Origin of the sequence: Mycolicibacterium phocaicum (assembly GCF_010731115.1) — a bacterium.
Classification (GTDB): domain Bacteria; phylum Actinomycetota; class Actinomycetes; order Mycobacteriales; family Mycobacteriaceae; genus Mycobacterium; species Mycobacterium phocaicum.
Map to the genome: position 1 here is coordinate 2223052 of NZ_AP022616.1, position 57671 is coordinate 2280722.

A 57671-nucleotide genomic window follows, 5' to 3' on the forward strand; every position below is an offset into this window, starting at 1 on the left:
GTGCACAACGTCGAGTTGGCGATTCAGGAATGCCTCACCCAGCGCCGCCCAGCTCCGGAACAGCACCGGCTTGCCGACACCGGCCGGATACAACCCGGCGGAATGCGCCAACAACAGCGGTGCGGCGTCGGTGATCGGCAGATAACCCACCCGCAGCGGCCCGCCGGCGGTCGAATCGGTGGTGGCACTGTGCGCCAGGTCCGCCAGGCCGAAGGCGCCACCGGCGGCCGCCGCCGCGGCGATCAGGACCTGCCGTCGCGAGATCAGCAGTCTGCTCATGCCACCCACAGTTCGGAAACCCGGTAATGACTGAGGATTTCGTCACGCAGACCCGACCGGTCCGCCTCGCCCAGGCGCCATTGACGCTGAATGCGGCCGCCATCCGCCAGCAGTACAACACGCTGCGCCAGGGCCAGCGCCTCCTCGACGTCATGGGTGACCAGCAGCACCGTCACGCCCAATTCGGTTGTGAGTGTGGCCAACCACTGCTGCAGGTCGGCACGCGTCGCGGGGTCAAGCGCGCTGAACGGTTCGTCGAGCAGAAGCACCTGGGGCCGGGTCGCGACGGCGCGCAGGATGGCCACCCGCTGGGCCTGCCCGCCGGACAGCTGGTCGGGATAGCGGTCGGCCAGGCTATCGACGCCGAAGCGCCGCATCAGCTCTGCCGCGTAATCCGCGTCGAATCCCTTGCGCCGGTACACGAATCGCTTTGCATAGGAGACGTTGCCCTGCACCGTCAGCCACGGCAGTAGCAACGCGTCCTGGAAGACCACCCCGATGTGCGGACGCTCGCCGCCGGCGGGCCAGCTGACGGTTCCCGAGCTCAGCGATTCCAGGCCGGCCAGCACCCGGAGCAGGGTCGACTTCCCGCTGCCGCTACGCCCGAGAACCGCGACGAATTCTCCGGACTCGACAGCAAGATCGATGTCGTCGAGAACGACGCTGTCGCCAAATCGCTTGGTGCCCGCGGCTATCCGTACTGCTTCAGTTCCCACCTGAGTTGTCCTTCCGATGGTGATTGCACGGGCAGGAAGGCCGCTTCGCGGAACCGGCGGTTGGCCGCCGTCCCCGCGCGGTAGCCCTGGCCACCGGCCAGGGCCGACTCCAGTCGGGTCGCCCCCACCGCGGTGTTGGCGGCGTCCAGTCGGAGCCGGATCACCTCGGCCACATCGGCTTCCCCTGGCGCCGTGGCGAACTCGTACAGCCGTCGACGATTGCGTTCGGCCTGCGACACCAGGTCGGCGAGGTCGCCGTCGAACTGGGCGGCCAGGCCGTCGGTCGCCCGGCCGGCCGCCGTCAGCGCCGCCCCGGTGACGCCGACGCAGAACGCGGTCTGCAACAGTAGGAACGTCGGCTTGATCCCGCGGACGAAGCCGGTGAGGTCGGCGCTGATGATGCGGTCGGCGTGCACCTCGACCTCTTCCAGGCGCAGTGATGTCGACCCGGTGCTGCCCAACGCCATGAGCGCGGGCGCCGGATCGATCACCACGCCGACCGCGCTCACGTCGACCGCGACGACATACAGCCGGCCCGCGGCCGTCCGTGCCGGCAATACGATCAACGCGTCGTCAAAGACGTTGGATGCCCAGCGGATCGGTCCGTTGAGCCGCAGACCACGACGCGTCTCCCCCGCGAAGATCGGGAGCTGTCCGAGGCCCGCCACATGCTTGAGCCCGGCGGCCATGGCGGTCACGCCGGGGCGGCGTGCGGTGCGCAACGCCTCCGACAGGTCCGGCCGGTCGGCGAGGTAGTGAATCGCCATCTGGTGCGCCCAGGCCGAGAATCCGGCGGCGAGGCTCACCGCCGACACCTGCTCGATAACCCGCACCGTGTCGGGCAGGTCCGGCAGGCCGAACAATCCGGCCGCGCCGAGGGCGCGCAGGTCGTCACGGACGTCGGTCTGCCCCGCGTCGAGGTCACCGGCCCGGGCGTCCACCCCGGCGGTGACGTCCGCCAGTCGGGTTGCGACGTCGTCGGATACCAAAGTCGTCATCGTCCACCGCTTTCCAGTCCGTACAACCGATCGATCGGGGTCTGCACAGCCACGCGCGCCCGCCGTACCGCGTCCTCGTCCGGCGCGTCGTAGAAACACAGGCACTTGTCCATGTCGACCCGCACGTAGGTGCGCAGGAAGCTGACTTCGGGCACCTCCGCGTATTTGGGCGCGTTGGCTTTCTTGCGGCTCAGGTAGCTGTCCATGTCCAGGTCGGCGGGCAGGTCCCACTCGACCAGGTATCCGGCCGTGGGGCGGACTGCTTTCAGCTGGTCCAATTCCGCGCCGACGAGTCGCACCTCGTGCGGACCGGTCAGTTCGGCCGCCCCGACTGACGACGCCTCGATCTGCAGCGGACCGCCGACGAGCTCAGCCACGACGAACAACCGGTGCTGGCCGGTCACCTGAGCCTCGATGAGTTCGCCGCCGGCCCGGTGCACTTCGGCGTCGACGGTCTTGATGGCCTGGTCGACCTCGGCCCGGCCGGGCAGTCCTGCGATTTCGTAGAGGTACAGCGTCACGGTGTGTTCCTGTTCGTCGGGCGTCGATGACATCACGACGCTCGCATGAACAGACCGGTCTGTCTATCGAGGTTTCTCGGCTATGGTGCAGCTATGAGCGCGACCCGCACCCGCCGCCCGGACCGGCCGGCGCCCCGCACCGACGCCGCCGGACCAGCCCAGCGGCTGCTCGATACCGCATCGAATCTCTTTGCCGCGCAGGGCATTCGCGCTGTGGGCATCGACACCATCCTGCGCGAGGCGGGCGTCGCCAAGGCCAGCCTCTACAGCTCGTACGGGTCGAAGGACGCGTTGGTGATCGCGTACCTGAACCGATTGGATCAGGCTGATCGCAACCGCTGGGAAGCGAAGACTTCCGGCATCGACGACCCGGTCGACAAGCTGCTGTCGTTCTTCGACCTCGCGGCCGCCGCGGCACGCAAGCGCCAGTTCCGGGGCTGTCTCTACGCCAACGCGGCCACCGAGTTTCCCGGCGACACCCTCGAACCGGTGCGCGCCCATAGGTTGTGGATGCGCCGGCTGCTGACCGAGCTGCTGCGCGACGCCGAGGTGCCCGACGCCGCCGCGGTTGCCCAGCGCATCCAGCTGATCTACGACGGTGCCCTCACCGCGTCCAAACTCGAACGATCAGCCGCGCCCATCACCCTGGCCCGGCAGATGGCGCTCGAGCTCGTCACGTCTGCTCGCGAGCAGACGTAAAGCTGTCGCAAAACGCTGGATTTTGACAGTTTTACGTCTGCTCGCGAGAGAGCCGCTAGTTACTTGGCAGCCGCTGGCTGAATCCCGATGGCCGCCAGCCGTCGCTCGGACGCCTCCGGGCGGACGAACTTCGGCCACCAGAACCACCTGCCGAGTATTGCCGCGATGGCCGGGGTCATGAACGACCGGACGATCAGGGTGTCGAACAGCAGGCCCAGCGCGATGGTGGTGCCGACCTGCGCCATGACCTTCAGGTCGCTGAAGGCGAACGACGCCATGGTGGCCGCGAACACCAGACCCGCCGAGGTGACCACCGATCCGGTGCCCGCCATCGAGCGGATGATGCCGGTCTTCAGACCGCCCGACAGCTCTTCCTTGAACCGGGACACCAGTAGCAGGTTGTAGTCGGAGCCCACCGCGAGCAGCAGGATGACCGACATGGGCAGCACCATCCAGTGCAGCTCGAGGCCAAGGAGGTGCTGCCACAACAGCACCGACATGCCGAACGACGCGCCCAGCGACAGCAGCACGGTGCCGACGATCACGGCCGCCGCGACCATGCTTCGCGTGATGAGCAGCATGATGATGAAAATCAGTGACACCGCTGCGATTCCGGCGATCATCAGGTCGTACTGCGCGCCGTCGTGCATATCCTTGTACGTGGCAGCGGTACCGGCCAGATAGATCTTGGAGCCCTCCAGCGGCGTGCCCTTGATGGCTTCCTTTGCGGCCTGTTTGATCGGGTCGACGTGCGCGATGCCGTCGGGCGTCGCCGGGTCGCCTTCGTGCTGAATGATGAAGCGGACCGACTTGCCGTCCGGCGAGATGAAGTTCTTCATGCCGCGCTTGAAGTCCTTGTTGTCGAAGGCTTCCGGTGGCAGGTAGAAGGAATCGTCATTGAGCGAGTTGTCGAATGCCTCGCCCATCGCCGCCGCGTTGTCCGACGCCGCCGCACGCTGATCCACCTGACCCTTCTGGGTCTGATACATGGACAGCATGTACTGCTTCATGTTCTTCATGACCTCGATCTGAGGCGGCATCACCGTGACCATCTCGGCCGTCAGCTTGTCCATCTTCATCAGATCCGGAACCAGCGTCTGGATGTCGTCGGTCATGACGTCGATGCCGTCGAGGGTGTCGAACAGCGCCCGCGTCGACCAGCACATCGGGATGTCGTAGCAGTGCGGTTCCCAGTACAGGTAATTGCGGATGGGCCGCAGGAAGTCGTCGAAATCGGAGATGTGGTCCCGCAAGTCGGCGACGTCGAGCGCCATGTTGGCGGTCTTCATCGACATGTCATGCGTGGTGGCGGCCATCTGCGTGGTGATGGACTGCATCTTGGTCATCGTGTCGATGCTGACCTGCATGTCGTTGGCCTGCTGCAGCATGTTGGCCATCGAGTCCAGCTGATACTTCTCCGTCATCTTCGAGGTGACGGACTGCATGCCCATGATGAACGGAATCGTCGTGTGCTTGATGGGTTTTCCGTCGGGCCGGGTGATCGTCTGGACGCGCGCGACACCCGGGGTGTGCACGATGGCCCGGGCGATCTTGTTGATCACCAGGAAGTCGGCCGAGTTCCGCAGGTCGTGGTCGCTCTGCACCATCAGCAGCTCGGGGTTCATCCGCGATGCGCTGAAATGCCTTTCGGCGGCGGCATATCCGACGTTGGCGGTCAGCTCGGCCGGCACGTAGCGGCGGGCGTCGTAGTTCGTCTTGTAGCCGGGCAGCGTCACCAGTCCGACGAGGGCAAGCGCCAGCGTGGCGACGAGCACCGGGCCGGGCCAGCGCACCACCAGCACACCGACGCGGCGCCAGCCACGAGAGTGGATGGCGCGCTTGGGTTCGAAGCGCCCGAAGCGGCTACCGATCTTGATGACGGCGGGCCCGAGTGTCAGCGCCGCGAGGACAGCGACGAGCGTGCCGATCGCGCAGGGCACGCCCATGGTCTGGAAGTACGGCAGTCGCGTGAAGCTCAGGCAGAGCATGGCGCCGGCGATCGTCAAACCCGATCCCAGCACCACGTGCGCCGTCCCACGGAACATCGTGTCGTAGGCCTGTACGCGCTCTTCTTTGTCGCCGCGCGCTTCCTGGTAACGGCCGATGGCGAAGATGGCGTAGTCGGTGCCCGCCGCGATCACCATCAGGGTCAGGAGGTTCACCGCGAACGTCGAGAGTCCGATGACGTTGGCGTCGGCCAGGAACGCGACGACGCCGCGGGCAGCGCCGAGTTCGAGGAACACCATCAGCAGGATCAGGATCATCGTCATGATCGACCGGTAGACGAACAGCAGCATCACGGCGATCACCACCAGGGTGATGATCGTGACCTTGGTGACGCTCTTGTCGCCGGCGTGGTGCTGGTCCGACACCAGCGGGGCGCCGCCGGTGACGTACACGTGCAGGCCGGCCGGCGGCTTGGAGTCGGCGACGATCTGCCGGACCGAGGCGACGGAGTCGTTGGCCTTCGTCTCACCCTGATTGCCACGGAGGTAGACCTGGACGTACGCGGCCCTGCCGTCGGCGCTCTGTGAGCCGACGGCGGTGAGCGGGTCACTCCAGAAGTCCGCGACATGCTCGACATGCGCGGTGTTGGCCGTCAGCTTCGCGACGAGACCGTCGTAGTAGTGGTGCGCCTCGGCGCCGAGCGGTTGGTCGCCCTCGAGAACGATCATCGCGTTGCTGTCGGAGTCGAACTCCTGGAAGTTCGCGCCGATCTGCTTCATCGCGATCATCGCCGGGCCGTCCTTGGCGCTGAGCCCGACGGTGTGCTCCTCACCGACCTTCTCCAGCGGTGGGACCAGCGTGTTCGTGGCGACATTGAGCGCGAACCAGCCGATCACGATGGGCACCGCGAGGACCCAGATCAGGTGACCGATCCTGGATCGCTCGGTGTTGGTGGCACTCACTCGGGGCACCCTTCCATCAGGCCCGGTAGGTCCATGGAGATGGAGCTCGGCGGCGTTACACATTCACTGTCGCGCGAAATATACCTAGCCCACCAAACTTTTAGCCATACCGACGGCACAAAAAGCCCTCTACCTCCCGCGAAATGGGACAAATCGGGACCTTTCCGCCCGTTTTCGGCCGTAGCGTTGACGCTGTGGAAAATTCTCCGGCCGACACCTTCGGCAAGCGCTACGGCGAAGTCCTGCTGGTCTCCCAGACGCCGACGGGGCCGCAGGTTGCGGTGTTCAACACCTTCCCGCTCAACGACTGCCCGCCCGACGCCTGGTCCGCGCTCGACCCGCAGACTCTGGCGGCCGAGAACGGCGTGGCCGCCGCTTTGCTCAACGGTCCGCGCTACTGGCTGATGAGCGAGATCGTGAAAGCCCACGAGGACGTCGGCGAGATGAAGACGTTCGGCGGCATCGACATGCGGCAGCAGGCGACGATCGAATTGTCGTCGATGAACCCCGCGCCCTACAGCGCGAACACGGTCAGTCGCCGCACGGTGTTCGTGTTCGGCGCCGGGCGGCCGGTCTTCGAACTGCTCGACCCGCAGGGGCAGCGGTGGGTCATGCAGTCATGGAGCCAGACGGTCGACCCGACGCTGTCGCTGGCGGACCTGCCGGCGCTGGGTGCGCGACTGCAGCTGCCCGACGGGTGGAGTTACCGGACGTCGACGCTGACCAGCCCGCTGCGCATCGACACCACCACCGAGGCCGCCCACGTCACGCAGGACGATCTGGGCAACACCTATTCACTCGCCGTCGCTTAGCCTCGCTAGCCATTCCCAAACCCTCGCCGGTGCGTTACAAACGACAGACGGGTGTTCCTGTCGCGGCGGGTTGAACTGAAGGAGGCCGCATGGCTTGGGATTTCGAAACCGATCCGGAGTTCCAGGAACTCCTCGATTGGGCCGACGCCTTCGTGCGCGAGGAGGTCGAGCCGCTCGACCTGATCTGGCCGCACCTGCAGTACGTTGCGCTCGACGAGACCCGGCGCCGGGTCGTCGACCCGCTCAAGGAGCAGGTGCGTGCAAAAGGCTTGTGGGCCACGCATCTCGGCCCCGAACTCGGTGGGCAGGGCTACGGGCAGCTGAAGCTGGCGCTGCTCAACGAAATCTTGGGCCGGTCGCAGTGGGCGCCCATCATCTTCGGCTGTCAGGCGCCCGATACCGGCAACGCCGAGATCATCGCGCATTACGGCACCCCGGAGCAGAAGGAGCAGTACCTGCGGCCGCTGCTCAACGGAGAGGTCTTCTCCTGCTACTCGATGACCGAGCCGCAAGGCGGCGCCGACCCCACGCAGTTCACCACCTCCGCCGTGCGCGACGGCGACGACTGGGTCATCAACGGCTACAAGTTCTTCTCGTCCAACGCCTCGACATCCACGTTCCTGATCGTCATGGTCGTGACGAACCCCGACGTCAGTCCCTACCAGGGCATGTCGATGTTCCTGGTGCCGACCAACACCCCGGGCGTCAACATCATCCGCAACTCGGCGATCTACGGGGAATCCGACGGCCACGGCTCACACGCACTGATTCATTACGACAATGTGCGCGTACCGAATTCGGCCGTCCTCGGCGGCGAAGGCCAGGCGTTCGTCATCGCGCAGACGCGCCTGGGCGGCGGCCGGATCCACCACGCGATGCGCACCATCGGGCTCGCGCAGAGGGCGTTGGACATGATGTGTGAGCGCGCACTGTCGCGGCACACGGCCGGCAGCCTGCTGGCCGACAAGCAGGCCGTGCAGGGCTTCATCGCCGACTCGTGGGCGCAGCTGCAGCAGTTCCGGCTGCTCGTGCTGCACACCGCGTGGAAGATCGACAAGTACAACGACTACAAGAAGGTCCGCAAGGACATCGCCGCCGTCAAGGTCGTCATGCCGACGGTGCTGCACGACATCGCCTGGCGCGCAATGCAAGTACACGGCGCGCTCGGCGTCACCAACGAGGTGCCGTTCCTCGGCATGGTCGCCGGCGCCGCCGTGATGGGGCTGGCCGACGGACCGACCGAGGTCCACAAGGTCACCGTCGCCAAGCAGGTGCTGCGGGATTACACCGGCACCGACGAACTGTGGCCGACCGAGTGGCTGCCCGGCAAACGCGAAGCGGCGCAGGCGAAATACGCGGAGTACCTGGAGCTGGAAGTGGGGAACCTGTAGGCGGCGGCTCTACCGCGCCAGCAACCGGGTCACGCCCCGCATCACCGCGCGGCTCGCGGCATGCTGCGCCTGCTCGACGACCGACGGGGCTGCCGGCGGGGCAACAGAACCCAGCCGCGGGAACAGCGCGAGCGCATTGGTGCGGTCGATCTCGCGGCGCCCGGCGTCGTCCAGTCCCCCGTATGTCTCGAGCCCGGCCGCGTACAGCTGGCTCACCTCGACCGGCGCGAACGGGAAGTCCGAACCGAACGTCACGTGCCCCGGCTTGGCGAAGGCCAGCAGCGACGGCAGCGCGGCCGCCGTGGACGACAGTGCGGTGTCGAAGTAGAAGCTCGCGAGGTCGTCGAGATGATCGGCCGGGCTGCCGCCGACGTCACTCGTGATGCCCATGGCCATCCGGTAGGACGCGTATGGGACGAAGCCACCGGCATGGCTCAGGATGAAGCGGATGTTGGGGTAGCGACGGCGAATGCCGTTGCGTACCAGTAGATACGCTGCGCGGCTGGTGTCGAGCAGGAAGTCTGCGGCGAACGGCAGCACGCCGTCGATGACGGGGCCGGGCAACTCGGCCGGGTGGATGAACACCACGGCCGAGCGCTTGTCGAGCTCCGCGAACAACGCGTCCTGGCCTTGCGCGCCAACATAGGTCCCCGCGCTGTTGGCGAGCAGGAACACCCCGTCGGCGCCCAGATCGTCGAGAGCCCGCACCGCCTCGGTCACCGCCTCATCCAGGTGTGGCATCGGCAGTGTGGCGAAGAACCCGAACCGATCCGGTTGGGCAGCAACCAGTTCTGCGCTGTAGTCGTTCACATCGCGGGCCAGTGCGGCCGCGTCGGCTGCGGCCGGCAGCATCGTCGTGCCCGGAGCAGAGACCGACAGGATGGCGGTCGCGACACCGAGCTTGGCCATCGTGTCCAGGGACGCTTCCGGAGTCCAGTCCGGCATCGCCCTCCCGCCGGCGTCGGCAATGCCCGCCTTGTCCAATGCTTTTCGATAGTCCGGCGGGACCATGTGGTGATGTGTGTCAATACGGTTCATGATGTTTCCTCCTCCGGTGATTTGTGCACGATATTCCGCGCGCACCGCGGAATATCGTGCACAAATCGCGGTATTAGTCGGGGATTCCCGCCCCGGCGAGCGCCGGGACGGTGTCTTCGCGGTGCAGCAATGACCTGGCCGCGGTCGTGAACTGCCCGAGCTTGTCGACGCTGGACTGCGTCTCGTGGCCCCAGATGCTGATGCCCTGGTGAGTCGTCGGTTTCCAGGTTGATTCGTCGACCACCAGCGGGTTCCATCCGACCTCCCACTCGAAACCTGAGGGGGTGACGGCGTAGTACGACAGCTCGCGGTCGTTGGTGTGCTGCCCGACGCCCAGGGCCATGTCGAACCCCAGTGCTCGCACGCGTTGGTAGCTGTCCGTCAGATCGTCCAACTCGGCGACCTGAATGTTGAGGTGCTGCACGCGGGTCCGAATCGGGTTGATCGGCAACCGATTCACCGCGGCGATCGCCACGGAGTGGTGGCGCCGATTGACTCGCAGGAACCGGATCTTGACCTTGACGCCGCTCATGGTTTCGTCGATGAAGTCGCTGAGCCGGGCGTCGAGCAAGGTGTTGTAGTAACCGCGCATCTGGTGTGGCCTGGTGCTGGTGACGGCGACGTGTCCCAGTCCGAACTCGCCGGTGACAAAGCCCTTTCCAGCCACAGACAATTGTCCGTCGATGTGCGCCCGGGTGTACAGCTCCTGCGCCAGCCCATTGGGGCCGGGTATCCGCACCAGACGCTCGACACCACGCAGCGCGGCCTCCTCGTCGGTCCCGACGGTGACGGGCACGCCGCACCGGTGCACGCGGCCGAGGATCTCCTCGAAGGTCTCGTGGTCGTAGACCTGCCAGCCCAGCATGGTGACATCCTCGGCCGGCCCGCGCCGCAGCAGGAACCGGCACTGCTGTTCGTCGAGCCGGAATCGGATCGCGTCGGTGTCGAGGTCGTCGAGGTGCATGCCGATCGCGTCGCGACCGAACCGCCGCCAATCGGCGAACCGCTCCGTCTCGACCACCAGATAGCCGAGTGACACATTGCCGAAGACGCTCATGGCCGGAATACCGCACTGTCCGAGAGGAATTCGTCGACCATCTGGTTGAACAGCTCGGCACGCTCCCACTGCATCCAGTGCCCGGTGCGGCTGGTCATGACCAGTTCGGCGTTGGGCATGATGTTCTGCAGCATGGGCCCGCCCGATGGCCGGTTCACCTTGTCGTCGCGGCCCCACAGGATCAGCGTCGGCGTCTGCAGCGAGGACAGCCGCGCGTCACGTGTCAGGTCCATGCGCCAGAGCGTTCGCAGCGCGAACGGTCCCGACGGCCGGCTCAGCGGCGGATTGGCCACCACCTCCGGGTCGATGGACGCCGTGTAGCGCAGGTCGATCAGCTCGTCGGGTACCGAGTCACCGTCGTAGACCAGGTAATTACGGATGAACGTGGCCAGCTTCTCACGGCTGGGGCCCGAGCCGCCGTAGTACGCCAGCAGGCTGTTGAGACCAGCTGTCGGCAACCCGCGCGTGGTGCCGATACCGCCGGGGCCCATGAGCACCAGCTTGCCGACGCGACCGGGGGTGTCCAGCGCCAGGCGCAGTGCCGCGGCGCCGCCGTAGGAGTTGCCGATCAGATGTGCTGTGCTGATGCTCAATTCGTCGAGCAGCCCCCGCATCGCATCGGCCAGGGAGCCGAACGGATCGGACTTGTCGATGCCCTTCGACGAGCGTCCGTAGCCGGGCATGTCGGGGACGAGGACGCGGTAGCGCTTGGCGAGGGCGTCGATGTTGCGGGAGTAGTTGGAGACGCCGGAGGCGCCCGGGCCGCCGCCGTGCAGCAGCATCACCGCAGGACCCGACCCCGCTTCGGCGACAAAGATCTTCTGGCTGCCGACGGTGACGGTGTGTTCGGTGAGGGTGGTGGTCATGCGCATGCTCCTGTCAGGGTGGTGAGGTTCAGTCCGGCCGGCGGAGCCGGGAGTGGTTGTCCGGAAGAGGTTGCGGCGTAGACGAATCCGTCCGGTCGAAGTACGACGGCGTCGGCCTTGCGGTCACGCAGCCACCGCACCAGACTCGGTTCGGTGATCTGCAGGGCCGACGCCCCGGCAGCCGTCCAGGCCACCGCCCCGGTCGGGACGGCGTTGGTGTGCAGCACCGTCCAGCGCCCGCCGAGCAACTCGTCGAGCAGCAAGCCGCCCACCGTGGGTTGCGGGATCTGCCAGCCCACCGCGGGGTGCGTCGCCGCGAAGAAGCCGTCCTCGTAGTGGGCGTCAGGTATCCACCAGAACTTCTGGCCCGCGGCATTGGCACCGGGAATCCGGGTCAGCGCCCGCACGACGTGATTGCGGATCGCGGCCAGCCAGGGCCGCCGCTCGGTGATGATCCGACCAACCAGCACCGCGCGCCGGGTGACCTCTGTGACGTGCGGTTTGCGTTCTGCGGCATACGAATCCAGCAGTGAGTCGGGCGCCTGACCGCGCAGCACCGCGGCGATTTTCCAGCACAGGTTGGCGGCGTCGCGGACGCCGGCGGACATCCCCTGGCCGATCCACGGCGGCATGGCGTGCGCGGCATCGCCGGCCAGGAACACCCGTCCGACGCGCCAGCGGTCCGCCACCCGGACGTGATGGCTGTAGACGACGGCGCGCATGATCTCGACGTGCTCGGGCGTGACGCCCTGCTCCCGCAACACTTTCCACACCGCTTCGTCGCTGGTGAGCTCCTTCTCGTCCTCGCATCCCCGAGCGGGGTACTCCCACCGGTGATGCCCGAGCGGCGTCGGGCAGTCGACGGTCGGGCGTGCGGGGTTGCAGTGAAACCGCAAGCGGTCGTGGGCATCCCACTCTTTGATCACCTTGGTGTCGATGACGACCCAGCGCTCGCCGTAGGTGCGTCCGCTGTACCCGACACCGAGGACGCCGCGCGTTGCCGATGAGCCACCGTCCGAGGCGATGACATATCGCGCCGTCACCCGCTTGAACGTGTCGGTCCGCAGATCGGCGAGCAGCAGTTCGACGTCGTCGCTGCGGTTGGCCACTCGCAGGCATTCGTGCTCCAGGAGTACCTCGACATTGGCGAACCGGGCGACGCCTTCGCGGAGTACCGCGTCGACCGCCGGCTGGTACAGGAACTGCTGTGACGGATGGCCACAGCCACGTCCGTAGATCACTGTTTCGATGAAGGGCCGACCGTCGGCGTCGACGAACGCGACCGGACGGTCCGGCAGCATGTCGCGCTGGAGCCGCTCGGCCAGGCCAACCGATTGCCAGACGCGAAGGACCTCCTCGTCGGTCGAGATCGCCCGGGCCCGGCTGTAGATATCCGGGTCTCGCTCGATCACAACGACCTTCAGGCCGAGTTGGCCCAGCAGGTTGGCCGCCGTGGCACCCGTGGGGCCATACCCGACAACCGCGACGTCGTAGGTGTCTGCACTGCGCATTGGGAGCCTCCCACTTGTTCTGTAGTGATCGCTACGGTAATGTAGTGATCGATACAGAGTCAAGAGTCGGGAGTGAAGATGTCCGAAGCACCCAAGACCCGCCGCAAGCGCGCCGACGGCGAACAGTCCCGCGAGCGAATCCTGGACGCTGCCAACGAAATTGCCTCTGAACGTGGTTACGAGGGCACCAGCATCGGTCTGGTCAGCAAGAAGTGCGGTCTCCCCGCCAGCTCCATCTACTGGCACTTCAAGGACAAGGACGACCTACTGGCCGCGGTGATCGACCGCAGCTTCGAGACCTGGCTACGCGTCTGGGAACTCCCCTCCGACGGCGAGCCACGCGAACGCGTCATCGGTTTGGCCAAGCAGCTCGCGAAAGGCCTGCTGGACAATCCGGACTTTCTGCGCCTTGGGCTGATGCTCGCGCTGGAGCGCCGCCCTGTCGAGCCGAGTGCCCGTGCGCGGTTCCTGCAGGCGCGCACACAAGCCACCGACTCACTCATGGGCGCACTCAGTGAGCTTGCGCCGGGACTCACCGACGCCCAAGTGCGGCTGCTGGTGAACTACTCCATCGCCGGGGCTGACGGTCTGTTCATCGCCAAGGAACTCGGCGGCGACTCGGTGGACCTGCTCGAGTTGTTCGAAATGCACGCCAACGCCATCTACGACACCGCGATGCGGATGCTCGCCGAGACGGCAGTCTGATGGCGCTCACGACCGAGGAGCTGAACGCCGCCGCCGATCTGCTTCACGCCGCGCACCTCAACCGGGCCCCGATCGCTCCGTTGACCGCGCGCTACCGCGCGCTGAGCGTCGACAACGCCTACGCCATCCAGAAGATCAACCTGTACCGACGGTTGCAGCTCGGGCGCACAGTGGTCGGCCACAAGATCGGCCTGACCTCGGAACCGATGCAGACCCTCCTCGGCGTCGACGAACCCGACTTCGGCTACGTCCTCGACGACATGGTGGTTCCGGATGGCAGGGCGGTCCCCGCCGACTGGTTCTGCGCGCCACGCGTCGAGCCCGAGATCGCCTTCCTGTTGCACACGGCGCTGCGCGGGCCCGGCGTCACGGCCGACGACGTACGCGCGGCCACCGGTGCGGTGGCGGTGGCGCTGGAGATCGTCGACAGCCGCATCGCCGACTGGCAGATCACCCTGCCGGACACCGTCGCCGACAACGCCAGTTCGGGAGCGGTGGTCCTCGGCGAATGGGTGCCCTTCTCCGCTGCGCTCGACCTCCCGAACGCCCGGGCCTCGTTGCGTCTCAACGACACCGAGATCGACACCGGACTCGGCTCCGCGGTGCTCGGTGACCCGGCCACCGCCGTGGCGTGGTTGGCGAACGCCCTCGCGCCCTATGACATCGAAATCGCCCCTGGCCAATTCGTCATGTCGGGTTCCTTCACCTCCGCGGCATTCATCCACCGCGGCGACCGGGCCGACGCCGCCATCACGGGCCTGGGCACAGTGTCCCTGTACCTCGACTAGAGAGCCGGAAAACCTATGCAGCACAACCCAACCTGGCCTGTCGCCATCATCGGTTCCGGCAACATCGGCACCGACCTGATGATCAAGATCTTGCGCGGCGACGGCCCTCTGCAACTCGCGGCCATGGTCGGAATCGACCCCGACTCCGACGGCCTGGCCCGGGCCGCCCGCATGGGCGTGCCCACAACCGCCGAGGGCGTCGACGGTCTGCTGAACATGCCGAACTTCAGCGACATCAAGCTCGTGTTCGACGCGACCTCCGCCGGGGCTCACCGTGCCAACTGGGCGCGGCTGCAGCCAACGGGCGTGCGCATGCTCGACCTCACTCCCGCGGCGATCGGCCCGTACTGCGTTCCCGTGGTCAATCTCGACGAGCATCTCCACGCACAGAACCTGAACATGGTCACCTGCGGCGGGCAGGCCACCGTGCCGATCGTCGCCGCGGTCGCAGAGTGCGGAATCGTGTCGTACGCCGAGATCGTGTCCTCCATCTCGGCGAAGTCAGCGGGCCCGGGCACCCGGGCCAATATCGATGAGTTCATCGAAACAACCTGTGCGGCATTGCAATCAGTCGGCGGGGCACAGCGCAGCAAGGCCGTCATGATCCTCAATCCCGCCGACCCACCCCTGCTGATGCGCAACACTGTGTACTGCCTGGTCGGCGGCGACGTCGACCAGGCAGCCGTCGAGCAGCACATCGACGCCATGGTGACACGCATCAACACCTATGTCCCTGGCTACCGCCTCAAACAGCGCGTCCAGTTCGAGTCCTTCACGAGCGAAAACCCGCTGTACATTCCCGAAACCGGCAAGTTCTCGGGCACCCGCGTCACCGCGATGCTCGAGGTCACCGGTGCGGCCCACTACCTGCCCGCCTATGCCGGCAACCTCGACATCATGACCTCGGCCGCGAAGTCCACCGCCGAAACCATTGCCCATCGCACGCGTGAAACCGCTGGAGCCACAACATGAGTCACGACCTCTATATCAGCGACGTCACCCTGCGGGACGGCATGCATGCCGTGCGTCACCAGTACACCATCACCCAAGCCGCGGCCGTCGCCCGTGCCCTCGACGAAGCCGGCGTCGATTCCATCGAGATCGCCCATGGCGACGGACTTTCCGGCTCCAGCTGTATCTACGGCTTCGGTGCCCATACCGACATCGAATGGATCGAGGCCGTGGCCGCAGTCGTGCAGCACGCCCGGGTCGCCACCCTCGTATTACCCGGCATTGGCACGGTACGCCATCTCCGTGAAGCAAACCGCGCCGGCGCCACGGTGGTGCGAGTGGCCACCCACTGCACCGAGGCCGATATCTCCGCCCACCACATCGCGGCCGCCCGCGAACTCGGTATGGATACCGTCGGCTTTCTGATGATGAGCCATATGACCGACCCGCAGTCGCTCGCCGATCAAGCCAAACTCATGGAAGGCTACGGCGCCACCTGCGTCTATGTCGTCGACTCCGGCGGCGCGATGACCATGCACGACATCGCCGACCGGGTCGACGCGCTGCGCCATACCCTCGACGTCACCACAGAGATCGGCATCCACGCACACCACAATCTGTCTCTGGGAGTGGCCAATTCGATCGTAGCTGTCGAACACGGCGCCAACCGGGTCGACGCGTCGCTGACCGGTATGGGCGCGGGAGCCGGCAACGCACCCCTCGAAGTCTTCATCGCCGCCGCCACCAAGCTGGGGTGGGACCACGGCTGCGATCTGCACGCACTTGAGGATGCCGCCGACGACCTGGTCCGCCCACTTCAGGAACGCCCCGTCCGGGTCGACCGCGAAACCCTCACACTCGGCTACGCGGGCGTGTACTCGAGCTTCCTGCGACACGCGGAGATCGCCGCCGAACGCTTCGATGTCGACGCTCGAACCCTGTTGGAAGAGGCGGGGCTGCGTGGGCTCGTCGGCGGCCAGGAGGACATGCTCGTCGACATCGCACTGGACCTCACCGACACATCAGCGGTGTCCCGATGACGGACTGGGGATCCGGATTACCCTGGGCTGCAGCGGCTTACCGTCACGCATGCTTCGAGTACGTGCGCAGATACCACCGACTCGAGGTGGATACCCAGCACACCAATTACGACGTACCCACGCTGTTCGTGGCCAACCACGGCTTCGGTGGCATCTTCGACCTCAACGTGTTCGCGACCGGCGCCGCGCTCGACGGATTGGGACTCGACCGGCCGGTGACCATTCTGACCCACCAATTGGCGTGGACCCTCGGGGTGGGCCGGTTCATCGAGGTCCTCGGGGCGCGGCCGGCCAGTCAGCACAGTGCCGAAGAGGCCTTCGCCCGGGGCCATCACGTGCTGGTCTATCCCGGAGGGGATCTGGACGCCGCGAAATCATGGAATGACCGCAACCGCATCGTCTTCGGCGGCCGTAGCGGATTCGCCCGCCTCGCCATGGCCAATGACGTGCCGATCGTCCCTATCGTCACCGCCGGCGCCGGCGAATCCCTTCTCGTGTTGTCCAATGGCGAACGCCTGGCGCGGGCCACCCGCATCGATAAGCTGTTGCGGCTCAAGACCGCCCCGATCTCGATATCGGTGCCCTGGGGACTGAACATCGGCGCTGTCGGACTAGTGCCCTACCTGCCGTTGCCCACCAAACTCTGCACGCGCGTCCTCGCTCCCATGGCCCCCACGGACGACGAGAACGCCGACGCCTACGCGCTGCGCGTTCAGCACACGATGCAAGAGGCGTTGTCCGACATGGCGAAAGGCCGCAGGCCGCTGTTGGGCTGAACCCTTCCCTAAGCGACCAACTCCACCAGCGTCGCGTTGGCGGTGCCGCCGCCCTCGCACATGGTCTGCAGGCCGTAGCGAATTCCGTTGTCCCGCATGTGGTTGATCATGCGGGTCATCAGCACCGCGCCGGACGCGCCGAGCGGATGACCCAACGCGATCGCGCCACCGAGGGGGTTGAGCGCCGCCTCGTCGGCGCCGGTGTCGGCGAGCCAGGCCAGCGGCACCGGGGCGAACGCCTCGTTCACCTCGAAGACACCGATGTCGCCGATCTTCACACCGGTCTTGCGGAGCACCTTTTCGGTGGCCGGGATCGGACCCGTCAGCATCAGGACGGGGTCGGCACCGGTGACTGCGCCGCCGACGTACCGCACCAGCGGGGTGAGGCCGAGCTGCAGCGCATTCTCGAGCGTCATCACCAAAAGTGCTGCCGCACCGTCGGAAATTTGCGACGAGTTGCCGGCGTGGATGACACCGTCCTCCTGGAATGCCGGCTTGAGACCACCGAGCTTCTCGACGGTCGTCCCCCGCCGGATGCCTTCGTCCTCGTGCACCACGCCGCCGTCGTCGGTGAACACCGGCACGATCTGCGTGACGAACGCACCCGAATCCTGTGCGGCCGCGGCGAGTTCGTGCGACCGCGCCGAGTACTCGTCCAGCCGGGCCCGCGACAGACCCCACTTCTGCGCGATCATCTCCGCCGAGATGCCCTGGTTGAAGCCGAAACCGTCATACCGGGCAAGCGCTTTCGGCCCGTACGGCTCTCCCGTCTGGCGGGCCGCGCCGAGCGGCACCCGGCTCATCACCTCGACGCCGCCGGCCACCACGACGTCCTGCTGGCCGGACATCACTGCCTGCACCGCGAAATCCAGTGCCTGCTGCGATGATCCGCAGGCCCGGTTGACCGTCGTGCCCGGGATCGACTCGGGCCAGCCGGCGGCGAGCACCGACCAGCGGGCGATGTTGCTCGACTGGTCGCCGACCTGCGAGACGCAGCCCCACACCACGTCGTCGACGAGTTCAGGGGCGACGCCGGACCGCTCCATCAGTTCGTTCAACACCACCGCGGAGAGATCGGCGGCATGCTGGCCGGCCAGTCCCCCGTTGCGCTTGCCGACGGCGGTCCGCACCGCCTCGACAATGACGACTTCACGCATGGTCGCTCCCTGATTCGTAGACATCGCCGATGGCACCGGCGGCCCGCAGGCCGACGATATCTTCAGCGCGGTAACCCAATTCGCCGAGTATCACATCTGTGTGCTCGCCCAGTCCGGGGATTGCCCCCATGTTCAGCTCGAGGCCGCTGACCACCGGCGGCGGCAACAGCGCCTCGATGGGGCCGTTCGGGGTGCTGACCTGACGCCACCGGTCGCGGGACTTGAGGTGCGGATGCGCGATCACCTCGCTGGGCAGGTTGTACCGCGAATTGCCGATGCCGGCGGCGTCGGCGATCCGCTGGATATCCTCGAGATCGCGCTCAGCGCACCAGGATCCGATAGCAGCGTGAAGCTCGTCGCGGTGCGCGCACCGGTCCGAATTGCTCGCGAATCGAGGGGCCGATGCGAGGTCGGGCCGGTCGATGATCTCCCGGGCCAGCCGCTGCCATTCCCGGTCGTTGGTCGTGCCGAGAACGACGGTCTGGCCGTCGCGCGTCGCGAACGCGCCGTAGGGCGCCACGGCCGGCGAAGCCATCCCGAGCGGCTCCTGGTTCACGCCCGAATGCTGGGTGTACGTCAGCGGGTAACCCATGATGTCGGTCATCGTGTCGAACAGGCTGACGGCAACCGACGGTGAAACCCCCGCCAAGACCCCACGGGCCCGGCCCAACAGCAGCGCCATGATGGACAGCGCCGAGTACAGGCCGGTGGAGATATCGGCGACGGGCGGGCCCGGCTTGGCCGGCATCCCCGGGAAGCCGGTGGCCGCACATGACCCGGATTCCGCCTGTACCAGCAGGTCGTAGGCGCGCTTCTGGGAAAGCGGGCCACCCGGCCCGTAGCCGTCGATCTCGACGGGAATCACCTGCGGGTGTCGCCTGCTGAGATCCTCCGGTGACAACCCCAGTCGCGCGGTGGCTCCCGGCGCCAGGTTGGAGACGAACGCGTCGGCCCTCTCCAGCAGCTGGTGCAGGACCGCGATGCCCTTGTCGGACTTGAGGTTCAGGGTGATCGACTGCTTGCCGCGGTTGGCCCACACGAAATGCGCCGCCTGGCCGCGCACCACGTCGTCGTAGTCACGGGCGAAGTCACCGCCCTGCGGATTCTCGACCTTGATCACGCGGGCGCCGAAGTCAGCCAGCACGCGCGTGCACATCGGCGCGGACACCGCCTGCTCCATCGCGACGACGGTGATCCCGGCCAGCGGCAGCGACGACGCTTCGGTCACGCCCCTCACATAACCATGTCGCCGCCGGTCGGCGCGCTGCGACCCCGCTCAGGAGTCCGACGCACAGGTCACGTCGACGTAGACGTTGTTGATCATGCGGGTGTCCGCGCGCTGGGTCGGGTCCGCCGGATTCGGCAACCCGTGCACGTCCGTCACCGTGCACGCCGACAGCGGAGCGCTCGGGGCCCCGTCGACCTGCACGTTGTAGCCCTCGCTGCGCAGCGTGGAGACGACGTCGGCGCCGTTGTTGCCGGACGCACTGGCGGCCTGCGCCGGGCCGGCGGCGGTCAACGTGGCAGCGGCCAGCGCCGCGGCGGCGGTGGAGAAGAAGGCGATCCTGCTGATCATGTCGATGTCCCTTCACAGTGGTTTCTGACGTCCTCCAGACTCGAATCGGCCGACAAGGGTTCCCCGGAGGAACGATGAAGATTCGTTAAAGAACGCGGTGCTGACCAGGTCATCCGGTCGACCGCACCACCGCGCGGGTGCACTATGAGCAGGTGAACGGCACTGAACCCACGCCGAGCCTGCGCGCGCTGGTCGTCGACGACGAGGCGGCGCTGGCCGATGTCGTGGCCAGCTACCTCAAGCGCGAACAGTTCGAGGTACGCGTCGCGGCCGACGGACCGTCGGCCCTGATCGCCGCCCGCGAACTCGACCCCGACGTCGTGATCCTCGATATCGGGCTGCCGGGGCTCGACGGCATCGAGGTATGCCGACAGCTTCGGGTGTTCTCCGACGCGTACGTCGTGATGCTGACGGCCCGCGATACCGAGATCGACACCATCGTCGGGCTGTCGGTCGGTGCCGATGACTACGTCACCAAGCCGTTCAGTCCCCGCGAGGTGGTGGCCCGCATCCGGGCGATGTTGCGGCGCCCCCGCCGTGCCCCCGAATCCGCCCCGGAAACGGGAACGCCGCCGCGGGTATTCGGGGACCTGCACATCGACACCGACAGCCGACAGACCCTCCTCGGCGGTGCCCCGATCATGCTGACCCGCACCGAGTTCGACGTGCTGGCGGCGCTGTCGTCGCGCCCGCGACAGGTGTGGACGCGGCATCAGCTGCTGGAAGCGGTCTGGGGCGAATCGTGGTTCGGCAACGACAACGTCGTCGACGTCCATGTCGGCCACCTGCGCCGCAAGCTCGGGGACAACTCGGCCGAGCCGCGCTACGTCACGACGGTGCGAGGCGTCGGATACCGGATGGGAGAAGGCTGATGGCCCACAACCATCCGCGCAGCAGGCACGGAATTCGCAGTCGGCTGCTCGTCACGAACGCGGCCGTCGTGGTCGCGGCCATCGCCACCACCACGACGGTCGCCCTCATCATCGGCCCGCCGATGTTCCGCAAGGTGATGCAGGACGTCCTGGTCCCCGGGCGCACCGGTCCACATCCCTACGAGCATGTGTTCCGGCAGGCGACCGCGGTCTCGGTGGGCATGTCACTCGCGGTGGCGGCCACGACCGCACTCGGACTGAGCTGGTATCTGAGTCGACGGATGCACCGATCGACGGCCGAACTTGCCGCCGCCGCAACCGCCGTCGCCGATGGGGACTACGACATCCGCGTCTCACCGCCACATCTGGGCACCGAATTCGATGCCATTGCAGACGCTTTCAACACGATGGCCGAGCAGCTCGGCTCGGTCGAGACCACCCGGCGCCAACTGCTGGCCGACCTGGCGCATGAGCTGCGCACACCCGTCTCCGTCATCGATGCCTATCTGGAGTCGATAGAGGACGGTATCCACCCGCTCGACGCGACGACGATCGGCGTCCTGCGCGACCAGACCCGCCGCCTCGCGCGGCTCAGTTCCGATGTGCGCGCACTGTCCGATGCCGAACGCGACATGGCGCTGGTCGATACGCAGTCCGTCGTACCCGCGACGTTGATCGCCGGAGCTGTCGATGCCTTCGCAGCGCCGTACCGCGCCAAAGGTGTTGATCTGCACTCAGATATCGCGCCCGGACTGCCTGAGCTGTGGGCCGACCCGCAGCGGCTCGACCAGGTGCTGGCCAATCTGCTGACCAATGCGTTGCGGCACACCGAAGCCGGCGGCACGGTGCGAGTCGTGGCGACGACTGCCGGCGGGTCCGTGCGGATCCAGGTGTCCGACGATGGCGACGGCATCGCCGCTGAGCACCTGCCCCGGCTGTTCGAGCGGTTCTACCGGGCCGACGCGGCGCGCGACCGCGCGCACGGCGGTTCCGGCATCGGACTGGCGATCGCCAAGGCCCTCGTCGACGCCCACCACGGCCGGATCACCGCGGCCAGTGCCGGTGTCGGCAGCGGCGCGACATTCACCGTGGAATTACCCAGCCGTGCGGTGGCACAACTCTGAGCACTCAGTCCAGGATCCGGCGTGCCACGTTCGTGGTGATCAAATCCAGCAGCTCCTCACCACGCCCGGCCAGGATGGTGCGAATAGCGAAGAGCGAGAAGCCCTTCGCCTGCTCGGCCGTGATCGTCGGAGGGATGGACAGCTCCTGGCGCGCGGTATGAACGTCGACCACCGCCGGCCCCGGATGGGCGAACGCTTCGGTGAGCGCCTGCTCCAGGTCACCGGGATGTTCCACCCGCCGCCCGAAGATGCCCATGGCGTGGGCCACTGCCCCAAAATCAGGGTTGACCAGCTCCGTGCCGAAGTTGACGATGCCGGCGGCTTTCATTTCCAGCTCGACGAAGTTCAACGACGAGTTGTTGAAAACGATGACCTTGACCGGTAATTGATTCTGAATCAGCGTAATGAGTTCACCGAACAGCATCGCCAGGCCGCCGTCGCCGGCGAACGCCACGACCTGACGGCCCCGGAACGCCGTCTGCGCGCCGATCGCGAGCGGGAGCGCGCACGCCATGGTGCCGTGGTTGAACGAGCCGATCATGCGGCGTCGGCCGTTCATCGTCAGGTAGCGGGCCGCCCACACCACCGGAGAGCCGACGTCGACGGTGAACACCGCGTCGTCGGCCGCGAGCCGATCCGCCAGACCGGCAACGTATTCCGGCCGGATCGGGGTGCGGTCGCGGTCGTTGACCGCTAGGGAGTCCAGGGACTGCCGGGTCCGGCGGTAGTGCTTCAGAGCCCGATCCAGATGTGCCCGTTCGGTTTTGGGTCGCAGCCGCGGCATGAGCGCGGCCACCGTATCCCTGACGGTGCCCAGGAGCGGGACGTCGACCGGAGTGCGGCGCCCCAGGTTGCGCCCGCGCACGTCGACCTGGATGACGGTGGCGTGGTCCGGGTAGAACTGGCGGTACGGGAAGTCGGTGCCGAGCATCAGCAGGACCTCGGCTTCCTTGATGGCCTTATAGCCGGACGGGAAGCCCAGCAGCCCGGTCAAGCCGACGTCGTAGGGGTTGTCGTATTCGATGAATTCCTTGCCGCGCAACGCGTGGACGATCGGTGCGTTGAGTGTTGCGGCCAACGCGATCAGCTCGTCGTGACAGCCGGCGGCGCCCGCACCGCCGAGGATCGTGACAGCCTGTGCGTCGTTGAGGATGTCCGCGGCCCGGCGCAGCGATTCGTCGTCGGGGCGCAGCACCGAGCGGGTGGGGGTGATCGCCCGGGTCTGCCACTGCGACACCTCTGCGCGGTGCAGGAAGATCTCGCCGGGGACGACGACCACCGCGACGCCGTTCTCCTCCACGGCGGCCCGCATCGCCATCTCGAAGATTCGCGGGGCGTTCTCGGCCGCGGTGACCAGTTCGCAGTACACGCTGCAGTCGCGGAACAGCGCGGTCGGATTGGTCTCTTGGAAGTACTGCGAACCGATCTCGGCGGCCGGGATGTGCGCGGCGATGGCGAGTACCGGGACGCGGCTGCGCTGGGCGTCGAACAAGCCGTTGATCAGATGCAGGTTGCCGGGACCACAGCTGCCTGCGCACACCGCCAGCTGACCGGTCAGCGCAGCATCAGCAGCCGCCGCGAACGCCGCCGACTCCTCGTGCCGCACGTGTTCCCACGCGATGTCACCGGCCCTCCGGATGGCGTCGGTGAACCCGTTCAGGCTGTCGCCGGGCAGACCGTAAACTCTTTGTACACCACTGATTTTCAGTGCGGAAATAAGGTGGTCGGCCACTGTTGCCATCAGGCACCCCCTGCGCGCTTGGATCAGCGGAAGCTAACACACCGCAGCGGGTCGCGCGGGGCTTCGCAGTGTCGTGGGCTGCCGGCGACCTAGCGTGGGTTGTCAGGATGCGGCGGGTAGCCCTGGACGGGATACCCGGGCGCCGGGTATCCCGGATAGCCCTGAGGCGGGTAGCCGGGCGCCGGGTAGCCGGGATATCCCTGCTGCGGTGGCGTGGGGTACGTGGGCCCCTGCCCGCCACCGTTCCGCTTGCCACGGCGACGCCACAGGACGACCGCCATGATGACGACGCACACCAGCAACGCCGGAACAAGGACAACGAACTCCCAGGACCAGCCTTTCGGTGCGCCCACCCACATCCGTTCTGCTCCCGGGCACCGCACGGACACCGGCCCGCGGTCGAGCGGCAATACTCCGACGGCCCGATAGTCTTTTCCGCCGGATCGCCAGATGCGTTTCCGTGGGCCGAATCGCCTCTCGGGATGCGAGCCGGTGAACGGCGCGAGCGACTGCGTCTTGCCGTCGGAAGTCGTTGCCGTGCAATGGATATTCGACTGGTCCTTTTCGAGATACACGACGGTCCGGCCTTCGGTCGGTGTCACCACCTCACCGGACCGGATCGATACGCTCGGGTCGTTCACCGAGCCGAACAACACCGACGTCAGTAGCGCCAACACCGCGAACCCGAACACCAACCCGAGCACTCTGCTGATCGGGCTACGTCCCCCCACACTCCCCATGTCCCGATTCTCACACGGACTCCCCCACCGATCGGACGGCGTCGTCACTGGTGGTGGTGCGGCGTTCAGCGATGGCCGAGAGTCGCAATGTGCATTCCCGGTTGCGCGGAATGACCGCTGCCAGGGCCAACCGGTCCGGCACCCAGCGCATCGGCCGGCCGACCGGTACCTCGGCCATCTCGATGAGGCAGCCGCCGGTGGGCGTATCGGACAACCGAAGGAAGATGCGCGCGCTGCCGAACACCCCCGCGCTGGCGAGCAGCACCAGTTCCTCCTGCGGACGGGACTCCTGTACCTCGGTGACGTCGTTGACGAGGAGTGGCCACACGCCAATCGAGTGCTGGATGCGGCTGCCGACGGCCGGCCAGTCGGCGTCGACGGCACGCATCCGGCTGTTGCCCACCACCCACTGCGAGTACGTCCAGCCGTCGGCGATGATGTCCCAGACCGCCTGGCGCGTGGCGGCACTGTGCCGCCGGACAGTCAAGCTGCTGTCAAGTACGTTGTCAGCCATGCGATTTCCTTTCGGCGCCCGTCACCGGCGATGACGACAACGAACCGTCCGGCCGACCCGGCACTGATGATCGCTGTGGTTGTGCGCATGACTGTGATTAGCCTGCGACGAAGAAGCTAAACACCGCAGACCGACGCACACTGAGCGAAGGGGCCGGCCTGCAGCGCACCACAGCGCCGGGCACGAGCGTTAGCCAATGCCCGGCGCCGGAAATCCTCGCGTGCTCCGCGTCAGACCCGGCCCGCCCGCCGATTCCGCTTCTCGGCGTCGGCAAGTACGTCGACCTGCTCAGCCTGCTCGCGTTTGGCTGCGGCGGCGGCCCGCTTGTCGCGCGCGTCCTCCAGCGCGGCCTTCGCCGCGGCCGCCGACTTCGCCTCGGCTTTGTTGATCCTTTGCAGCCGTTGCTGCTCGGCGGCTTCGGCCGCTTCGCGCTTCTGCTCAGCCTCTGCGCGACTTGCCTTGGCGGCCTGGGCAATACGCTTGTCGGCCTCCTCCGCCGCTTGGCGCTTACGCTGCTGGGCGCGCTCGCGGGCATCGGCCACCGCGTCCTCCTTGGCGGCGACGGCTTGGACGCGGTCGTCGGCAGCCGCTTCCAGCGAGTCCTCCAATTGGGCGCCGGCCTGCTGACGCTGTCGGGCAGCGGCCATGCTCCGCACGGCGGCTTCACCACGAATTTCGCTTCGCCGAGCCAGCACTGCGCCCCGCTTCCGCAATGTGGAATCACCCAGCAATCCGCCGACCGCCGCGTCCAGTCCGCCGAGCGACCGCTCATAGATCAGCCGGGCGGGTGCTTCGGCGTCCATGCGGGCGATCCACCGATCCTCGATGAACTGCAGGGGAAACCGGGCCAGGCGGTATTGCAGTCGCAAAACCTGTAACGGCACTTCGATGATGCTCACGATATCTCCTTGGTTCTCAACATCTCTCAGGGCAGGTTGGTCCGATCGGTGAGGGTCTCAGCGCGTTCACGAAGGCGCCGCGCCTCGGCCTGCTGTGCCTCCGCCTCGTTCTGCGCGGCGCGATGCTCGGCGAGCGCGTCGCCTGCCTCTCTGCCTGCGGTCGCGGCGTCGGCCGTCTCCCGGATCTCCGCCTGCCGTTCCTCGCGCTGCTCCTCGACGCTCGCGCGGACCTGCTCCTCGGCGGCGCGGTGCCGCGCGGCCTGCGCCGTCTGCTGAACCTGCGCCACCTGCTGCTCGCGTGCTGCCCGCTCCGCGGCCTCGGTGCCGGACCGCACCACGCCCCGGGCACCGGCTGCCTGATGGTGCGCCGAAGACAACAGCCCGGTGGCGGACTCGGCTTCGGCGTCCGCAACGGCCTCGATGGTGTTGGCTTCCCTGCGGGCCCGCGCCTCGGCCTGCTGCAACTGCCCCTCGGCGGTCAACGAATCGTTGCCGGTCACTGCGCCGGCGATCTCTTTTGCTTTGCCTTTGATCGAATCGATCAGGCCTTTACGTGCCTCATCGGCTTTCTCATGTTCGCCCATGACCATGCCATGCTCGTTTTGCGTCTTCTTCAAACACGGTGCGGTCGGGTCCGGTTCGCTCGTGGGGACCGCACAGCGCGCTGAACAGGCGCAAGCCATCGATGAGAACTCACGATCCAGCACCTGTGATTTCGGTCAACCGAAGCAGCCGGCCGAGGCAGTCAGGGCGTCACCAGCGCGAGTTACGTCGTGCCGCGGTCCCATGCCCGGTGCAGCCCGAGAGCCGCTGTCAGGCGGGCGATGAAGTCCTTGTCGACGTCCGCGGCCAGCTCGACGCCAGGTCCCTTCAGCGGCAGCTTCGCCGCCTTGAGTACCGCGTCACCATCACCCCACGCCGCGAGAACCTTGAAATGCCGGAAGACTTCCTGCAGCAGGACGACCAGCCTGCTGTCGCGGGGCGGTTCTGTCCCGGCGGCGACGACGAGGGCGTCGACTTCGATCGAACGGACCGTGGCCAGAGTCCGGTCCACGGTCACCTGGCGACGCCCGGCCTTCAACACCCCGCCGGTGGGGGCGATGACCAAGGCGGTCGCGCCCACAGCGGCCGCGGCTTTGACGAGTTTGGCCACGCCGGCGAGGTCTGAACCCGCATCGGCGAGGATGCCGATCTTCCGTCCGACGATCGGTCCTGGTTCCACGATCACCTGCGCCAACGCCGGTGACAGTGGAATATCCTCGGCGGGACGGCCTTTCGGAGCCGGCAACCCGAGCGCGGCCGCGACCTGTTCGCACAGCGCGGAGTCAACGTTGGCAAGCACCTGCAGCTCACGTTCTTTGATGCCTTGCTCGTACACCTTGCCCAATTCGAAAATGAAGGCGTCGGCAAGGTGCGACTGTTCCACCGCGCTCAGGCTGCGATAGAACAGGGTCGCCTGGGTGAAGTGGTCGTCGAACGAGGCCGGCCGCGCGCGTACTGCCTCCCCCTCGATCCGTCGCGGAAAGTTTACGTAGGCACCATCTTTCGCTTCTACTGGGCGCGGCTCGTCGTTGTCGATACTGTTTGGACGATATGGCGCCAAACCGGTGTGGACCGCCGTCTGGTGCATCCCATCGCGCAGCATGTCGTTGACGGGGCAGTGGGGACGATTGATCGGCAGCTGGGTGAAGTTCGGGCCGCCCAGGCGCGTGAGCTGGGTGTCGACGTAGGAGAACAAACGGGCCTGCAGCAGTGGGTCATTGGTGGGCTCGATGCCGGGCACCAGATTGCCGACGTGAAAAGCGACCTGTTCGGTCTCGGCGAAGTAGTTCGTGGGGTTGCGGTTGAGCGTGAGCTTGCCGACGAGTTGGACCGGCGCCAGTTCTTCGGGCACGAGTTTGGTCGGGTCCAGCAAGTCGATGCCCTCGAACGTATCGGTGCCGTCGTCGGGCAGGATCTGCAGTCCCAGTTCGTATTCGAAGAAGGCGCCCGCTTCGATGCCGTCGGCCAGATCGCGGCGGTGGAAGTCGGGGTCGACACCGGCGGCGATCTGCGCTTCCTCCCAGACCAGGGAATGCACGCCGGCGACCGGCTTCCAATGAAACTTGGCCAGGCTGGTCTTGCCCGCCGCGTTCGTCAGCCGGAAGGTGTGCACGCCAAAACCTTCCATGGTCCGGAAGGAGCGGGGAATGCCGCGATCGCTCATGTTCCAGAACACGTGGTGGGTGGCTTCGGTGTGCAGGGAGACGAAGTCCCAGAACGTGTCGTGAGCCGACTGTGCTTGGGGGATTTCGCGATCCGGGTGCGGCTTGGCCGCGTGCACGACGTCGGGAAACTTGATGCCGTCTTGGATGAAGAAGACCGGGATGTTGTTGCCGACCAGATCGAACGTGCCTTCGGCGGTGTAGAACTTGACTGCAAAGCCGCGGGTGTCGCGCACCGTGTCGGCAGAACCGCGCGACCCCAGAACGGTGGAGAAGCGCGCGAAGACGTCGGTCGTCGTCCCCTTGCGTCCCAGGAACGCTGCCCTGGTGACCGACGACGCGGTGCCGTAGGACTCGAAGATGCCGTGCGCCGCAGCGCCCCGCGCGTGTACCACCCGCTCGGGTATGCGTTCGTGGTCGAAGTGGGTGATCTTCTCGCGAAGGTGGAAGTCCTCCAACAGCGACGGGCCGCGGGGACCTGCTTTGAGTGAGTGGTCGGTGTCCGGCAGGCGCAGTCCCTGACTCGTCGTCAAGAACGGTCCGGACTGGGCACGCGCCGGTGCGTCGGTCTGCGACGCAGGCGCGGTGCCGGCAGGGCCCACACTGGCAGGGGCTGACTGATCACGCTTGCGGCGAGGGGGCATGGGTCTCTCCTGACGGGACGAGAAAACGCGACGGTCAAGCGCACGGGACTGCCCCGAGCCTCCGGTCGCGATACCCGAACACGCTGCGATGCAAACGTCGTCATTGCGGCGTGATGCTCTGCGGCTGCCGGCCGGTCGACGTGTCTCGCCCCTATACCGGATTCTCGTGTGCCACAGCGCGGTAGCTGCGGGCCGCAGCCCGATCGACGGCAGCTTTGACCAGGCCGAAGACGAGGCCCTGCACACCGGCGGCGAACAGTGCCTGCCCGGCCGAGCGGTTCAAATCTCTGGGATCTGGCGGTCCATCCCCCGAGTCGTCGATCCGTTCCCACACCACACTGAAGATCTTCCCCGCCAGCAGTCCGCCCGCGACGCTGAACGCTGCCGACAACGGCAGATACAGTGATTTCGAAATCTTGCTCATCGTTCTCCTTGCATATCTGACAGTCCCGCCTGATCCGAGGCGTGGGTGAGAGTTACCCCGCCTGCGACCCAGCCAACCGCCCAAAATGCCTCGGCGACAGCCGAAAAGCAGGGCCGCCGGTACTCATCACGAACGCACGATGGGCCGAAATGAGTCGGCATCGGCGGCCGCCCAGTCGAAAGCCCAGCTCTGCGGCACCTGCTCGATGAGCTCGTTCGGTTGTAACCACTCGTAGAGTTCGGCATAGGAGACCTGCTGCGTGGCCGAGACTTTCTTGCGCAGCAGATGCGGTGACAGCATTGCCGGATCCGCGATCCCCATCGAACCCATGATCTTCATCGCCTGCTCGACGGTGGCCTTCTGGTAGCGATATACCCGCGCGCTCTTGTCGTCGACGTCCAGCGCTCGCGCCCGCCGCGGGTCCTGGGTGGCAACCCCGACCGGGCAGTGATTGGTGTGGCAGCGCTGCGATTGGATGCACCCGATCGCCATCATCATGGCGCGCGCAGCGTTGGTGTAGTCGGCGCCCTGGATGAGCCGCTTGATGATGTCGTTGCCCGCGGCTACCTTGCCGCTGGCACCGATACGGATCACCTCGCGCAGACCGGTGCCGACCAGCGCGTTATGCACCGTCATCAATCCATCCGTCAGCGGAAGCCCGACGTGGTCCTCGTATTCCAGTGGCGCAGCTGCCGTTCCGCCCTCGGCACCGTCGACGATGATGAAATCGGGAGTGACCCCTTCGGCGAGCATCGCCTTGCAGATCGCCAGAACGTCCGCTCGCGAGCCCACACACAGTTTGAATCCCACCGGCTTACCGCCACACAGCTCACGGAGCCGACCAACAAATTGCACAAGCTCGCGTGGAGTTGAAAATGCCGAGTGCGCAGCGGGACTCACACACTTCTCCCCCACGGGTACTCCACGGTATTCGGCAATCTCCTTGCTGACCTTCGACGCGGGCAGCACACCGCCCACTCCGGGCTTGGCGCCCTGGCTGAGCTTGACCGAGATGCATTTGACCGCGTCGTGCGCGGCCTTGTCGGCGAACTGATCCGGGTCGAAGTGCCCGTCTGCGGTACGCGTACCGAAGTAGCCGGAACCGATCTCCCACACCACATCCGCGCCGCCGAGATGGTAGGGCGTCAACCCGCCTTCGCCGGTGTCGTGAGCGAACCCGCCCCGTTGCGCCCCGGCGTTCAGCGCCTTCAGCGCGTTGGCCGAGAGCGCTCCGAAACTCATCGACGACACGTTCAGCAAAGCCATGTCATAGGGCCGGGCGCAGTCCGGGCCTCCGATACGAACCCGGTAGGGGTGCGGCGGAGGCTCCACGGGCGCGGTCGAGTGCACGAGGTACTCGTATCCGGCCTCGTCGACATCGCGTTCGGTTCCGTACGACAATTCGGCCGCGGTCCCCTTGGCCCGTTCATAGATCAGTGAGCGGATGTCGCGGTCGAACGGCCGGCCGTCAAAATTGCGTTCGATGAAGTACTGCTGCAGTTCGGGGCGCAGCGCCTCGAGCAGGTACCGGATGTGCCCGATCACGGGGTAATTGCGCAGCACCGAGTGACGGCGTTGAGTCACATCGAAGATGCCCACGGCGGCCAGCGCACCTACTGCCACCGCGGCAATCCACCACACCCAACCATCCAGCAGCGCGGTAGCAACCAGGCCTGCCGCAGCGGCAGCCAATGCCGCGACGATTCCGTACCGAACCACATCAACCCTCTTCATCTGACGACCCGCTGTCGACGGGTTACCCAGAATCAGCCGTTTCAGGCACTTCTTACCTGTGGGTCCGCTGCGACAAACAGTGCCGGGTGCCCAGCCATCTCCGGGCGCAGCGCCGTCGTCAGCCGTCACAACGCCGCCATCGCCGGCGCTTGACTGACGATATCCTCGTATATGAGGATATCGTCAGTTAGTGCCGCATGGCACACCGCAAGGTGACGGAGGACAGCAACAATGGCCGGGAACCACCAAGGGACATCGAGATTCAACGAACGCCGTCTTAACCGCTTCCGAACATGCTCCGGTGCCGCGCCCGGGCGAGCCGTGAAGACTCTTGACCGGATTGGTTCATCGCGATGAGCGCCGATGACCCGGTGGACTGTTTCGACGTCGCCGTTGTCGGTCTGGGACCCGTAGGGGAACTCGCGGCGATCTTGCTTGCCCGTAGCGATCTTCGCGTCCTTGCCGTCGACCGCGAAGCCGATGTCTACGGCAACCCCCGCGTGGGAGTTCTCGATGGCGAAGCGCTGCGAAGTTTGCAGAAGGCGGGCGTCTACGAGCAGGCGGTGGGCGACATGATCTGCGGAGCGGGCGCCCAATGGGCCTCCCGGTCCGGCAGGACTCTTGCCACGACTCTGCCCAGTGAAACTCCTCAGGCACACCCGTGGTTGTCGGCCATCTATCAACCTTCGTTGGACCGGCACCTTCGGACCGCTCTGGCGGGCTATCAGCGGGTTGATGTCCGGGTGAATCACCAGTTGACCGGGTTGGTCCAGGATGCAGAAGGGGTCACTCTCGAGCTTCGGGATGCCCAGGGTGCCGTCAGCCGAGCACGGGCGCGACTGGTTCTGGGCTGCGACGGCGCCAATAGCACTGTTCGTGACGCTGTTGGCGTCGAACTCGAGGGGTCGACCTTCACCGAGCCGTGGGTAATTGTCGACGCGAAACTACCTGAGCCGATTGCGCATGTCCCCCACTTCCGATTCACGATGGATCCGGCGGGACCACGGATGACCGGTCGACTCGCCGACGGCAATCACCGTTGGGAACGCAAGGTAATGCCCCATGAAAATCCTGACGATGTCCTGCAACCGGGCGCCGCAGCGCAGATGATCGCCGAGCATGCCGACCCTGATACCGCACAGATACTGCGCCACGTCGTGTACACGTTCCAAGCCGAGCAAGCACAGCGATGGCGTGTGGGCCGAGTCATGTTGTGCGGGGACGCAGCCCATCTGATGCCGCCGATGGCCGGCCAGGGCCTCAATTCGGGGATACGCGATGTCACCAACTTGTCGTGGAAGGTGAGCGCAGTACTACGGGCCGGTGCGCCTCTTGAGCTACTCGACACATACGAAGATGAGCGCCGTCCGCATGTCGTCGCAATGACCAACCTGTCGCTACGGGCCGGTCGCCTCATCATGCTTCGATCAGCACGAGCGGCAGCAGTCCGAGACGGCGCACTCGCGGCGATGATGCATATTCCGCAAGTGCGCCAACATGTCCGGCAAGGACGCTATCGCCCGCCAGCACGGTATCGGCGCGGGCTGCTGATCGGAGCACCCTCACGGCGTTCGTCGGTCGGCATGCTCTTCCCTCAGCCCTGCGTTCGCGATTATGGCGGCCACGAGCACCGGCTCGACGACATCGCCGGATCAGGCTGGCGCATCGTCGGTTGGGGCGAAGATCCGCGAGCCGCCTTGTCGGTACACGGACAGTGCTTGGCCGCGGAGGTCTTGAACGCGACATTCGTCACGTTGTGTCGTCCTGGTGACCGCTCGGTCACGTCTGGCGCCTCAACACACGTGCTCGAAGACATCAGCGAAATGTCGCATCGCATGTTCCGGGATCAGCCCTTCGTCGTAGTCCGGCCCGATCACTACGTGTGCGCCAATCCTCCACGCCCCGAACTGGATTCCGCAATCCGCCACATCGTCCAGCGGGTATCGAGCCGCCGATCGGAACCGGTTGTCGGCGAGACCGACCCATCGGCCGGCACGTGGCTACTCGACCCTGCCACCGTGCAGGTGGGCTTCGCTGCACGCGGAATGTGGGGATTGCTGCCTGTCTCTGGACATTTCACGCAATCGTCGGGATCGCTGACATGGAATGACGACGGCTCCGCGGCGGTATACCTGGAAGTGCAAGCCGCGAGCATCGCCACGGGCCTCAAGGCTCGCGATCACCACTTGCGTTCGCCGGATTTCCTCGATGCAGTCGCGTATCCCACCATCAGCTTCCGCGGTCACGCGACGGCGCAGCGCGCAGATGCGCTCACTGTGCGCGGTGAACTGACCATCCGCGGCCGTACTGTTCACACCGAAATCGAGGTCGCCATTTCGCGGCAGGGCGCCGAGATCGTTGGCCAAACGACAGCGCGAATTACGCTGAGCGACTTCGGGATCACGCCGCGGTTTGGCATTGTGCGCCCCACCGTCGATCTGCGCATGCGCGGACGCCTCGTCGCGCAAAGCGCGGACGTGATCGAACTACTGCGGCGAACCGCCGCCGTGGCCCAGCCCACCGCTCTCGATTGCCGACAGGTCCGGTAACGGACGCTGGCACAGAGCACGCGCCTGTTTGGCAGTCATGCCAAAAGCCCGTAGAACTCCCTCAGCGATGTGGTCGGTGGCGGCGGCGTCGTCTCGGTCAGGCTGTTCTCGCAGCAATGTGCCGAGCCCGAACAAGGCGCCGCCGGCCAGCGATAGTGCCAGTTCAGGATCACTGATGGTGAAGCGACCGGCGTCGATCGCGGCAACAATGTCGCGCAGCGCCCGCGGCGCGATTCCTCGATCCGAAAGGATCACCGATGACCCACGGTTCAATATCAACTGGCCTTCTTGGGGCCGGCGCCGGAAGAGCCGACCGCCGAGACGGAAGTTGGTGGCGAACGCCTCCGCGGGATCGGCGATGTCGGCGGCGTACGCATCCAGAAGCGCGCCATAGCCATCCAGCACGTCGTCGACAGCAGCTTCGAAAAGCTCTTCCTTGCTGTTGAAATGGTTGTAGAACGATCCCATCCCGACGTCAGCAGCCTGGGTGATCTCCAAGACAGGGACATTGAGGGCGCCGCGGGCGATAAAGCCCTGAGCCGCACGGATGAGTGCGCCACGGGTGCGCATCTTGCGTCGTTGCAGTCGGGTAATCGGCTCCGCCTCGGCGTCGGAGGCGTCTGTCTCGGCAGCACTCATCCACCGACTATACCAAGCCGTCAGTTTTGAGGATTTCGTCATAAACGCTTGGCTGAGGATACCGTCGTATGTGATGATTTCGTCAGAAGTAGCGAGGAGTGACCGCGATCGCTGCGACCCGACGACCTTCGCGCGATACACGCGAACCACCCTGAACAGGACGACGCCATGTTGCGCAGCCCGCAAGGCATTGCCACCTACCGGCCGAACATTTACACCACCGATGCGATCCGCCGGCCCTACGAGCACTACCGCAATTTGCGCGACCTCAGCCCGGTCGTGTGGCTGCCTCGCCACCGCCTCTACGCCTTGCCGCGCTACGCCGAATGCAAATCCACCTTGCGCGCGGACGACGTGTTTTTGTCCGGGCACGGGGTCGCCGCGAACCCTTTGACCAACCGCTTGTCCCGCGGTACCACGCTCAACAGTGACGGCGCCGAACATGACCAACGTCGCAAACTGGTGGCGCATCGTCTGATGCCGCGAGCGCTGCGCACGCTCAGCACCGCCGTTGACCAGCAGGCCGCCGCCATAGTGGATACCGCGGTATCCAAAGGACTCATCGACGGAGTCGCTGATCTGGCTACCGCACTACCGGTGTCACTCGTGCCCGACCTTGTCGGCTGGCCCAGAGAACACCGAGAGCACCTCATCCCTTGGGGCGCAGCAACGTTCGATCTCATGGGGCCGCTGAACTGGCAAGCGATCAAGGCGATCCCCCGTAGCCTGCAGATGCTCTGGTTCGCGCGACGGATTGTGCGCGATCGCAACGTCCTCGACGGCAGCATGGTCGACGAACTGCTGACCGCCGCCGACAACGGTGACCTGCGCCTTGACGACGTGCCACCCCTGCTGCTCGACTACATCGCGCCGTCGTTGGACACCACGATCAGCGCCATATCCAGTGCGCTCTACCTTTTCGCCGCCCACCCTGAACAGTGGCAGCTACTCAGAGCAGAACCGGCCCTGCTCCCCAACGCCATCAACGAGGTGATCCGCCTCGAGTCTCCGCTGCGGGCATTCACGCGGAAGGTGCTGTCCGACACCGAAATCTCCGGTATCCCCATCCCGGCCGGCGCCCGCGTCCTGGCTTTGTACGCCTCTGCCAACCGCGACGAACGCGAATGGGACAAACCCGACGTATTCGACATCCGTCGTGACGCCGGCCGTCAGATGGGATTCGGAAACGGCGCGCACGCCTGCGCCGGGCAGGGACTGGCCCGTCTGGAAACCACAGCCATTCTCACCGCCTTGCTGGCGCGGGTGCAGCGCATTGAATTGGCCGGCACGCCGGTGTGGGCCATCAACAACATCATTCATCGCCACGAATACCTGCCGATCAGGCTCATCGCCGCCTGAAACCCCGTTCCTGCTCGGCCACGAGGCCGGACCGTCAAACCGGCCCGATCGGGCTTCCGCAGCGGCCTGTCCCCGTGTTGTTCGCGCTCCCACGAAACCAGGCATGCGCCCATGGCCCCCTCATCCGGACACCATGAGCTGGCAATGTCTGAAATGACTATGAATCAAATATGAAATTGACATGGCGATCATTATGCGTCGCATATGAATATCTCGACACGCGTGTGTTCCTGACTAGCATGGAATTTGAAATAGCGCAGATAAATGCGCTTCAAATGCTGGAAGGAAATTCAATTGTTTGGCGCGGGCATTACCAGGAGCCTCGTGGTTGCGACTGCAGCGATCGCATTGAGTTTGGGCTCGGCGGCGCCGGCACTCGCTGCGCCCGAGATGCAGAAATCGGCCCAGGCCACGATCAGCGACCTGGAAGCACAAGGACTTCGGCCGATTCTCAACAAGGTCGGCAACGCACCTATCGAGGAATGCACGGTCATCGCGGTGCGGGAGGGCACCGCTGTCAAGCACTCCTGGATACAGCGAGGCCCGACCGGAAACGTCGGCAATCTCGTCCGGTATAAAACTGCGTACGTTGATCTCATGTGCAATCGATGAATAATTCCAGCGGGGTTGAAAGCGGCGCGTCGACGTCAATTGGGGTCAACTAGTCTCTGACGAGTGACCCGCCAATTGACTTCACGCTGGGCGCTGGCCCTGCTGGCGGTGTGCGTTGTTTGCCTGATCGCCGCGAGCGCCGAATCGCGCACTCCCGCATTGCATACGCTCATCGGCGACGTCGCGGCCTACCACTGGGCCCTGACTGGTACAGCTCTGTTGCTGGCTGCGATTTCGGGCAGTGTGGCCGATGCGAGTTGGCGCCGACGACGGCCCGCAATCCACACCACCACTAGGGCACAGACGACGTACACGGCAATCGGCGGCATCATGCTCATCGCCGCATTGCTGTACCTGACGCTGGCCGTCTACAGTTTGATCTCGGCTCTGGATCCTGCTGGCGCCTTACTCGACTTGATCGGCTGATTGCCGCCCTCGCCCCACCTTCGGCGCTTCGTCGTTGAAACCCGTTCAGGCCAGACGGTCACCCGAAACGCCTACGCGTGCCGCGACGTCACTCCCCCGTCGACCACAATCTGCGTCCCGGTGATGAACGACGCCTTGTGTGACATGAGGAACGCGACGGTCGCCCCGATCTCCTCGGGCTGCCCCAGCCGGCCCAACGGCGCCGCCGCCACGAACGCCGTCTTCACCTCTTCGACCGCCAAAGCATCTGCCAACATCGGCGTCTCGATGAAGCCGGGGCACACCGCGTTGACGCGAATCCCCAAGGGCCCCAACTGGCCTGCCATCGACCGGGTCAGGCCAAGCAGCCCGGCCTTCGACGCACAGTACGCCGGGATGAACGGATTGCCAACCAGCCCTTCGATACTCGAGATTCCCACGATCGCCGGGGCGGCGCCGGCAGCCAGCACCTTCTCGAAATGCGGCAGCAGCAGCTGGGCCAGCAGCGCCTGTGCGCGCAGGTTCACGTCGACGACGGCATCCCACGATTCGATGGTGAACATCCCGACCGGCTCCGGCAGCACCCGGCCCGCGGCGTGAACCAGTCCGTCGATGCCGTCCATCGCCGCGGCGGCCTGTCCGACGGCGGCGGCCATGGAGTCGGTGTCACTCACGTCGACGACGACGCCGTGCACCCCGAGCGATTCCGCGACCGCCACCACCGACGGCGAAATGTCGAACAGCGACACCGCGCGACCGTCAGCGATAAGCGCCTTGGCCGACGCCAGGCCGATACCGGACGCACCGCCGGTGACCACCACACCACTCATGCCAGACCTTTCAATACGCTCCGCCTAGTAGCGGAATACCGACCGGCTCGGACACTACGCGATACCGGCCCGCCTCCGCGTTTCAACGCCGGAATTCATAGCCAGTCATGGTTGGCTCGAAGGGCCATGACGAAACGTATTGCGCTGCTGCTGACCTGCACGCTGTTCCTCGGCTCCACCGCCTGCTCGATGTTCGGCGGCCCGGAACCCGCGGACGCCTTCAACGCGTTTGCTGATGCGTTGCACCGCAAGGACTCCGGCGCCGCCGCCAAGGACACCACCGACGCCGGCGCATCGGAACCGGCCATCAAGTCCATGTTCGACGGCATGGGCAAAAACGCCACCCTCGACGTCAAGGCCACCCCCGGCGACGGCGACAACAAGTCGACCGCCAAAATCGCCTACACCTGGTCATTCGGACCTGGACGCGAATTCCGTTACGACACAACGGCAATTGCCACCAAGGTCGGCGAGGACTGGAAAATCCGCTGGGCGCCGGCGCTTCTGCACCCGAAGCTCCGGCAGGGCGGTACGTTCCAGTTCAGCGAAGACAAAGCACTGCTGACGCCCGTCGTCGACCGCAACGGCCAACCGCTCCTCAGCTGGCAGACCGTCGGCGTCGTCACCCTCAGTCGCGACCACCTCGACTCCGCCGCGGCACTGGCCCCGGTGGTTGCCCGGTTCGACGACACCATCACCGGTGAGTCGATCACCAATGAGTTCAACGGAAATCAGGACGACCGCGTCACCGTCGTCAAGCTCCGCGAGGCAGACCTCGCCCAGGTCGCCGACGAACTCACGCAGATCCCCGGGGTCACCGTCACCAAGCAGGGCGCGCTGCTGACCACCGACCCGAACCTGCACTCGCCGGTCATCAGCGGGCTGCCCGAGGTCTGGCAGAAGGCCATCGACGCGACCGCCGGCTGGTCCGTCGATCTGGTCGACGATCAAGGGCAGCCCACCGACGAGCTCGCGAACAACGCCCCGGCGGACACCAAACCCGTCCGCACCACCCTGGACCCGCGACTGCAGCTCCTCGCGCAGCACGCCGTGTCCACCGATCCCCGCCCGACGGTCCTCCTCGCCATCGCGCCCAGCACCGGCGCCATCCTCGCGGCAGCGCAGAACGACGCCGCCAATGCGCAGGGACCCATCGCCTTCACCGGCCTGTACCCGCCGGGGTCGACGTTCAAGACCGTCACCACCGCCGCGGCGCTGCAGAAAGGGCTCGCGACGGCCGACACCCCCGAGCCCTGCCCGGGCACCGTGACCATCGAGAACCGCACCATCCCCAACGAGGACAACTTCGACCTCGGCACCGTCCCGCTGGCGCAGGCCTTCGCGCATTCCTGCAACACGACCATGGCGGCGCTCGCCGACAAGCTTCCCGCCGACGCACTGCCCAACACCGCCAAGAACCTCGGCATCGGCGTCGATTTCGTCATCCCCGGCATCACGACGGTGACGGGCAAGGTGCCCAACGCCGACACCCCGGCCCAGCGCGTCGAGAATGGCATCGGCCAGGGCACCGTCACCGTCAGCCCGTTCGGGTTGGCGGTCGCCGAGGCCAGCCTCGCGCACGGTTCGACCATCACGCCGACGCTGCTGCCCGGCCAGGAGACCACGGCCAGCACGCCGTCGGAGCCTGTCGACAAGGCGACCGCCGATGCCCTGCGCGCCATGATGCGGCTGACCGTCACCGAGGGCACCGCGGCCGCGCTCAAGGACATCGACGGCCTCGGCGGCAAGACCGGCACCGCGGAATTCGGCGACAACACGCACTCGCACGGCTGGTTCGCCGGCATCGTCGGGGACCTGGCGTTCGCGACGCTGGTGGTCGGTGGGGATTCGTCGGCGCCCGCGGTGGCCGTCAGCGGCGACTTTGTGCGGCCAGCGCTGGCCGGGTGACGGCGTGCCAATTTCACCAACTGGCCCGGTCCTTGGGATCCTTAGCTGATGCGGGTTGACGGACGCGAGGTCGCGGTCTCGGGCAGCCTGCTGCAACCGATCACCCGCCGGACCAACGACATCCTGCGGCTGGTGGCCGCGACGGCCTTCCTGGTCACTGTCGTCACCAGCTCGCTGATCACCCGCAACGACTGGGTGCGGCTGGAGCGGTCGGTGTCGCGGATCGTCGGCGTGCTCACGCCGACGCAGTCGAACCTCGTCTACATCGCCTACGCCATCGCGATCCTGGCCCTGCCGTTCGTCATCCTGTTGAGCCTGTTGGTCACCAAGCAGTGGAAGCTGCTCGGTCCGTATGCCGCGGCCGGGTTGATCGCGGTGCTGTCGCTGTCCATCAACTCCAACGGCATCGCGGCGCCGAACTGGCACTTCGACCTGTCCGATCGACTCAACACCGTCTTCTCCCAGTTCCTCGACGACCCGCGCTGGATCGCCCTGCTCGCCGCGGTGCTCACGGTGTCGGGGCCCTGGCAGCCGGCCCGGTTGCGGCGCTGGTGGTGGACGCTGCTGCTGGCGTTCGTGCCGATCCACCTGGTGGTCAGCGCCATCGTGCCGGCCCGGTCGCTGTTGGGTCTGGCCGTCGGCTGGTTCGTCGGGGCGCTGGTGGTTCTGGTCAGCGGCACCCCGGCGCTCGAAGTTCCGCTGGTCGGCTCGGTGCAGGCGTTGGCCCGCCGCCAGTTCGAGGTGTCGGCGCTGACGGTCATCCGCCCGGCTGGGACCGGGCCGCTGGTGCTCAGCGCCGATTCGGCCGACGGCACCCGCGCCGTCGTCGAGCTCTACGGGCCGAACCAGCGGGTGGGCGGCGCCATGAGCCAGCTCTGGCGCAAGATCACCCTCCGCAACGACGAGACCGGTCCCCTGCAGACCTCCATGCGCCGCGCCGTCGAGCATCGCGCCCTGATGACCATCGCCGTCGGCGACCTCGAACTCGCCAACACCCGGACCGTGGCGCTGGCGGCCCTCGACCGTGGCTGGACGATGTTCGCGCACACCCCGGCAACCGGAATCCCGCTGACCACCGAGACACCGGTCTCCGATGTGTGGCAGGCGCTGCACGCCCTGCACCACCACCAGATCTCCCATGGCGACCTGCGGGCCTGCGAACTGACGGTCGACGGCCGCACGGTCCTGTTCGGCGGGTTGGGCAATTCCGAGTACGGCGCGTCCGATGTGCAGCTGCAGTCCGACATGGCGCAACTGCTGGTGACGACGACCGCCATGTACGGCGCCGAGCCGGCCGTGGCCGCGGCCATCGAGCAGTTCGGCGAGGACACCGTGCTGACGGCGTCGCGACGGCTGACCAAGTCCGCGATGCCGCTGCGGCTCCGCGAGTCGCTGCCCGACTCCCGCGCCGTCATCACCGCGGCCCGCGACCAGGTGAAGCACCAGACCGGTGCCGACCGCATCCAGACCGAGACCATCACCCGCTTCACCCGCAACCAGGTCATCCAGCTGGTCCTGCTCATCGCGCTGGTGTACGTCGCCTACCCGTTCATCAGCACGGTGCCGACGTTCTTCTCCGAGCTGCGCTCCGCCAACTGGTGGTGGGCGTTGCTCGGCCTGGCGGTGTCAGCGCTGACGTATGTCGGTGCGGCCGCGGCGCTGTGGGCCAGCGCGTCGGAGTCGGTGAACTTCGGGAAGCTGACCATCATGCAGGTGGCCAACACCTTCGCCGCGACGACGACGCCCGCCGGCGTCGGTGGCCTGGCGCTGAGCACCCGGTTCCTGCAGAAGGCCGGGCTCGGTGCGGTGCGGGCGACGACCGCCGTGGCGCTGCAGCAGTCGGTGCAGGTGCTCACCCACGTCGCGCTGCTGATCTTCTTCAGTGCGGCCGCGGGCGCATCGGCCGACCTGTCGCATTTCGTGCCGTCGTCGACCGTGCTGTACCTGCTCGCCGGCGCGGCCCTCGGCGTGGTCGGCACGTTCATGCTGGTGCCGCGGGCCCGGCGCTGGCTCGGCACCGCGGTGCGCCCCCGGCTGGCCGAGGTGTGGGCCGACCTGGTCGAGCTGGCGCGCGAGCCGCAGCGCCTCGGATTGATCGTGTTGGGTTGTGCCACAGGAACTCTGGGCCGCGCGCTGGCCCTGTGGGCGAGCGTCGAGGCGTTCGGCGGGTCGACGTCGTTCGTGACGGTGTGTGTCGTGACGATGATCGGCGGGACGCTCGCATCAGCGGCGCCCACACCCGGTGGTGTCGGCGCGGTGGAGGCCGCGCTGATCGGTGGGCTGGCCGCGTTCGGCCTGCCCGCTGCGGTCGCGGTGCCGTCGGTGCTGCTCTACCGGGTGCTGACGTGCTGGCTGCCGGTGTTCATCGGCTGGCCGGTCATGCGCTGGCTGACCAACAACGACATGATCTAGGACGCCTGGTGGCGTGTCTGCCTCCGGCGTGTCGGTCTGTCTTGCGACACATACGATCTGAAGCCGTCAACTTTCCCTGACGGGTCAGGGAAAGTTGACGGCTCCCAGCGAACGTTGCCAACAGAGAGCGGTGCCGAAGCCAGCCTCGCTTTACATCTTGGCGAGCATGCCGTTCATCGTGGTGATCTCGGCCTGCTGCGCTGTGACGATCGCCTGAGCCATGGCCTTGGCGTCGGCGTTGGTGCCGTTCTTCAGCTCGTCGTTGGCCATGGTGATCGCGCCCTGGTGATGCTCGACCATCATCTGCAGCCACATCTTGTCGAACGCCGCGCCCGACAGGCCCGTCAGCTCGGTCATCTGCTGCGGGGTCATCAGGCCCGGCATCGAGTGGCTCATGGTGGCCGACGGCGCGGGCTTGCCGAAGCCCGCGAGCAGCGTCGTCATCTGCTGCATCTCGGGGGCCTGCGCCTTTTCGATGGCCGCGGCGAGGTCCTTGACCTGCTGGTTCTGCGAGCGGGTCGGGACCAGCTTGGCCATCTCGACGGCCTGCGCGTGATGCGGGTACATCATCTGCAGGAACATGACGTCGGCGTCGTTGAAGTTGGCGGCCGGCGCGGCGCTGGTGCTGGAACCCGACATCCCCGGCATCGAGTGCCCGGACATGTCGTGGCCCGACATCGGCATGGACGACGTGGTGGCGGAGACCGTGGAGGCCTGCTCGTTCGGCGGGCTACAGGCCGCGAGCGCGATGGCAGCGGCGGTTCCGGCTGCAACAGCGGTGGCGATAGATGCGATTTTGAACATGGTTGAACTCCTTGAGAATTGGATGGGTTGTCGCGGGGCGCGGCCCATCAGATTCGAAGGAGCGTCAGTTCCGCGAGGGTGAGCACCGTCCACGGCGGGGCTCTTTGCCTGCGCCGCAACGCCTGTCGAATGCGCGCCTGCACGTTCTGCTCAGGCGCGACACCGAGCCAGTACAGCAAAGCCAGGCCCAGGATGGTCAGCAGCTCGGACAGGATGAAGACGCAGGCGTGAAAACCGTTGTGCCCGCTGCAATCGCAGGCATCCGACAAGGACGCTTGCGCGGCCGGGTCACTCGCATGGTGATGGACGGCCGCCTGCGCGTGATGCGACGGTGCGTGCGTCGACGTGACGATCAGCGAATGCATGCCGATGATGCCCGCGATCAGGACGAGCATGCCGACGACGCGCAGTCGCGTGCTGCCATGCGTCACATCGGCCTCCGGTTCGGGTTATCGGTATGCCGGCCATAGTACCCGAGGGGGGTATATCTCCGGGAAAATTTCGCGGCGGGTGTCGGCGGGACCGCGTCCCACCACACATCGCCGGTGGGCCGCGTCACATCGCCGTTCCCGCAGTGGTGACTTTCATAATTGTCTGACTCGTCGGTTAGTTAGATCCGCTATTAGTGTCGACATATGGGTCGGGAAGCCTTGAGTCACAGCATCATTGGCGCGGCGGAGTCGCTGGAGCAATACGTTCAGCCGGACGGCAGGATCGTCATACCGGACGGCATCACGCTGACGTCGTTCCTGGAACGCAACCGCGCGGCGATGGGCGACAGCCCGTCGTACCGGTTCATCGACTACGCACAGAACCCCGATGGCGAGATCGTCGAACTCAGCTGGAACGGCCTCTGGAGCCAGGTCAATGCCGTCGCGGCCCGGCTGCAGCAGGTGACCAAGCCACGCGACCGGGTGGCGATCCTCGCGCCGCAGGGCGTCGACTACGTCGCGGCGTTCTTCGCGGCCGTCCACGCCGGGAACATCGCCGTGCCGCTGTTCGCCCCGGCCCTCGCCGGGCACACCGAGCGCCTCGCCGCGGTGCTGGCCGACGCCAAGCCGTCCGCGGTCCTCACCACGACCGCTGCCGCCGAAGCGGTCCGCGCGTTCATCAAGACCCTGCCCGCGGCGCAGCGCCCGCGGGTCATCGCCGTCGACGCCGTCCCCGGCACGCTGGCCGACATGCACGTCGATCCGGGCTCGCGCACCGACGACGTCGCCTACCTGCAGTACACGTCGGGGTCGACGCGCACCCCCGCCGGTGTCGAGATCACGCATCGCAACGTGTGCACCAACGTCATTCAGATGATCCTGGCCGGTGGCCTGGACACCGACATCCGCAGCGTCAGCTGGCTGCCGCTGTACCACGACATGGGTCTGATCATGATCATGTTCCCCGCGCTGTGCGGCGGCCAGATCAGCCTGATGGACCCCATGGCGTTCGTCCGACGGCCGTACCGCTGGATCCGGCGACTGGCCGACGAGGCCGCGCACGGCCGGACTTTCGCCGCCGCACCGAATTTCGCGTTCGAGTTGTGTGCGCAGCGCGGCCTGCCGCCGGCCGACGAACCGCTGGACCTCAGCAATGTCGTGACACTGCTCAACGGCTCCGAGCCGGTGACGCTACCGTCCATCGAGCAGTTCATGGAGGCCTTCAAGCCGTTCGGGCTGCCCGAGACCGTAGTGAAGCCGTCGTACGGCATGGCCGAGGCAAACACTGTCGGTCGCCAGCATCGGTGCCGACGAAAAGCCCTGCGCCACATACCTGGACCGCGAGGAACTCGCCGCGGGCCGGGCCGTGGTGGCGGGCCGGCATGCCGACGGCGCGGTTCCCCACGTGTCGTGCGGGCGGGCCATCCCCGATCAGTGGGTGACCATCGTGACCCCCGACGGCGACGAGGCCGCCGACGGCACGGTCGGTGAAATCTGGTTGCACGGCAACAACATCGGGCAGGGCTACTTCGGCCGGCCCGAGGAGTCGGAGCGGGTGTTCGGCAACAAGCTGCAGACCCGACAGACCGTCAGCCACGCCGACGGCGCCGAGGACAACGCATTGTGGTTGGCCACAGGCGATCTGGGCGTCTACGTGGGTGGCGAATTGTTCGTCACCGGCCGGATCAAGGATCTGGTGATCGTCGACGGGCGCAACCACTACCCGCAGGACATCGAGGCGACGGTCAGCCGCGCGTCGTCCGCGGTGCGGTCCGGCTATGTGACAGCCTTTGCTGTGCCAGGAGATTCGGGCGAGCAACTGGTCGTGATCGCCGAGCGCGCGGTAGGCGCGGGACGTGCCGAGTTGGAGCCCGTCGCCGAGGCCGTGCGGGCCGCAGTGTCGCGTCACCATCAGGTTCGAGTGGCCGACGTGCGACTCGTTGCAGCCGGGCGCATCCCGCGGACGACGTCGGGAAAGCTGGCCCGCAGTGCGGCGCGGGCGGAGTTTCTCTCCGGTCAATTCGACTAGCCGTCAATTGGCTCGGCAAATGTTGCGGCACTGTCGAATTGGGGCCGGCGCAGTCTACTGAGGCACAAGTTGTCAGGAGTTAACAGAACGTTATTTGTCGATCGCGCCAATTTGCACCGTTGTGGTCCCCGCTCGTGTTGGATGTCGGGTGTAGCCCCCGGGTAGGGCTCATTTTCCGCCGATGGGAGCACCGAGATGACGCCGCAGCGGCCCGACATCGTCATCCTCATGACCGACGAAGAGCGCGCCATCCCGCCGTACGAGGCCGACGACGTCATGGACTGGCGCCACCGCACCCTCACGGGACGGCGGTGGTTCGACGAACACGGCGTCCGCTTCAACCGGCATTACACCGGGTCCCTGGCGTGCGCACCCAGTCGGCCGACGCTCTTCACCGGGCAGTACCCCGACCTCCACGGCGTCACGCAGACCGACGGCCTCGGCAAGCGGTACGACGACTCGCGGCTGCGGTGGCTGCGCCAAGGCGAGGTGCCGACGCTGGGCAACTGGCTGCGCGCCGCCGGGTACGACACCCATTACGACGGCAAGTGGCACATCTCGCACGCCGACCTCGAGGACCCCAAGACCGGCAAGCCGCTCGCCACCAACGACGCCGACGGTGTCGTCGACCCGGTGGCCGTGCAGGCCTACCTCGACGCCGATCCGCTCGGGCCGTACGGCTTCTCCGGCTGGGTCGGGCCCGAGCCGCACGGCGCGGCCATGTCCAACAGCGGTTTTCGGCGGGACCCGCTGGTGGCCGACCGCGTCGTCGCCTGGCTGGAAGACCGCTACGCGCGGCGGCGTGCCGGCGACGCCGACGCGCTGCGGCCGTTTCTGTTGGTGGCCAGCTTCGTCAATCCCCATGACATCGTGCTGTTCCCGGCCTGGGTGCGCCGCAGCCCGCTGCTCGACTACCCCGTCCTCGAGCCGCCGCACGTGCCCGCGGCGCCGACCGCCACCGAGGATCTCAGCGACAAGCCGGCCGCGCAGGCCGCCTTCCGCGAGGCCTACTACTCCGGCTACGGTCCGGCCGCCGTCATCGAACGCACCTACCGGCGCAACGCCCAACAGTACCGCGACCTGTACTACCGCCTGCACGCCGAGGTCGACGGACCGCTGGACCGGGTGCGCCGCGCCGTCACCGAGAACGGGTCCGAAAACGCCGTGCTGGTACGGACTTCCGATCACGGCGACCTGCTCGGCGCGCACGGCGGGCTGCACCAGAAGTGGTTCAACCTGTACGACGAGGCGACGCGCGTGCCGTTCGTCATCGCCCGGATCGGCGCCGACGCGACCGCCGCCCGCGAAGTCACCGCGCCCACGTCCCACGTCGACCTGGTGCCGACCCTGCTCGGCGCGGCCGGCGTCGACGTCGCAGCCGTGTCCGAAACACTGGCCACCTCGTTCACCGAAGTGCATCCGCTGCCCGGCCGCGACCTCATGCCGGTAGTGAATGGTGCTGCGGCCGAACAGGATCGGACCATCTACCTGATGACGCGCGACAACATCCTCGAGGGTGACACCGGGGCGTCGGGCGCGGCACAGGCGATCGGCGCCAACACGAATCCGCCTGCGCTGCTGCGGATCAAGGTGCCCGCGAACGTCGCGGCCAACTTCGAGGGGCTGGTCTCGCGCGTCACCAACGCCGAGGCCGCGGGCGGCTCCGGGCACCTGTGGAAGCTGGTCCGCACCTTCGACGATCCGGCGACCTGGACCGAACCGGGCGTGCGGCATCTGGCGGCCAACAGCCGCGGCGGCGACACCTACCGCACCGACCCGCTCGACGACCAGTGGGAGCTCTACGACCTGACCTCCGACCCGATCGAGGCCGTCAACCGCTGGGCCGACCCCAGCCTGCACGAGCTGCGCCGGCATCTGCGGACGCAGCTCAAGCTGGTCCGGACGGCGTCGGTACCGGAGCGCAACGATCCGTGGCCGTATGTGAGCCGGCGGCCACCGGAGCCGGGCAGCGCCATCCGCAAGCTGCTGTGCCGGTTCCGCCAGTAGCTCTGCGGCCAGTGGGTTCAAAAGATCTGACACTTCACCCAAGCCATAGTTTCACTTATGCATGCATTTGAGCGTATGTTGGACACATGGTGTCAGATGCCTGGCCCGCAGTCAGCTCCGAGGAGCGCATGTGGGTGTCGCGGTTGCCGTCTGACGTGCTATCCGCCAGACAACGCACCGCCGCACGCGGCCACTACCGAGCTGCCGTGGTCACCCCCATCGCCGAGCTGACCCCACGACTGCCCATCGACGTCACAGTCCTCGCGGAAGAGGCCACGGTGGCGATCGCTCGATTCGACTCCGAACTCGGGGCCGAGGTGGCTCCCTTCTCCTCGGTGCTACTCCGGTCAGAATCGGCCTCGTCCTCGAGAATTGAGAACCTCACTTCTGGAGCCAAATCGATCGCGCTCGCTGAGCTTGGCAGTACCGAAAAGCGAAACGCCACCGAGATCGTCGGCAACGTGGCCGCGATGAAGGCGGCCCTCCAACTCGCCGATCGCTTGGACACGAACGCGATTCTGTCGATGCACCACGCACTGCTGGCCGCATCCCAACCCGATATCGCCGGGAGGTGGCGCGAGGAGCAAGTGTGGATCGGCGGAAATTCAATCAGTCCGCACGGCGCCAAATACATTGCTCCGCACCAGGATCACGTTCCGGAATTGATGGCAGATCTGGTCACGTTCAGCTGCCGCCGCGGACTCCCGGTCTTGAGCCAAGCCGCGATTGCCCACGCACAGTTCGAAACCATCCACCCGTTTGCAGACGGCAACGGACGTACCGGCCGTGCCCTGATCCATGCCATGTTGCGCCGCTATGGACTGGCCAACAACGTCACAGTCCCGGTTTCCGCAGGACTCCTCACGGATACCAACGGCTACTTCGACACGCTGACGGCCTACCGGAGCGGCGAACCCGCACCGATCGTGGAGCAACTCGCCCACGCCGCCCTCAGCGCCATCGCCAACGGGCGCGAATTGGTACTCAACCTGCGCACCATCCGGGATGGTTGGAGCGATCAACTGCACGCCCGGCGGGGTTCGGGAGCATGGCGGCTGATCGAGGTTCTGCCACGTCAGCCCGTCGTCGATGCCGCGACCGTCGCCGCTGAGCTCGGCGTCACGACGCAAAATGCGCTGCGATCCATCGGGGCCCTGACCGACGCGGGCATACTCACGGAGTTCACCGGGTTCGGACGTAACCGAATGTGGCAATCCACCGAGGTACTTGCTGCTCTGGATGCATTCGCCGAGCGAGCTGGGCGGCGCAGGTTCACCTAGATTTACCGATTGCGCGCTCGGCCCAATACCATCTCAGGTGCCATGACCGACACCGCCCCTGATACCCGCACCACCAGCCGGGTCGCCGCCGAAGCCGCCCGTCGCCGCACGTTTGCCGTCATCAGCCACCCTGACGCCGGTAAGTCGACGCTGACCGAGGCGTTGGCGCTGCATGCCCGGGTGATCTCCGAGGCGGGCGCCATCCACGGCAAGGCGGGCCGCAAGTCCACGGTGTCGGACTGGATGGAGATGGAGAAGGCCCGCGGTATCTCGATCACCTCGACGGCGCTGCAGTTCCCGTACCGCGACTGTGTCATCAATCTGCTCGACACCCCCGGCCACGCCGACTTCTCGGAAGACACCTACCGGGTGCTGACGGCCGTCGACTGCGCCGTCATGCTCATCGACGCCGCGAAAGGCCTTGAGCCGCAGACCCTGAAGCTGTTCCAGGTGTGTAAGCACCGCGGCATCCCGATCATCACGGTGATCAACAAGTGGGACCGTCCGGGCCGGCACGCGCTCGAGCTGATGGACGAGATCCATGAGCGCATCGGGCTGCGGACCACTCCCCTGACCTGGCCCGTCGGCATCGCCGGTGATTTCAAGGGTGTGATGGACCGCCGCAAGGGCCACTACATCCGCTTCACCCGCACCGCCGGTGGCGCCACCGCCGCGCCCGAAGAGCACATTCCCGCCGACAAGGCGCACGACGCCGCCGAGGGTGACTGGGACACCGCCGTCGAAGAGTCCGAGCTGCTGTCGATGGACGGGTCGGACTACGACCGCGAGACGTTCCTGTCCGGTGAATCCTCGCCGGTGCTGTTCACCTCGGCGGCGCTGAACTTCGGCGTCAACCAGCTGCTCGACGTGCTGGTCGACCTGGCGCCCTCGCCCGGCGCGATCGTCGACGTGGCCGGTCAACCGCGGCCGGCCGATTCGCCGTTCAGCGCGTTCGTGTTCAAGGTGCAGGCCGGTATGGACAGCTCGCACCGCGACCGCATTGCCTACGCGCGGGTGTGCTCGGGCACGTTCGAGCGCGGTGATGTGCTGACGCACGCCGGGACCGGCAAGCCGTTCGTGACCAAGTACGCGCAGTCGGTGTTCGGGCAGCAGCGCTCGACGCTGGACGACGCGTGGCCCGGTGACGTGATCGGCCTGGCCAACGCGGCCGCGCTGCGCCCCGGCGACACGCTGTATCGCGATGTGCCCGTGGAGTTTCCGCCGATTCCGAGCTTCTCCCCCGAGTACTTCTCCGTGGTGCGCGGCAAGGATCCGAGCAAGCACAAGCAGTTCCGCAAGGGCATCGAGCAGCTCGATCAGGAGGGCGTGGTCCAGGTGCTGCGCTCGGACAAGCGCGGTGAGCAGGCGCCGGTGTTCGCGGCCGTCGGCCCCATGCAGTTCGAGGTGGCCGCGCACCGGATGGCGACCGAGATCGGCGCGGCCATCACGCTCGAATCGCTGCCGTACCAGGTGGCGCGGGTCGTCTCGGCGGACGACGTGGAATTCATGAACAAGCAGGTGTCCTGCGAGGTGCTGACCCGCACTGACGGGGTGCACCTGGTGCTCTTTTCGACGCCGTGGCGGCTCGAAGGGTTCCAGCGGGACAACCCGTCTATCAAGTTGCAGTCTCTGGTGGCGGCGGCGGAGAGCTGACGCCGCCCGGTTGTCGGGGACGCCGCGGCTGTGGCGACGCCGCGGGGTCCTACCGTAGTGCCGCCGGCCTCCCCAGCGCGGCTCACTCAGCCCGCACCCGACAGATGCCGGGATCACATGCGTCACAGGGGTACCGGCCTGAGTTGGTTGACATGACTTCGGAACCCGGTATCACGGGCGATATCAGGTTCTGAAGTCTTATGGGTCCCAACAGCCAGTGGCTGCAGTGACGGGCGTGAATACCGTCGACCACGACCTCACCGCCGAAATTTCAGGCCGATCCTTCGAACGCCTGAGCCTGCGAGAGCCTACGGTTTAGGGACCCGAACGCCGTGGGGCCACGGCGCAGTGCGCTCAACCGAGAGGACGACGAGTTGGCCGTCGCGACCCCAGCCACCCCGACCCTGCACGAGCTCACCGTCCGCGGCATTCTGCTCGGCGGTGTCATCACCCTCGTATTCACCGCCGCCAACGTCTATCTGGGACTCAAGGTCGGCCTGACGTTCGCCACCGCCATCCCGGCCGCGGTGATCTCCATGGCCGTGCTGCGCAGCTTCGCCAACCACTCGATTGTCGAGAACAACATCGTGCAGACGGTGGCGTCGGCGGCGGGCACGCTGTCGGCGATCATCTTCGTGCTGCCCGGGTTGATCATGATCGGCTGGTGGAGCGGCTTCCCCTACTGGACCACCGTGGCCGTGTGCGCGGTCGGCGGCACCCTCGGCGTCATGTACTCCATACCGCTGCGCCGGGCTCTTGTGACCGGAACGGATCTCCCCTATCCCGAAGGCGTCGCCGCCGCCGAAGTGCTCAAGGTCGGTGACGGCACCGAAGGAGTCGAGGCCAACCGCACAGGGCTGCGGGTGATCACGTTCGGGTCGCTGGTGTCAGCGGGCTTCGGACTATTGGCCAACATGAAGGTGCTGGCGAATTCGGTTACCGCATATACCCGTATCGGCGCAGGCGGCACGATGTTCAGCGCCGGCCTGTCGATGGCGATGATCGGCGTCGGGCACCTGATCGGCATGACGGTCGGCATCGCGATGCTCGTCGGACTGGTCATCTCGTTCGGTGTGCTGCTGCCGATCCGCACCAATGGTGCTCTTACGGGCGCTGAACCGATCGGCGACATCATCGACGGCATCTTCGTGCACGAGGTGCGGTTCGTCGGCGCCGGAGCCATTGCCGTCGCGGCGGTCTGGACCCTGCTGAAGATCCTGCGGCCCATCATCAAGGGCGTCACCGATGCGCTGGTATCGGCGCGCGACCGGCGGCAGGGCCAGGTCGTCGACCTCACCGAGCGCGACATCCCCTTCCCGATGGTCGTGGGCACCGTCGTGGTGATGCTGCTGCCGATCGCCGCGCTGCTGTGGGAGTTCAGTCGCGGCACTGCGCTGCAAGGTCATTCGACCGGGATCATCGCGGCGAGCCTGGTGTTCATCTTCCTGATCGGCATGGTCATCGCGTCGGTGTGTGGCTACATGGCCGGGTTGATCGGCTCGTCGAACAGCCCGATTTCCGGCGTCGGCATCCTGACGGTGCTCATCGCTGCACTGTTGATCAAGGTGGTGTTCGGGCCTACCTCCGGTGCACAATCCACGGCGCTCGTGGCGTTCACGTTGTTCGCGGCGGCCATCACGTTCGGCGTCGCGACCATCTCCAACGACAACCTGCAGGACCTCAAGACCGGCCAGCTGGTCGGAGCGACACCGTGGAAACAGCAGGTGGCGTTGATCATTGGTGTGGCGTTCGGGTCGGCGATCATTCCGCCGGTGCTGAACCTGATGCAGCGCGCGTTCGGTTTCCTCGGCGCTCCCGGCGCGGGTGACCACGCCCTGGCCGCTCCGCAGGCCGCACTGATTTCGTCGCTGGCCAAGGGCGTCTTCGGCGGGTCGCTGAACTGGGGTTTGGTCGGACTGGGCGCGGTGATCGGAGTGGTGGCCATCGTCGTCGACGAGACCCTCACCCGGACATCACGATTCGCCCTACCGCCGCTAGCCGTCGGCATGGGCATGTACCTGCCGATGAGCCTGACACTGATCATCCCGTTGGGCGCGCTGCTGGGCTGGTTCTACAACCGCTGGGCCGACCGCACCGGCGGAGATGTCGAGCGCAAGAAGCGAATTGGCGTGCTGTTGGCGACGGGCATGATCGTCGGCGAAAGCCTGTACGGGGTAATCTTCGCGGGGTTCGTCGCCGGTACCGGTAGTGACGAGCCGTTCGCGGTGTTCTCTGGCTTCGGCGGGTCTGTTCCTGATGTGATCGGCGTCGTGGCCTTCGCGGCGGTGCTGACGTGGCTGTACAAGCGGACGCAGACGATTGCGAGTGGCGAACCGGCTTCTGTGCGGACCTGATCCTTCGGGCGTGCGGTGGTGCGTCGCTGTTTTGGGGCCTGCGCACGCGCGATACAGCGCTGGGCCGGCTCTCCTCACATGTTCGATTTGGAGCCGTCAAGGATCCTTGACGGCTCCAAATCGCATGTACCGCAGGAGAGCCACCGCGCCACCGTTACCCCACACGAGGAACTTATCGCAAAGCTCCACTGCTGCTTGCCATTTCATAGTCGGGTTCCGCCGTTCGCCGCACATCGCGTCGAGCCTGTTTGAGGCTCCGTAAACGTCGTTTGTCGGTCATGCCGCGGACGCTACGCCCGGGCTACGACAAGTATGGGAAGGCCGCTACAGCCGCTTCGTGTCCAACGCCTTCATAAGGGCCGGCCGCTTACGGTACTGCTCACGAAGCTGCGCGATGAACATCGCGAATTCCGCTCCGCGACCGCCTTTTTCGTAAAGCTTGGCCATCGTCGCCAGTCTCGCCGCGATGTCGGGATAAAGCTTGGAGTTGGGGTATCGCAGATCCTTCTCCAGCCCCGGCCTGTACAAGTCTGCAGCCGCGACAGGCCGCGCTTTGGCCCCTCGGTCGGCCAATTCTCGCCACGCCGAGCCGGCGCCGTACTGGTCGGCGGCTTCCCACGCCGCATCGATATCGCCGTCACTCAGGCACAGCCGAACCAGGACTGTGCCGAATGCGAAGCGGTCCGTTGCGGCCAGGTGTCGCGCATGGTCGTAGGCCCATGTGCGTTCGGACTCAACGCGATCGACGCCGGCGGCGAAATCGAGGAGCACGCGATACAAGCCCACAGACGGCTGCCGGACGAAGTCGGCGCGGAGGACACCGATCGCATCATCGATGCGCCCCAGTCCCTTGTACGTCTCGGCGACATAGTCGGGGCTCAGCCAATGCGAGTTGCCGCCGCCGTAGCTCCAGACACCGCCGGCGGACACAGCGAGATCAATCCACGCCACGGCGTCGTCCTCGCGACCGGCAGCGCGCAACCGGTTGACGATCGCCCCGTATTGGACGTAGGTCCCCTCGCTGAGCAGCTGGACCGCCAGGTCGACGTCGCCGTCGTGATCGGCGAGTTCCAGCAGCATGGCGTCGACTTCGTGTCGCCCTTTTGGCTGGTCTGCCAGCTTCTTGTCCAGCGCGGCCACCGCCCGCCGGTACGTCTTGAGCGCCTTCTCGTCGAACGCATCGACGAAGTCGGCCAACACGAGGATCGGCCATCCGGGCGACTCCGCGCGGAACTTCACCAGCCACGTCGCCAGTTTCGTCGGGTCGGGCGTTCCCAGCCGGCAGGCCTGTGCGTAGAGGTCGGCAGCCCGCTGGCATTGGTCGCCGATGAAGCCCGACGAATCATCGACGTCCTCCAGCATGGCGCGCAACTCGGTGAGTGCGAGCAGCAGCGCCGGCCGCACCACCTCGGCCGCTCCGTTGTTCAGGTGGTCCTCAAGTTCGTCGAGCATGTCGCCGACTGCTTCCGCCACCTCGAACGACCGCCGATAGTCGACATAGCCCCTGAATTCCAACGTGTTTCGCACATAGGCTTCGAATTCGGCCTGGGCAGGCGCCTCGTCTCCTGACGCCGCCGTCGCGCGTATTTCCAGAAGGCGCCGTACCCCGCCATCCTGCTGCGCGAGGGTCAGGACCAGTTTTCGCAGTTCGTCGACGTCCATCGCCTGCACCACCGCTTCCAGCGTCGCGTCGGCGGGGTCGTCGACGGCGACCCGCCCGCTGTCGATCGCAGCGAGCCCAACCGCGACCAGGTGCTTGCAGAAGTTGCCGTCGGCGTTGTGCGGGCAGGTGCAGACTCCGTCGGGCAGCGGGCCGGACCAGTCGAGCTCGACCTGATAGACGCGCTTGGCTTGAATCGATGCGTACGCCTTGGATTTGGTGATCCGAAGCCCGCGAACGTAGCGGATGTAGTCCTCGCCTCGGGCGAAGATGAGATCACCGGCCATGTTGAACAGCGACGTTTCGGAGAGCGGCACGTCCCCATGGTGCCCGATGCGATGTTCGTGAGTCCGGCGGCGCGCGCCTGACACGCGGACGTACATCACGTGACATCACGGCAAACAAGCTCGCGTGCGTCATCCACCCACGGAACTGCGGCGGATAGTGACAATTGTGGACGCTGTAATTCACCCGAACACCGCGTCAAGGGTTTCGCCCACTGGCGCGGGGTCACCGAATACCGCTGAAGAACACGGTGCGGTCAGCGCAGACCGGCACCCGCGAGAAATGCCATCCACCAACAGAATCGATGCCCGCGACCAGCTGATCCTCGACGGTCAGGCCGTGCCGGGCGCGTGGGTCACCGTGTCGTTCAACGGCGATCCCGACGATACGGACGTCTTCCAGCTCGTCCTGCCAGCCGAGGCAAAGGCGCTGGGCGACACCTGCTCCGTCGAGTGCCCGCTGGGCAAGGCGCTGGTCGCCTCGCACGTCGGCGAAACCCGCAGATACGTGACAGAATCCGGACGCAGCATGGCGATCACAGTCCTCGCCGTCGACAGCGTGAATCCGAACGCGACGGCGGGGCGCTGACCGCTCCCCGACCAATGTTGTTCGGGGAGCCCAGGGCACTACTCCGCTGCGCGGCCGCCCACCACCGCGTGGATGCGGCCCTGCGGGTACGGCAGCGCGATGCCGTGTTCGTCGTACGCCCGCAGAATCTCTCGGCGGACGCGGCGCTGCACCGAGCCCTGCGTGTTCGGCTTGGTCTTCACCGACATCCGCAGAGTCAGCAGATCCGGTGAGAGTTCCTGCACGCCAAGCATTTCCAGGTCACCCAGCACATTGTCGGAGATCGCCGGATCACTGATCGCGAACTCGGCCGCTTGCAGGGCCACCTCTTCCGCCCGGTCGAGGTCCGCGGTCAGGGCGACCGGAACCTCCACTTGCGCAACGGCGTAATCCTGGCTCATGTTGCCGACGCGCTTGATCTCGCCGTTACGGACGTACCAAATGGTGCCGTCGCCGCCACGCAGCGTGGTGATGCGCAAGCCGACGGTCTGTACCTCGCCCGTCACGTCGCCGAGGTCGACGTTGTCGCCGACACCGTACTGATCTTCGAGCAGCATGAAAATGCCGCTGACGAAGTCGCGGACCAGGTTCTGCGCGCCGAAGCCGATCGCGAGGCCGACGACACCGGCCGAGGCGATGAACGGCGCGATGTTCACGCCCAGCACGCTCAAGATGGCAAGGACAAGCCAGATCAGCAGCAGGATCGACACCGTCGACTTCAGGACCGACCCGATTGTCTGGGCACGCTGGCGGCGCCGTTCGGCGGCCTTGCGCGCGTTCGACGACTCCGTCCGGTCGCGCAGGTAGCGCAGCAGTGGCGGACGGGTGGTTTGCGACTGCTCGTCAGTGGTGGCGGGCTTGCCGGTCCGACCGGTCGTCGCGCGGTCGATCACCCGGTGCAGGACCAACCGCGCGATCAGCGCGATCGCGGCGTACGAGACGATCCGGATCGGGACCTCGATCAGCCAGTGTCGGTTCGTTTCCGTCCATTCGAAAGCCAGTTGGTAGACATGCACGGTTTCGACCCTACGGAAAGGCGACGAAAAGGCTGGTGTCGAGAGTCGGCGATGAGCGTCACATCGGAAAATGTCCCCAGGGCGGGGTCACATCGGTGAGATCGTGCGTGAATCGACCGCGTGCTAAATATCGGGGCGCTACGCACTCGACTGGACCTGCAGTCAGTCACAAATCTGGAACCAGCTTCTTAGACTGCGGCGCTTCTGAGCTCGAAGCGAACGCGATAGAGGAGCCAGTCGGTCTTTACACCGAGCTTGTCTGCGTGCGCCTGAACCGCTTCTTCTAGTTGCTCATCGGGTTGGCCGGTGATGATCATCAGTCGAGCACCACGCAGGCCCTCGGCTTCGGCCTGAGCTTTGAGCGCCTTCATGTATTTGGCCGCCTGTGCAACGATCCCTTGATCCGGCTCTTCGGCCTTCAATTCAATGCCGACCAGTTCCTTGGTCTTCGTGTCCACTGCGACGAGATCGATTATCGAGCCCGGCGCCAACAGCTGCTGCTGAGCTCTGATACGTAGGTTCTTTGTAGTACTGCTGAGAAATTGTCGGTTAAGCCAAAGGAATCGGGACAACTCGCTCTCGACTTTGAACAGCTCCCTCGTGGGCTGCAAGCCCTTCACCGGCCTACCGGCGTCGAAGAAGTAGATTCGCGTCTTCGGTGTGTTGGCCGGGTCTACCAAATCAGGGCTGAACTCGATACCAGCTTGCCGGAACCGATCACTGAGGTCTTCAAGCAGCTTGGTCGATGTACGGAGCAATGATCAGAACCTGTGGATGAGCCTCGGCGAGGCGGCGTAGGAAAGGGCGCACCTTCCCGAGGATGATCTGAATGTCGAAGGTCTGATCAAGAGCCGGCGTTGGCGCGCTGGTTCGGGAAGGTACGCCCATGCTCACGGTAGTTCACGATGCGGATTCATCCAACGAGGATGCTGGCTCGTCGCGGTCGTTGCTCGATGAGATTGTCCGCGACGGTGCCCGCCAGATGCTGGCCGCAGCGTTGCGGGCTGAGGTCGCCGCCTACATCGAGGCTCATGCCGGTGAGCTTGATGAGAACGGGCACCGGCTGGTGGTGCGCAATGGCTATCACCGCGAGCGCGAGGTGCTCACCGCGGCGGGCGCGGTGAGTGTGACCGCGCCGCGGGTCAATGACAAACGTGTTGACCCGGACACTGGTGAGCGGCAACGGTTTTCCTCGGCGATCCTGCCGGCGTGGGTGCGCAAGTCGCCGCAGATGACCGAGGTGTTGCCGTTGCTGTATCTGCATGGCTTGTCGACCAGTGATTTCGGTCCGGCGTTGGAGCAGTTCCTGGGCTCGGGTGCCGGCTTGTCGGCCACGACGATCACCCGACTCACCACGCAGTGGCAGGACGAGGCCAAGGCCTTCGAGGCCCAGGATCTGTCGGGCACCGACTACGTCTACCTGTGGGTCGACGGCATCCATCTCAAGGTGCGCCTGGAGCAGGAGAAGCTCTGTTTGCTGGTGATGATCGGTGTGCGCGCTGACGGCCGCAAGGAGCTGGTCGCGCTCACCGACGGGTACCGGGAGTCGGCCGAGTCGTGGGCTGATCTGTTGCGGTCGTGCCGACGTCGCGGGATGACCGCACCGGTGCTGGCCGTCGGCGATGGGGCCCTGGGGTTCTGGAAGGCCGTGCGTGAGGTGTTCCCGGCCACCGGCGAGCAGCGGTGCTGGTTTCACAAGCAGGCCAATGTTCTTGCCTGCCTGCCAAAGTCGGCTCATCCGGGGGCGATCGCGGCGATGCGGGAGATCTACAACGCCGAGGATATCGACCACGCGCAGGTGGCGATCAAGGCGTTCGAGGTGGACTACGGCGCCAAGTACCCCAAGGCGGTCGCCAAGATCGTCGATGACGCCGATGTGCTGCTGGAGTTCTATAAGTACCCGGCCGAGCACTGGGTCCATCTGCGCACTACCAACCCGATCGAATCAACGTTTGCCACGGTACGTTTGAGGACCAAGGTGACCAAGGGGCCGGGTTCACGCGTCGCCGGAATGGCCATGGCTTACAAGCTGATCGACGCCGCGCAAGCCCGCTGGCGAGCCGTCAACGCACCGCACCTGGTCGCTCTGGTCCGGGCCGGCGCGATCTTCCACAAAGGCAAACTGCTCGAGCGACCCACCGACATCACCCCGTCGGCGGACTCGGCACCGACCGAATCAACTGGA

General features: G+C 66.2%; 49 protein-coding genes and 1 pseudogene (2 of these 50 only partly in view). 23 read left to right on the top strand and 27 right to left on the bottom strand.

The genetic code is table 11. The annotated features are described in order from the left end of the window. The 4 genes in view from G6N46_RS10700 to G6N46_RS10715 are tightly spaced (each overlapping or abutting the next) and all read right to left on the bottom strand, a layout consistent with a single transcriptional unit that may run on beyond the window. Positions 1-279, bottom strand: partial view of an ABC transporter substrate-binding protein gene (locus tag G6N46_RS10700; protein ID WP_138248334.1) — the start only. It extends 876 nt beyond the left edge of the window; the window shows 279 of its 1155 coding nt (coding positions 1-279); the start codon lies at positions 277-279; its stop codon lies beyond the left edge, outside the window. Further along, on the bottom strand, positions 276-995 hold the full coding sequence (locus G6N46_RS10705; protein ID WP_138248333.1) for an ABC transporter ATP-binding protein: 720 nt from the start codon (positions 993-995) through the stop codon (positions 276-278). Before G6N46_RS10705 ends, G6N46_RS10700 begins: the two co-directional genes overlap by 4 nt. After that, complete coding sequence (locus G6N46_RS10710) at positions 971-1993, bottom strand: acyl-CoA dehydrogenase family protein (protein ID WP_138248332.1); 1023 nt, start codon at positions 1991-1993, stop codon at positions 971-973. Before G6N46_RS10710 ends, G6N46_RS10705 begins: the two co-directional genes overlap by 25 nt. Then, on the bottom strand, positions 1990-2514 hold the full coding sequence (locus tag G6N46_RS10715) for a DUF4242 domain-containing protein (protein WP_138248349.1): 525 nt from the start codon (positions 2512-2514) through the stop codon (positions 1990-1992). Before G6N46_RS10715 ends, G6N46_RS10710 begins: the two co-directional genes overlap by 4 nt. 93 nt (positions 2515-2607) lie before the next feature. Here G6N46_RS10715 and G6N46_RS10720 point away from each other — a divergent pair, with 93 nt between their 5' ends. Further along, positions 2608-3213, top strand: coding sequence for a TetR/AcrR family transcriptional regulator (locus G6N46_RS10720; protein ID WP_138248331.1), 606 nt, complete (start codon positions 2608-2610; stop codon positions 3211-3213). Between the two features lie 59 nt (positions 3214-3272). Here the strand turns inward: G6N46_RS10720 and G6N46_RS10725 are convergent, their stop codons facing one another. Then, a complete protein-coding gene (locus G6N46_RS10725) occupies positions 3273-6122 on the bottom strand; it encodes an MMPL/RND family transporter (protein ID WP_138248330.1) in 2850 nt (949 codons plus the stop codon). Positions 6123-6316: 194 nt separating this feature from the next. Here G6N46_RS10725 and G6N46_RS10730 point away from each other — a divergent pair, with 194 nt between their 5' ends. Both G6N46_RS10730 and G6N46_RS10735 read left to right on the top strand, forming a co-directional pair. Then, the gene (locus G6N46_RS10730; protein ID WP_138248329.1) at positions 6317-6934 is read left to right on the top strand and encodes a hypothetical protein; all 618 of its coding nucleotides are present in this window, start codon (positions 6317-6319) and stop codon (positions 6932-6934) included. An 89-nt stretch (positions 6935-7023) separates the two neighbouring features. Then, positions 7024-8325, top strand: coding sequence for an acyl-CoA dehydrogenase family protein (locus G6N46_RS10735; RefSeq protein WP_138248328.1), 1302 nt, complete (start codon positions 7024-7026; stop codon positions 8323-8325). Between the two features lie 9 nt (positions 8326-8334). On the opposite strand, the gene G6N46_RS10740 is transcribed toward G6N46_RS10735, so the two are convergent. The 4 genes from G6N46_RS10740 to G6N46_RS10755 all read right to left on the bottom strand — a co-directional run bounded on the left by G6N46_RS10740 (position 8335) and on the right by G6N46_RS10755 (position 12797). Beyond that, positions 8335-9363 carry an amidohydrolase family protein gene (locus G6N46_RS10740; protein ID WP_138248327.1) on the bottom strand — a complete coding sequence of 343 codons (1029 nt, stop codon included), beginning with the start codon at positions 9361-9363 and terminating at the stop codon, positions 8335-8337. Between the two features lie 73 nt (positions 9364-9436). Further along, on the bottom strand, positions 9437-10420 hold the full coding sequence (locus tag G6N46_RS10745; RefSeq protein ID WP_138248326.1) for a VOC family protein: 984 nt from the start codon (positions 10418-10420) through the stop codon (positions 9437-9439). Beyond that, positions 10417-11286 (bottom strand): alpha/beta fold hydrolase, encoded by an 870-nt coding sequence (locus G6N46_RS10750; protein ID WP_138248325.1) that lies wholly within the window; start codon positions 11284-11286, stop codon positions 10417-10419. Before G6N46_RS10750 ends, G6N46_RS10745 begins: the two co-directional genes overlap by 4 nt. Further along, positions 11283-12797 (bottom strand): bifunctional 3-(3-hydroxy-phenyl)propionate/3-hydroxycinnamic acid hydroxylase, encoded by a 1515-nt coding sequence (locus G6N46_RS10755; RefSeq protein WP_138248324.1) that lies wholly within the window; start codon positions 12795-12797, stop codon positions 11283-11285. The genes G6N46_RS10750 and G6N46_RS10755 overlap by 4 nt, the downstream gene beginning before the upstream one ends. Positions 12798-12875: 78 nt before the next feature. On the opposite strand from G6N46_RS10755, the gene G6N46_RS10760 reads away from it, so the two are divergent. From G6N46_RS10760 to G6N46_RS10780, 5 genes are all read left to right on the top strand, one after another. Then, a complete protein-coding gene (locus G6N46_RS10760) occupies positions 12876-13502 on the top strand; it encodes a TetR/AcrR family transcriptional regulator (protein WP_407665091.1) in 627 nt (208 codons plus the stop codon). Then, the gene (locus G6N46_RS10765) at positions 13502-14290 is read left to right on the top strand and encodes a 2-keto-4-pentenoate hydratase (protein ID WP_138248322.1); all 789 of its coding nucleotides are present in this window, start codon (positions 13502-13504) and stop codon (positions 14288-14290) included. Before G6N46_RS10760 ends, G6N46_RS10765 begins: the two co-directional genes overlap by 1 nt. A 15-nt stretch (positions 14291-14305) precedes the next feature. Then, complete coding sequence (locus tag G6N46_RS10770) at positions 14306-15262, top strand: acetaldehyde dehydrogenase (acetylating) (protein WP_138248321.1); 957 nt, start codon at positions 14306-14308, stop codon at positions 15260-15262. Next, positions 15259-16281: a 4-hydroxy-2-oxovalerate aldolase gene (dmpG, locus tag G6N46_RS10775; RefSeq protein ID WP_138248320.1), complete on the top strand. Its 1023-nt coding sequence runs from the start codon at positions 15259-15261 to the stop codon at positions 16279-16281. Before G6N46_RS10770 ends, dmpG begins: the two co-directional genes overlap by 4 nt. Positions 16282-16367: 86 nt before the next feature. Then, positions 16368-17057 (top strand): 1-acyl-sn-glycerol-3-phosphate acyltransferase, encoded by a 690-nt coding sequence (locus G6N46_RS10780; protein ID WP_226521172.1) that lies wholly within the window; start codon positions 16368-16370, stop codon positions 17055-17057. Between the two features lie 8 nt (positions 17058-17065). Here the strand turns inward: G6N46_RS10780 and G6N46_RS10785 are convergent, their stop codons facing one another. Genes G6N46_RS10785 through G6N46_RS10795 form a run of 3 tightly spaced genes read right to left on the bottom strand, consistent with a single transcriptional unit; the run spans position 17066 to position 19790 of the window. After that, positions 17066-18214 (bottom strand): thiolase family protein, encoded by a 1149-nt coding sequence (locus G6N46_RS10785; RefSeq protein ID WP_138248318.1) that lies wholly within the window; start codon positions 18212-18214, stop codon positions 17066-17068. After that, positions 18207-19442: a CaiB/BaiF CoA transferase family protein gene (locus G6N46_RS10790; RefSeq protein ID WP_138248317.1), complete on the bottom strand. Its 1236-nt coding sequence runs from the start codon at positions 19440-19442 to the stop codon at positions 18207-18209. The genes G6N46_RS10785 and G6N46_RS10790 overlap by 8 nt, the downstream gene beginning before the upstream one ends. Positions 19443-19490: 48 nt before the next feature. Then, positions 19491-19790, bottom strand: a complete 300-nt coding sequence (locus G6N46_RS10795; RefSeq protein ID WP_061003464.1) for a hypothetical protein — start codon at positions 19788-19790, stop codon at positions 19491-19493. Between the two features lie 137 nt (positions 19791-19927). On the opposite strand from G6N46_RS10795, the gene G6N46_RS10800 reads away from it, so the two are divergent. Further along, positions 19928-20662 (top strand): winged helix-turn-helix domain-containing protein, encoded by a 735-nt coding sequence (locus tag G6N46_RS10800; RefSeq protein ID WP_138248316.1) that lies wholly within the window; start codon positions 19928-19930, stop codon positions 20660-20662. Next, the gene (locus tag G6N46_RS10805; RefSeq protein ID WP_138248315.1) at positions 20662-21786 is read left to right on the top strand and encodes a sensor histidine kinase; all 1125 of its coding nucleotides are present in this window, start codon (positions 20662-20664) and stop codon (positions 21784-21786) included. Before G6N46_RS10800 ends, G6N46_RS10805 begins: the two co-directional genes overlap by 1 nt. 4 nt (positions 21787-21790) lie before the next feature. Here the strand turns inward: G6N46_RS10805 and poxB are convergent, their stop codons facing one another. From poxB to G6N46_RS10845, 8 genes are all read right to left on the bottom strand, one after another. Next, the gene (poxB, locus tag G6N46_RS10810) at positions 21791-23527 is read right to left on the bottom strand and encodes a ubiquinone-dependent pyruvate dehydrogenase (RefSeq protein WP_138248314.1); all 1737 of its coding nucleotides are present in this window, start codon (positions 23525-23527) and stop codon (positions 21791-21793) included. Positions 23528-23616: 89 nt separating this feature from the next. Then, positions 23617-24267 carry a hypothetical protein gene (locus G6N46_RS28405; RefSeq protein WP_179967687.1) on the bottom strand — a complete coding sequence of 217 codons (651 nt, stop codon included), beginning with the start codon at positions 24265-24267 and terminating at the stop codon, positions 23617-23619. A gap of 10 nt (positions 24268-24277) precedes the next feature. Then, positions 24278-24781 carry an SRPBCC family protein gene (locus G6N46_RS10820; RefSeq protein WP_138248313.1) on the bottom strand — a complete coding sequence of 168 codons (504 nt, stop codon included), beginning with the start codon at positions 24779-24781 and terminating at the stop codon, positions 24278-24280. A gap of 230 nt (positions 24782-25011) precedes the next feature. Then, positions 25012-25680 (bottom strand): IF2 family translation initiation factor, encoded by a 669-nt coding sequence (locus G6N46_RS10825; protein ID WP_138248312.1) that lies wholly within the window; start codon positions 25678-25680, stop codon positions 25012-25014. A 26-nt stretch (positions 25681-25706) separates the two neighbouring features. After that, the gene (locus tag G6N46_RS10830) at positions 25707-26297 is read right to left on the bottom strand and encodes a CsbD family protein (RefSeq protein WP_234880579.1); all 591 of its coding nucleotides are present in this window, start codon (positions 26295-26297) and stop codon (positions 25707-25709) included. A gap of 149 nt (positions 26298-26446) precedes the next feature. Then, entirely contained in the window at positions 26447-28528 is a 2082-nt protein-coding gene (locus tag G6N46_RS10835) for a catalase (RefSeq protein WP_138248311.1), read from the bottom strand. Positions 28529-28679: 151 nt separating this feature from the next. Further along, entirely contained in the window at positions 28680-28952 is a 273-nt protein-coding gene (locus G6N46_RS10840; RefSeq protein ID WP_138248310.1) for a DUF4235 domain-containing protein, read from the bottom strand. Between the two features lie 126 nt (positions 28953-29078). Continuing rightward, positions 29079-30671, bottom strand: coding sequence for an FMN-binding glutamate synthase family protein (locus G6N46_RS10845; RefSeq protein ID WP_138248346.1), 1593 nt, complete (start codon positions 30669-30671; stop codon positions 29079-29081). 368 nt (positions 30672-31039) lie between these two features. Between G6N46_RS10845 and G6N46_RS10850 the strand changes: the two genes are divergently transcribed. Further along, a complete protein-coding gene (locus G6N46_RS10850; RefSeq protein WP_138248309.1) occupies positions 31040-33235 on the top strand; it encodes a bifunctional 3-(3-hydroxy-phenyl)propionate/3-hydroxycinnamic acid hydroxylase in 2196 nt (731 codons plus the stop codon). On the opposite strand, the gene G6N46_RS10855 is transcribed toward G6N46_RS10850, so the two are convergent. Further along, positions 33173-33874, bottom strand: coding sequence for a TetR/AcrR family transcriptional regulator (locus tag G6N46_RS10855; protein WP_226521158.1), 702 nt, complete (start codon positions 33872-33874; stop codon positions 33173-33175). The two genes, G6N46_RS10850 and G6N46_RS10855, sit on opposite strands and share 63 nt — an antisense overlap. 168 nt (positions 33875-34042) lie before the next feature. Here G6N46_RS10855 and G6N46_RS10860 point away from each other — a divergent pair, with 168 nt between their 5' ends. The 3 genes from G6N46_RS10860 (at position 34043) to G6N46_RS10870 (ending at position 36271) form a co-directional block, all read left to right on the top strand. Continuing rightward, a complete protein-coding gene (locus G6N46_RS10860; protein ID WP_138248308.1) occupies positions 34043-35233 on the top strand; it encodes a cytochrome P450 in 1191 nt (396 codons plus the stop codon). A 264-nt stretch (positions 35234-35497) separates the two neighbouring features. Continuing rightward, the gene (locus G6N46_RS28650) at positions 35498-35845 is read left to right on the top strand and encodes a hypothetical protein (protein ID WP_226521156.1); all 348 of its coding nucleotides are present in this window, start codon (positions 35498-35500) and stop codon (positions 35843-35845) included. A 63-nt stretch (positions 35846-35908) separates the two neighbouring features. Further along, positions 35909-36271: a hypothetical protein gene (locus G6N46_RS10870; protein WP_138248307.1), complete on the top strand. Its 363-nt coding sequence runs from the start codon at positions 35909-35911 to the stop codon at positions 36269-36271. A 71-nt stretch (positions 36272-36342) separates the two neighbouring features. On the opposite strand, the gene G6N46_RS10875 is transcribed toward G6N46_RS10870, so the two are convergent. Then, complete coding sequence (locus G6N46_RS10875) at positions 36343-37080, bottom strand: SDR family NAD(P)-dependent oxidoreductase (RefSeq protein WP_138248306.1); 738 nt, start codon at positions 37078-37080, stop codon at positions 36343-36345. 126 nt (positions 37081-37206) lie between these two features. Between G6N46_RS10875 and G6N46_RS10880 the strand changes: the two genes are divergently transcribed. Together G6N46_RS10880 and G6N46_RS10885 are read left to right on the top strand one after the other, a co-directional pair. Further along, positions 37207-38988: a penicillin-binding transpeptidase domain-containing protein gene (locus tag G6N46_RS10880; RefSeq protein ID WP_138248305.1), complete on the top strand. Its 1782-nt coding sequence runs from the start codon at positions 37207-37209 to the stop codon at positions 38986-38988. Positions 38989-39036: 48 nt separating this feature from the next. After that, a complete protein-coding gene (locus G6N46_RS10885) occupies positions 39037-41400 on the top strand; it encodes a lysylphosphatidylglycerol synthase transmembrane domain-containing protein (protein WP_138248304.1) in 2364 nt (787 codons plus the stop codon). 150 nt (positions 41401-41550) lie between these two features. On the opposite strand, the gene G6N46_RS10890 is transcribed toward G6N46_RS10885, so the two are convergent. Both G6N46_RS10890 and G6N46_RS10895 read right to left on the bottom strand, forming a co-directional pair. Continuing rightward, positions 41551-42204: a DUF305 domain-containing protein gene (locus G6N46_RS10890; RefSeq protein WP_234880573.1), complete on the bottom strand. Its 654-nt coding sequence runs from the start codon at positions 42202-42204 to the stop codon at positions 41551-41553. A 47-nt stretch (positions 42205-42251) separates the two neighbouring features. After that, positions 42252-42635: a DUF6153 family protein gene (locus G6N46_RS10895; RefSeq protein WP_138248303.1), complete on the bottom strand. Its 384-nt coding sequence runs from the start codon at positions 42633-42635 to the stop codon at positions 42252-42254. A 204-nt stretch (positions 42636-42839) separates the two neighbouring features. Here G6N46_RS10895 and G6N46_RS10900 point away from each other — a divergent pair. The 5 genes and pseudogenes from G6N46_RS10900 (at position 42840) to G6N46_RS10920 (ending at position 51958) form a co-directional block, all read left to right on the top strand. Then, positions 42840-44664, top strand: a pseudogene (locus G6N46_RS10900) (fatty acyl-AMP ligase). Between the two features lie 195 nt (positions 44665-44859). Beyond that, positions 44860-46671 (top strand): sulfatase-like hydrolase/transferase, encoded by a 1812-nt coding sequence (locus tag G6N46_RS10905; protein WP_138248302.1) that lies wholly within the window; start codon positions 44860-44862, stop codon positions 46669-46671. A gap of 86 nt (positions 46672-46757) precedes the next feature. Continuing rightward, entirely contained in the window at positions 46758-47951 is a 1194-nt protein-coding gene (locus tag G6N46_RS10910; protein WP_138248301.1) for a Fic family protein, read from the top strand. A gap of 42 nt (positions 47952-47993) precedes the next feature. Next, on the top strand, positions 47994-49604 hold the full coding sequence (locus G6N46_RS10915) for a peptide chain release factor 3 (protein ID WP_138248300.1): 1611 nt from the start codon (positions 47994-47996) through the stop codon (positions 49602-49604). A 332-nt stretch (positions 49605-49936) separates the two neighbouring features. Beyond that, the gene (locus G6N46_RS10920) at positions 49937-51958 is read left to right on the top strand and encodes an OPT family oligopeptide transporter (RefSeq protein ID WP_234880571.1); all 2022 of its coding nucleotides are present in this window, start codon (positions 49937-49939) and stop codon (positions 51956-51958) included. A 324-nt stretch (positions 51959-52282) separates the two neighbouring features. On the opposite strand, the gene G6N46_RS10925 is transcribed toward G6N46_RS10920, so the two are convergent. Beyond that, positions 52283-54001, bottom strand: a complete 1719-nt coding sequence (locus G6N46_RS10925; RefSeq protein ID WP_170215063.1) for an SWIM zinc finger family protein — start codon at positions 53999-54001, stop codon at positions 52283-52285. A 184-nt stretch (positions 54002-54185) separates the two neighbouring features. On the opposite strand from G6N46_RS10925, the gene G6N46_RS10930 reads away from it, so the two are divergent. Beyond that, positions 54186-54491: a GreA/GreB family elongation factor gene (locus tag G6N46_RS10930; protein WP_138248298.1), complete on the top strand. Its 306-nt coding sequence runs from the start codon at positions 54186-54188 to the stop codon at positions 54489-54491. Positions 54492-54529: 38 nt separating this feature from the next. Here the strand turns inward: G6N46_RS10930 and G6N46_RS10935 are convergent, their stop codons facing one another. Both G6N46_RS10935 and G6N46_RS10940 read right to left on the bottom strand, forming a co-directional pair. After that, positions 54530-55486, bottom strand: coding sequence for a mechanosensitive ion channel family protein (locus tag G6N46_RS10935; RefSeq protein ID WP_138248297.1), 957 nt, complete (start codon positions 55484-55486; stop codon positions 54530-54532). 188 nt (positions 55487-55674) lie between these two features. Further along, complete coding sequence (locus tag G6N46_RS10940) at positions 55675-56244, bottom strand: PDDEXK family nuclease (RefSeq protein ID WP_138248296.1); 570 nt, start codon at positions 56242-56244, stop codon at positions 55675-55677. Positions 56245-56372: 128 nt separating this feature from the next. Here G6N46_RS10940 and G6N46_RS10945 point away from each other — a divergent pair, with 128 nt between their 5' ends. Further along, on the top strand, positions 56373-57671 hold the 5' portion of the coding sequence (locus tag G6N46_RS10945; RefSeq protein ID WP_163692717.1) for an IS256 family transposase. The gene runs 15 nt beyond the window's last position; the window shows 1299 of its 1314 coding nt (coding positions 1-1299); the start codon lies at positions 56373-56375; its stop codon lies beyond the right edge, outside the window.

Excerpts from the sequence above, each read along its gene's own strand:
- G6N46_RS10750 (WP_138248325.1), bottom strand. The coding sequence starts at position 11,286 with ATGACCACCACCCTCACCGAACACACCGTCACCGTCGGCAGCCAGAAG.
- G6N46_RS10925 (WP_170215063.1), bottom strand. The coding sequence starts at position 54,001 with ATGTACGTCCGCGTGTCAGGCGCGCGCCGCCGGACTCACGAACATCGC.
- G6N46_RS10875 (WP_138248306.1), bottom strand. The coding sequence starts at position 37,080 with ATGAGTGGTGTGGTGGTCACCGGCGGTGCGTCCGGTATCGGCCTGGCG.
- G6N46_RS10765 (WP_138248322.1), top strand. The coding sequence starts at position 13,502 with ATGGCGCTCACGACCGAGGAGCTGAACGCCGCCGCCGATCTGCTTCAC.
- G6N46_RS10930 (WP_138248298.1), top strand. The coding sequence starts at position 54,186 with ATGCCATCCACCAACAGAATCGATGCCCGCGACCAGCTGATCCTCGAC.
- G6N46_RS10805 (WP_138248315.1), top strand. The coding sequence starts at position 20,662 with ATGGCCCACAACCATCCGCGCAGCAGGCACGGAATTCGCAGTCGGCTG.
- G6N46_RS10890 (WP_234880573.1), bottom strand. The coding sequence starts at position 42,204 with ATGTTCAAAATCGCATCTATCGCCACCGCTGTTGCAGCCGGAACCGCC.
- G6N46_RS10820 (WP_138248313.1), bottom strand. The coding sequence starts at position 24,781 with ATGGCTGACAACGTACTTGACAGCAGCTTGACTGTCCGGCGGCACAGT.
- G6N46_RS10885 (WP_138248304.1), top strand. The coding sequence starts at position 39,037 with ATGCGGGTTGACGGACGCGAGGTCGCGGTCTCGGGCAGCCTGCTGCAA.
- G6N46_RS10905 (WP_138248302.1), top strand. The coding sequence starts at position 44,860 with ATGACGCCGCAGCGGCCCGACATCGTCATCCTCATGACCGACGAAGAG.
- G6N46_RS10880 (WP_138248305.1), top strand. The coding sequence starts at position 37,207 with ATGACGAAACGTATTGCGCTGCTGCTGACCTGCACGCTGTTCCTCGGC.
- G6N46_RS10770 (WP_138248321.1), top strand. The coding sequence starts at position 14,306 with ATGCAGCACAACCCAACCTGGCCTGTCGCCATCATCGGTTCCGGCAAC.
- G6N46_RS10910 (WP_138248301.1), top strand. The coding sequence starts at position 46,758 with ATGGTGTCAGATGCCTGGCCCGCAGTCAGCTCCGAGGAGCGCATGTGG.
- G6N46_RS10840 (WP_138248310.1), bottom strand. The coding sequence starts at position 28,952 with ATGAGCAAGATTTCGAAATCACTGTATCTGCCGTTGTCGGCAGCGTTC.
- G6N46_RS10860 (WP_138248308.1), top strand. The coding sequence starts at position 34,043 with ATGTTGCGCAGCCCGCAAGGCATTGCCACCTACCGGCCGAACATTTAC.
- G6N46_RS10835 (WP_138248311.1), bottom strand. The coding sequence starts at position 28,528 with ATGCCCCCTCGCCGCAAGCGTGATCAGTCAGCCCCTGCCAGTGTGGGC.
- G6N46_RS10915 (WP_138248300.1), top strand. The coding sequence starts at position 47,994 with ATGACCGACACCGCCCCTGATACCCGCACCACCAGCCGGGTCGCCGCC.
- G6N46_RS28650 (WP_226521156.1), top strand. The coding sequence starts at position 35,498 with ATGCGCTTCAAATGCTGGAAGGAAATTCAATTGTTTGGCGCGGGCATT.
- G6N46_RS10745 (WP_138248326.1), bottom strand. The coding sequence starts at position 10,420 with ATGAGCGTCTTCGGCAATGTGTCACTCGGCTATCTGGTGGTCGAGACG.
- G6N46_RS10855 (WP_226521158.1), bottom strand. The coding sequence starts at position 33,874 with ATGAGTGCTGCCGAGACAGACGCCTCCGACGCCGAGGCGGAGCCGATT.
- dmpG (WP_138248320.1), top strand. The coding sequence starts at position 15,259 with ATGAGTCACGACCTCTATATCAGCGACGTCACCCTGCGGGACGGCATG.
- G6N46_RS10850 (WP_138248309.1), top strand. The coding sequence starts at position 31,040 with ATGAGCGCCGATGACCCGGTGGACTGTTTCGACGTCGCCGTTGTCGGT.
- G6N46_RS10795 (WP_061003464.1), bottom strand. The coding sequence starts at position 19,790 with ATGATCAGCAGGATCGCCTTCTTCTCCACCGCCGCCGCGGCGCTGGCC.
- G6N46_RS10755 (WP_138248324.1), bottom strand. The coding sequence starts at position 12,797 with ATGCGCAGTGCAGACACCTACGACGTCGCGGTTGTCGGGTATGGCCCC.
- G6N46_RS10720 (WP_138248331.1), top strand. The coding sequence starts at position 2,608 with ATGAGCGCGACCCGCACCCGCCGCCCGGACCGGCCGGCGCCCCGCACC.
- G6N46_RS10785 (WP_138248318.1), bottom strand. The coding sequence starts at position 18,214 with ATGCGTGAAGTCGTCATTGTCGAGGCGGTGCGGACCGCCGTCGGCAAG.
- G6N46_RS10735 (WP_138248328.1), top strand. The coding sequence starts at position 7,024 with ATGGCTTGGGATTTCGAAACCGATCCGGAGTTCCAGGAACTCCTCGAT.
- G6N46_RS10760 (WP_407665091.1), top strand. The coding sequence starts at position 12,876 with ATGTCCGAAGCACCCAAGACCCGCCGCAAGCGCGCCGACGGCGAACAG.
- G6N46_RS10740 (WP_138248327.1), bottom strand. The coding sequence starts at position 9,363 with ATGAACCGTATTGACACACATCACCACATGGTCCCGCCGGACTATCGA.
- poxB (WP_138248314.1), bottom strand. The coding sequence starts at position 23,527 with ATGGCAACAGTGGCCGACCACCTTATTTCCGCACTGAAAATCAGTGGT.
- G6N46_RS10710 (WP_138248332.1), bottom strand. The coding sequence starts at position 1,993 with ATGACGACTTTGGTATCCGACGACGTCGCAACCCGACTGGCGGACGTC.
- G6N46_RS28405 (WP_179967687.1), bottom strand. The coding sequence starts at position 24,267 with ATGGGGAGTGTGGGGGGACGTAGCCCGATCAGCAGAGTGCTCGGGTTG.